The organism is Algoriphagus winogradskyi, from assembly GCF_900182815.1.
Taxonomy (GTDB): domain Bacteria; phylum Bacteroidota; class Bacteroidia; order Cytophagales; family Cyclobacteriaceae; genus Algoriphagus; species Algoriphagus winogradskyi.
This window is the reverse complement of record NZ_FXUA01000004.1, coordinates 346,028-403,698: the sequence shown is the minus strand read 5'-3', so window position 1 is coordinate 403,698 and position 57,671 is coordinate 346,028. Positions and strand designations below refer to the sequence as shown.

The window sequence follows — 57,671 nt, the reverse complement described above, 5'->3', positions numbered from 1 at the left end:
CCTGCTTCTCCAGAAGCTGGACTCAACTGCTAGCAGATACAAACCAAGCCCCCCTTTCCATGGTCTGTGTCTCACAGACCCAACTATTCCTGACTTTTGCTATTGCATTCTCAGGACAGCCTTTCAACGACTTGATTGAATGTTCTTCATTCAACATTTCTAACAATGATGGCTACCCGTTTCCATCTTGCTGGCATACCGAATTCATCTCCGATAGACGATTCAGGGCCAGCGCTGGTAAAACCTTATACTTCTTTGAGCTGGGGTTGAAACCCCAGCCTATTGACTACAATCATGTTTCTTGACTGCCTACTACTTCATCATTCGCTATTCGAAATTTTACATTCATCATTTTTAACAACTAACATCGATCCCCCAACACCAGCCATTTCCATTCATGGTCTGTGTCTCACAGATCCAACTATCCATGGCTTTTGCTGATACATTCTACTGACTGAATTTCAATGGTTTAATTGTATGTTGTTCATTCAACATTTCTAACAATAATGGCTACCCGTTTCCATCTTGCTGGCACCAGGATTTCATCGCCGAATTATGATCTCGGGCCAGCGCTGGGGAACGAATATAACCTCCATCCCAGGGTTGAAACCCTGGGCTACAAATTTGCCATGCCTACGGCATTGTTCAGTTTCCAACTTCCCTGCTTTCAAACCTCCGATACCCGCCAACTCCTAACTGCCACCCGCGAAAAGAAATTTGCAATGTGGTAGAACCTCTGCTGTTCGTAAGGGCGCGGTGGGAAGCTGAAATAGCGGGGCAGGCGGCTGGAATGCGCGTTGAAGCATTATTTCAGCAAGCCTTTTGGTTACTTTTGGGCTCAAAAGTGACAAGAAAGAAACCATCTGGCTCGCCTCCCTTCGTTTCTCACAGATCATTTCCTTTCTGTTGTCCTGCTTCTCCAGAAGCTGGACTCAACTCTTACCAGATAAAGAACAAGCCCCGAACTTCCACCCATTTTAAATTTTAAATTCTCAATTCCTCCTCACCGGACACCGGACATCCAACATCCATCTCACATCCGAAATCGATTCGGATTTCATCTTTCTGGCACCAGGATTTCATCGCCGAATGATGATCTTGAGCCAGCGCTGGTGAACGATTGCGACCTTAATCTCAGGGTTGAAACCCTAGGCTACCCATATTGCATACCTACGGCATGCTCTCCAAATTCCAGATCTCTTACCATTTTAAATTCTCAATTCCTTTATTTTAAATTGTAGCCAACCAACACTTGTCCGCCTTGGCGGAAACTCCACCCATTTTAAATTTTAAATTCTCAATTACTCATCTCCGCTCACCCGGCATCCACATACCGCTTTGGGTATCCTTAGGAGCAATGGTATCATTAGCTGGCTGTATAGCAGAAAACAGAGAAATTCGGGAAAGGGTCATCAGTTTTGTTTGCTGGAAACTTTTGTAAATGAATGTTTTAATTGGAATTCTCTAACAGGAATAATCTACATGTAAGAATTTTTAAATAGCATTCGAAAATCACTTGCAAATCGATTTTTTATTCATGTAACTTGCAGACATTTCCTGGATATAAAGATGTATAAAAAGCTTATTACGTACTTCCTTGGCCTAATTTGGCTCGTGAGTCTATCCGCTTTTTTGTCATTTCAGCCTCATTCCGAATATAGCAAAACTGGAGAGCGGAGATTAGTGACTGTACAGGAATCTATATCTCCTGTAGTTTATTACTTCGGTTCCAACTACAGTCCAAAGACTCCACCGTTTTGCATTGATTGGTCTGTTTGGTCTAAGTTTAATTCGACCTGGATTCCATTTGAAGTTGAGGTTGGAGAGGCTTTTCTTCATTCATCATTTTTTAAAAAGTCCCTTCCTTTATTTGATGTGAAGGAGACTTTTATACATTTTTTCTATACCTGGTAGAGGATATAAAAGCCATGAGCCTTTGACTGGCTCAGTACTCTTTTTATTTATCCCTACTATCATCACAATGTATGAAATTGAACCTGTGACATTACTCATGTCATGCTTACTGATGTGCGCATTTTGCGTACCGTTCATTTATTATGGACAAAAAAACAAGAAGATATCCAAAGCCCTGATGGCAAAACTAGTTGAACTTGCCAAGTTTCAGGGAGCTAACCCTACCGAGGTAGAGAGCTGGAGATTCCGCTATGCTTTAGGCTTGGATGTAAAGCATAATGTGCTAACCTATTTGCGTCAAGATACTGAAAGCCTGAGCTATAATTTGAATTTATCAGAGTTTAAAGCAGTCAAACTTATCAAGAAATATCAAGAGGTAAATGGTAAACCCCAGACTCAAAAACTGCCGGAATACGTTGCCTTGGAGCTTATTCCAGTTGCTTCAGGTGCGCAAGTGATCAGTTTGGAGATCTATGACGGTGAGCTGTATTCAGATCTGATGGGAGAGACAGTTTTGGCCGAAAAGTGGGTGGATATTTTAAATAAACAATTGAATTAAATCTAATCTAGGGTGTCCGCATGGGCACCCTTATTTCTTGGTAAATTATATGGGAAAGCAAAGCGATTCCTGGGGCTCTAGGACAGGGGTGATACTTGCCATGGCAGGTAATGCAGTTGGACTTGGTAATTTTTTAAGGTTTCCAGTTCAGGCCGTCCAAAATGGAGGAGGGGCATTCATCATTCCATACCTGGTCTGTTTTGTACTGATGGGGATTCCCCTGCTCTTTACAGAATGGTCTATAGGTAGGTTTGGTGGGAGGCATGGCAACCATAGTACTCCTTATATTCTGGATTCCATGAGTAGAAGTTCCTGGTGGAAATACATAGGCGTCTTTGGGATTTTTACCAACGTAGCTGTAGTAGCCTATTATACTTACATAGAATCCTGGACTTTTATATATGTGATCCACACCCTGCTTGGGACATTTACCCAAATGTCTCAAGCAGATGTAAGTGGGTTCTTTGTACACTATGTCAACTTGAGTGGCTCAAATTTTGGCATTCCCTTTCTGCCTGTTCTTGTCTATGTGTTGGTTTTGGGTATCAATATTTATATCCTTTCTACTGGACTTGGCGGTATTGAGAAAGTAGCCAAAATCGGAATGCCACTTCTTATATTATTTGGAGCAGTACTAGCTTTCAAAGGATGGACTATGGGCGCCGAAAATGCATCTCCTTCTTTTCCGGATGCAAATGCCTGGGATGGAATCAATTTCCTATGGACCCCACAATATAGTTCCCTGTTAGATCCAAAAGTTTGGCTTGCAGCAGCAGGACAGATATTTTTTACCCTATCTGTGGGAATGGGCTCTATTCAATGCTATGCTTCCTATTTAAAGGAAAACGAAGATCTAGCGCTGAATTCCCTTACTTCAGGTTTTACCAATGAGTTGGTGGAAATTGTACTGGGGAGCGCCATCGTTATCCCCATAGCTGCAGGCTTTCTTGGTCTAGACTGGGTGATCGAAAATGCCGGTTTCGGTATGGCTTTTCAAACAATGCCTTACCTGTTTGTACAGTGGGGAGAAGTGTTCGGTGCTATAGCAGGTATTTGTTGGTTTGGTCTACTTTTCTTTGCCGGAATCACTTCATCACTCGCTATGGGAACTCCCTGGATGGGATTCATGCAGGATGAGTTTGGCTGGGGCAAAGCTAAAGGAGCACTCAGCTTTGGTGTACTCGCATTGGTGATGGGATTGCCTACCATTCTTTTTTATCAATATGGATATTTTGATGAATACGATTACTGGGCAGGAACAGTGAGTCTAGTGGTTTTTGCGCTGTTGGAAATGATTCTATTTACCTGGGTTTTTGGAATGGATAAAGGTTGGTCGGAACTGAATAGAGGAGCAGATATACGCATTCCAGTTGCATACAAATGGATCATGAAATACATTACTCCAATACTATTGTTGTTGGTTCTCACGGCTGCATTGATCACACCTCAGGGAAATGATTGGGCTGGAGCTATTGCAGGCTTAGTAAACGGAGAGGGTTGGGAGCTTGACTCGGGGTCTCTGATTTCAAAGGTTTCTCATGAAGAATTAAAACTTCACCTGATAAATGATCCGGAAAATGCTTTGCTGTACACTAATAAAATTTTCTTCTCATCTCTGGCACGAATCCAACTGGTTGCCCTGTTTTTATTCATCGTAGGGTTGGTGTGGTATTCAGGTGTCAAACGTAAATCACTTTCCCATGAATAGTTCAGCCTTAATTCTCAGTATTACAGTTCAGCTGTTGGTGGTCTTCTTTACAGCTTATTGCTTTTACCAAGTGTTGAAGAAGCCCAAGTCAAATTAAAGTATGTGATTATCCGCAATGATGCCAGTTGCCTTAGAGTCTTTGTTTATTTGGTCGGAAGACCGATGACCGAAGACTCCCGCACTGCCGGGACAGGCTGAAGCGGGGTCAATTCTTAAGTATAACATATCCTTATTTGCTTTTAACTCCATACTGGCACAAAATCCAATGAAAAATGACATAGGCTATTGGATTAAGCAGCTACATACAAGTGTTTGAAGAATTAAACTCCTTGTGTATAGTGACTAGTTTACTTTCAAAGTGTTAATCAATCCCATCGAAAAAATGGGCAAAATCTACTTCTCTTAGCATACAATGCATTTACAACAGGTCATCCCTTTGATCGCCTTTATTTTGGCAACTTATTCTGTTATTGGCAATGATGTCATTCAGACATTAGGAACATTTCTCACGTCTAATCATAAAAAGAAATGGTGGGTTTTGTGGTTCTATGCTGCCTCCATTTTAACCATAGTACTGGTTTACGGTTGGGTTACTCATCAGGGAGACGTTTCCTATGGGAGGCTGAACATGATTCCACTTCCGGAGAACATGCCTTATTGGTATATAATCCCGCCTATAGTGTTGATCATTCTTACCAGGTTTGGTCTTCCGGTTAGTACCACTTTTATGATTTTAAGTGTGTTTTCGTCGCAGGCCGTTATTGAAAAGATGATCCTGAAGTCCGTTTTGGGATACGCAGTAGCATTTGTTTTTGCCTTTGCGATTTATCTTTTGATAGCAAAGCGATTTGAGTCAAAAGAAAGCATCTCCAGATCAGAGAAAGACAAAGCAAAAAAAGGCTGGCTTGTAGCACAATGGCTGTCCACTGGTTTGCTATGGTCGCAATGGTTGGTACAGGATTTTGCAAATCTCTATGTGTATTTACCTAGGCAATTGACTTTGACAGAATTGGTCACTTCCTTAATCATCATTTTGGTGCTAATGGCTCATCTCTTTAGATCCAGAGGCGGTAAGATTCAGGGAATTGTACATTCAAAAGCCAACACCCAGCATATTCGCTCGGCAACCTTTATAGATCTTACCTATGCCATCGTATTGTTTCTGTTTACAGAGCTGAGCAACGTGCCCATGAGTACCACTTGGGTATTTATCGGGATCTTGGCCGGTCGTGAAATTGCGATCAGTTACCGTCTCAATAAAAGCGAAATCGCTAATTCCAGAAAACAAATATTCAGGGACTTATATAAAGTCAATATAGGATTGATTGTAAGTATTTTGCTGGCTTATGCAGTCGGAATGCTAAACGTAATGAAAATATAATAGGAGTGGTTTGGGGTCAGTAGGGAATGTTTCCTTGCATTGGAATAACTGGCTTTTGCCTTACTCATTTAAGGGGAGGCGTCGATTTCCGGCTAAAGTTTCAGAAGAATCCCCCGTTTCAGTTGGTGTCTAGCTTTTTCATATTCACCGCTACTACATTCTAATAATCACGAAGATAGAGAAACATAAAGCCTTATAAACATGAGGATTATAGGGCTTTGATTGAATGACTATTGAGTTGTACTGTTTGGAGGATTATTTGCCGATACAGAAATTCCTAAAAATATTCTCCAACAAATCATCCGTGGTGATTTCCCCTGTGATCTCACCGAGGAAGTGCAGGGAGCGGCGAATGTCCATGGCCACAAAGTCATTGGTGACTTCATTGTCTAAACCGGAAAGAATATCCAATAAGGATTCCCGCGTTTTGACCAAGGAATCGTAATGACGCACGTTGGTTACTACCGTATTGCCTGTTCTGAATTTGTCAAGATTTACCAGTACAAGAATTCTGGATTTGAGTTCTTCCAGATTTTCTTTTTTTCCTGCAGAGATAAAAATAGTATCAGGGTGCTTCTCTTTTAACTCGCTAATTAACTGCGCATTACCTTTGTCTACCTTATTCGCAACTTTTAAGAAAGGGACGCCTTGATTTTCCAGTTTATTTACATCACGATTGATCTCTACCAAGTCTGTATCTCCCAAATCGAAGAGATATAAAATCAAGGAGGCAGACTTCATTTTCTCCTGAGTTCGGCTGACTCCTATGGCTTCAATGGTATCAGTTGTCTCTCGTAAACCAGCAGTATCTATAAATCGGAAGATTACTCCGCCTATATTAATTTCGTCTTCGATGAAGTCACGAGTAGTACCCGCGATCTCAGAAACGATAGCTTTTTCCTCATTGAGTAGGGCATTGAGTAGGGTGGACTTTCCGGCATTTGGCTTTCCGGCGATCACCGTAGGCACACCATTTTTGATCACATTTCCCAGATCAAAGCTCAAGATCAATTCTTCCACCACACGAAGTAAGCGCTCCACAAGGGCTCTCAATTCTTCCCGACTGGCAAACTCCACATCCTCCTCACCAAAATCCAACTCCAATTCTATCATTGAAGCAAAATGTATTAACCTAGATCTAAGTTCCTGTATTTCAGAACTGAATCCACCACGCATCTGGCTTAGTGCAGCTTGATGTGAAGTTTCAGAATCGGCATGAATCAGATCGGCTACAGCTTCAGCTTGCGCCAGATCGAATTGTCCGTTCAGAAATGCCCGCTGAGTGAATTCTCCAGGCTTAGCTGGACGCGCACCTTTGCGGATAAATAATTTGAGAACTTGATTGATGATATAGGAGGAGCCGTGAGTGGAGATTTCCACCACGTTTTCCTTGGTAAATGATTTGGGAGCAATGAAAAGAGAAACCAAGACTTCATCGATGATTTTTTCTCCATCGCGGATGGTTCCAAAATGTATCGTGTGAGATTCCTGTTTTTCCAGATTTTTCCCAAAAAAGACCTCGTTCGTAAGTTGGATAGCGTCTTTGCCGGAGAGGCGGATCACTGCAATGGCTCCAACTCCCTGAGGAGTGGCCAATGCTATGATTGTATCATTTTGCTCGGAAAGTGAAAAACTCATTTTGTGCCGAATCCATTATGTATGATCTGATCTAAACCTTCCAAAAATTGTGCGGGCTGTCTATAGCCTGGCATTTGGGTGATATTTTTTAAAGTGGGATCTATAATCACAAAGTTTGGATAGGACTGAACACGCATAGCTGCTGCCATTTTTGCTTCGGAGTATTTCTTTCCTTTGAAGTCAAATTCGCGCTTGTTGTCCTCAGCATTCATTTTCACAGCGTAAAATTTCTCATTGATGTATTTTATGACATCTGGATCCGTGAAGGTTTCCTTATCCATTTTTTTGCACCAGCCACACCAGTCTGTATATACATCCACTAACAGCATTTTTGGATTTGCTTCTGTAGCGGCTACAGCCTCCTCAAATTTTAGCCATTCAATTTTTTCCTGTGCTTGCGCAAAATTGGCAGTGAGTAATAGAAGACCTATGAATACTAATTTTTTCATGTATTAGAAATATGTTTTTGAAGTCAATTAGATAACTACTGCCTGAGATTGGTTTAAGTTATAATTATCCAATTAAGTGACTTTTTTAAAACTAAGAATTAAGATTATTTGTGTATTCACCATTTTCCCATTAAAGAGCTAGAAGCAAAAGAAGAATTGGTAAACACTACAATAAATGTGGCTTCGGTCATCGCTCTTCTGTCTTCCGTCTAGTTAATCAAAGAAAATACAGCTACTGGCATTAAAATGAATAATAATTAAAATCCCAAACTTCAATTCTCCAACGGCTCAATGGAAGTGGAAGTTCCGAAAAGCAAATTAGGTTTAATGCTTTTAACTAAAGCACTTCCTAAGAATACTACTCCGGCCACGGCAACCATCATTCCAGCTATGGAGCTATCCACCAAGTATGCCATATAATACCCCGCTATTGCGATAAAAATACCTAATGTACAGGTAAGTTTAATGAGCGAGGTTAATTTTTTAGTCCATAGGAAAGCTGTAGCAGGAGGGACCACCAAAAGAGCAACCACTAAAATTGCTCCAACGGCTTCAAAGCTGCTGACGGTGGTGTAGGAAACCATACTCATCAAAGCCAGGTTGATTGCTCCAGCAGGAAGTCCAATGACCAAGCCAAAGTTTTCATCGAAACTTGTGAGCGTTAACTCCTTATATAATAGGAATATAAAGATGCTTACCAAAACTAAATTCAAGACCGCTAAATAGGTGATTCTAGGGCCCATGCTAAAGCCTGCTTTTGTGATCCAAAGGTCAATCGGCAGGTAGGCAATCTCTCCATACAGCACACATTCCTGATCAAGGTCCACCTTGTAGGCAAGCATATTGATCAGGATAATTCCTACTGCAAATAGCAGTGTAAATGTGATTCCTATGGACGCATCTAGCTGCACTTTAGCTTTGTTTTTCAACCAATTGATAATCAGCGTTGCTAAAATACCAAGGAGGCCAGCTCCAATAATAACTTCCAGTCCTCGCTGACTTCCTGATACAAAAAAGCCAATTACAATTCCGGGAAGCACTGCATGAGAGATGGCATCTCCCGTCATAGACATTTTGCGAAGCATCATAAATACACCTAGCAGCCCACAGGAAATGGAGATGATCGAGGCGGTTAGAATGATTAGAAAGGCGTTTTGGTCAAAGCTCATCGTTGTCGCGGGGGATAGTCTCCTGGTGAGGATCGAGTTTAGGAAAATTTAGCCTGTTCTCCAGCAAAGCTTCAAGTTCAGGGGTAAGTATATGTTCTAGCTTTTCGGCAGAATCATGCACGTGATCCGGGGCAATATTCATGTACTCATTGAGGTACAGTTCCCAAAGTCTGTGTAATCTCACGATTCGCTTTGCTTCCGATTTTCCTTTTGTAGTGAAGTCTATAAAACCTTGATTATTAGTCAATAAATTAGATTTGATTAAATCATCAATAGTTTGCTTTGTTTCACGCTTTTTGTAGGGAAAGGACTGATAGATTTCCTCTATAGGGAAGGAACTCTGACCTTTTTCTGTTCCGTGGAAAATTGCTTTTAGTATATGATCTTGATTCGTTTTTTTCAAGTAATACCTTCTGGCAATGAAGCGGGAAAGCACTCCTTTTTTTGGTGCGAAAAGAAAAGAAATGAAAGCGAAAAGAGAAAGGAATACTACTACCCATGGACCTGTTGGCATCTGTGGAATCACAAAGGAAACGAAGGTACCCATGATTCCGGAAACTGCTGAAAATGCTCCAGCTATCAACAAAAGCTTACCGAGCTTATCTGTCCAGAATCTGGCAGCAGCTCCGGGAGCGATTAGCAAGGCTGCCATCAATACAACTCCTATAGCTTGGATTCCAATCACTACGGCCAAAATCATCAGTACATTAAATATCAAGCGAATCGCACCCATCGGGTAACCTATCGATTTTCCAAAGTCAGCATTGAATACCAGCATGGAGAATTCCTTGCGGAATGCTGAGAGTGTAATGATGATCAGTACAGCTAAACCTCCATAGATATAGAGATCTTCTTCCAGAATGGCGATTGCATTTCCGAAAATGAACTGGTTAAGTCCTGCCATTTCCGGGTTGCCTGATTTTTGAATTACGGTGAGCAGAACAACTCCGAATCCAAAGAAAATGGATAGGATAGAGGCGATGATGGCATCGTCACTTAGTCTGGTGTTGCTTTTCAACCAGGAAGTAAGAAAGGTAGCCAAAGCGCCGGATAGAAATGCGCCGGTTACTATGTATATGGGATTCTTTTCCCCCGCCAGCATAAAGCCCAAGCAAATACCTGGAAGTACCGCATGGGAAATCGCGTCTCCGAGCAGAGCCTTTTTATCAAGGAAACTATAGGTGCCCACATAGGCAGATCCTATCCCCAAAAGGGTAATCCCAATCACCACAAAAGCAATGGATGCATCCTGAAAAGTAAAGAAATAGACAAAGTCGCTCATATCAGCTTTTCAAAGGATTGAAGTCTTTCTGTCGAATAATATCGGTGACCTTGGTAAGCAGGTTGAGCTTACCACCATACGTTTTGCGAAGTAGTTCTTCTGTGACCACCTCTGCTTTTGGGCCTGATGCTACCAAATGCAGGTTTAGCATAATGATCCAGTCAAAGTAGTTCATGGCAGAATGTATGTCGTGATGTACCACGATGACGGTCTTACCTGCTGCGGCCATTTCTTGCAATAGCTGGAAAATGGCAGTTTCCGTTGCCATATCTACTCCAGCAAATGGTTCGTCCATCAAATACAGATCTGCTTCCTGAGCCAAAGCTCTCGCGATGAAAACCCGCTGCTGCTGCCCTCCAGAAAGCTCAGATATTTGTCTGTTCACAAAAGATTGCATTCCGACTTTCTCCAGGCAATCCATGGCGATTTTCTTTTCCTTTTTTCCAGGTCTACGGAATAGTCCAAGTTTACCGTAAGTTCCCATCATCACCACATCAAGCACAGAAGCAGGGAAATTCCAATCCACCGATTCCCGCTGAGGTACATAGCTAATACGGCTCCTGACATCGTTTAACTCCCGGTCAAAAATCTTCACGTATCCGCCAGTCACAGGAACCAAGCCCATAATTGCTTTGATGAGCGTGGATTTACCTGCGCCGTTAGGACCAAGTATTCCGATCAGTTTCCCAGCTGGAAGGCTCAAGTCCACATTCCAAAGAACCGGACTTTGATCATAACTAACAGTCAGATCATGTATTTCTAAAATAGGTGATTCTACGTTTATAATCATTTCGTAAGGCTTTCAAAAATTACTTGAACATTGGTTTTCACCATTCCTATATAGGTACCGGCTGGAGATTCTGGAGCTCCCAAACTATCTGTATACAACGGGCCGGCCAATTTAATTTCGTGGTTTTGATTTGCACAGCCAGCGACCACAGCTTCTATAGCTTTTGGAGAGATCGTCTGCTCTGCAAACACCGCATGGATATTTCGCTCCACTATAAAACTTACCAGGCCTGTCAGATCTCTAAGTCCCGGTTCACTCAAAGTAGAAAGACCCTGAAGTCCCAAAACCTCCAAGTCATAAGCTCTTCCAAAATAAGAGAAGGCATCGTGCGCAGTGATGAGCGCTTGATTTGCTTGGCGAAGCTGCGCTACCTTGGTAAGGTTGTCCTGATGCAAGGAAGCTAATTGGGAAAGGTAGTCTTCTGTGTTTTTGTTGACCACTGATTTCCACTCTGGCTGCCATTTGATAATTTCTTTCGCGCCGTGCTCCAGTGCCAAAGACCACAGTGACACGTCAAACCAGATGTGAGGATCTACGGAGTGAGCTTCAGGTCCGGATCTTAAAAGTAAGTCCTGAGGAATCTCTTCAGAGACGTTTATCAGGTTTTGACTGAAGGAAAGTTTCTCAAAGATCTCCGTCATTTTTCCTTCCAGAAAAAGGCCGTGGTAAATGACTAAATCTGCATTCTGAAGTAAATCCAAATCCCGGACAGAGGCCTTGTATAAATGCGGATCCACACCTGCCGGCATAAGAGAAACTACGTCCGCGTTTTCACCTACGATATTTCTAATTCCGTCAGCAAGGATACTTGTTGTCGCTACGATTTGTGGCTTCAATCTCTCTTCTTTGTTTTCGAATTTGCATCCAAAGGAGAGTAGGGAGAAAGTCAGTATGAGTAGGTAGTTTCTCATGATTGAATTGCCAGAATATTTGCTGCGACATCCTTAGACATAAAGAGCGTTTTTTTCTGATCCACGAGAATTTCCATAGATCCATCAAACTCTACTTTATCCAAAATCTTGATTCTCGCACCGATGTAAGCTCCTACTTTATCGAGGTATTTTAAGAAGGCTGCAGAGCTGTCTTTGACTGCTACGATTTGACCCGAAGAATCAATTTCCATTTCATTCAATGCTAGTCTCGGTCTAGCTTTTACATCTCCAAATTCATCAGGAATGGGATCGCCATGCGGGTCGAATTTTGGGTAGTTCAGAAATTCGTCCAGACGCTGAATCAGTAGGGGGGATTGTATGTGCTCTAGCTCCTCTGCTACCTCGTGAACTTCGTCCCAAGCGAAATGTAATTTATCCACCAAAAACACTTCCCAGAGTCTATGTTTTCTGATCGTGGTAAGCGCTCTTTTTTTACCTTCTTCAGTGATGTTTACTCCATAATACTTCCGGTATTCTATCACCTCTTTATCTCCAAGTTTCCTTAGCATATCAGAGACTGATGCCGGCTTGGTTTTCATCTCTGCTGCCACGTCGTTGGTGGATACGCTTTTGGTTCCACCGTCCGATAGGTGGTAGATCGCTTTCAGGTAATTCTCCTCAGCTGTGGTTAAGACCATGTTGTTACAATTAGTGCCATGACAAATATAAAAATTATTTTAGATATAGCTAAAAATATATTCAATAGTGGCTAAATCAGGTGTGGATAACCCATTTTCAATTGTGTTTAGGGTTTTAGTCTTGGCTAAAAATAAGATTAGGCAGTATTTAATAATGTCTTAAAATATTGATAATAAGTTAATTGAGAATTCGTTTATCTAGACTAATCCTACGAAAAGTCAAAAATATCCCAGTTTCCATTCTGCGGAAATGAGTGTATAAAATAGCGTGTAGGTGGATAAGTGTGGATAGTAATCCACATCCTGTTTAGAACTTAAAGGGAGGCTATTGCTGAGATGAAATCTGAATGTTGAGATTTCCACAGGATAGATTCAGCAGGACTTTGAGTGAAATATTCCTGATTGAGTGCTGCATTGAATTGCTGAGCAGAGTGTGATAAGTCGAAAAAGTCTATGGGGAATCCTCCGGAAAATGGTGCTAAAAAGTCTAACCAAGTTGGGTTTCCTCCAATCAAAACTGGTACTCCCAGCGCCGCAGATTCGAATAATTTGGTGGGTATTTTATCCTTGATAGCTTCTCTATTTTGATAGGGTAAAATCGCAAAATCTGCTGTAGAATATTCCGCGATAATTTCCTCATGCGGCACAGGGAAACTGGAGTGTTTTAGCTGGATTTGGGAGGTGTTTTCACATGCTTTTTCAAGCTCTATTTTGAAGCTTAAAAGCGTACAATGTCCAATTATTTTGAGTGAAGAATCTGGAAATTCTTTGATGATTTCCTTAAACCAATTCACTGCATCAAGTGTCCCAAAAGCAGGAGTCAGTGTTCCGGAAATTAGAAAATTGTAACCTGATTTTTTCTCAAATCTTTTTGGGTTTACATGACTTATTTTTCCAGCATATTTATTTTCCAACACTACAAATGGAGTCTTATCAGGCATCTCTTCTACGTAGCATTTTTCTGCAAAAAGGTATAAATCCACAGCTCTTCCGGATTCCATTCGCTGGATAATTTTGCCTAGTCTAGCCCTCTTGGCAGGACTTAATTTTGGATTTAGATGCAAGTTTTTGACGTAGTTTTCCTGTACATCATAGACTAGTTTATAGCCAAAAAAGGGTTTGAAAAATGCAGCAATTGGAAGGTATTCGTAGGTACAACAAATCAGGATTTTGGGACGAACTTTCACCACTATTCTTACAAATCTCCCTTGTGCGGAGAGTCTTCCCCAGATTGGGTTTCCTTTTGAAACTGAAGAGTAAAAGTTTTCACCTTCGCAATATTCCTGTGGAATTTGTGAAAATCCCATAAAATTTAAGCTGTAAGCCCCTGTTTCTCGCAATGAAAGGCCAAGCTTTCCATAAGCTCTTGTATCTTTGGCGGGCTTAAGACTTGACGCGATCAAGACTGGGATTTTAGAAGCTGACTTTTCACTCATTAAACGAAACTAACCAAAATAATGGAACTGAAAGCAATCATTGAGAAGGCCTGGGACAACCGGGAATTATTGAAAGAAGAGACAACACAACAAGCTATAAGAGCTGTAATCGCTGATTTGGATGCTGGTATTCTGCGGGTAGCTGAACCTACAGATGACGGAAACTGGAAGGTTAACGATTGGGTGAAGAAGGCTGTAATTCTCTATTTCCCTATACAGAAAATGGAGACTATTGAAGTAGGTCCTTTTGAATTCCATGATAAAATGGCTCTGAAAACTAACTACGCAGAGAAAGGCGTAAGAGTAGTTCCTCATGCAGTGGCCCGTTATGGAGCATTTTTAGCTTCAGGAGTAGTGATGATGCCAAGTTATGTTAATATCGGAGCATATGTTGAGGGTGGCACGATGGTTGACACTTGGGCTACAGTAGGATCTTGTGCGCAGATCGGCAAAAATGTTCATTTAAGTGGTGGAGTAGGTATTGGAGGGGTTTTGGAACCTATTCAAGCAGCACCTGTAATTATCGAAGATGGAGCATTTATTGGTTCCAGAGCTATTATCGTAGAAGGTGTTAGAATCGGTAAGGAGGCTGTTATCGGTGCCGGAGTAACTTTGACAGCAAGTTCAAAGATCATTGATGTGACCGGGGCTGAGCCTGTAGAATACAAGGGATATGTTCCTGAGCGTTCTGTCGTGATTCCAGGCTCAATCTCTAAAAACTTCAATGCAGGAACTTTCCAAGTTCCTTGCGCTTTGATCATTGGCCAAAGAAAAGCCTCCACTGATCTAAAAACATCACTTAATGATGCGCTACGAGATAATAGTGTAGCAGTATAAAGCAATTATAATGAAAACGAGTACGCGAGCGATTATAGCTCTTTTTATTTCAGTTTCTCTTTGGTCTTGTTCGGAAAAGAAGACAAGTTCTGGTGATGTGTATTTTAATAAAGGTGAATATGCAAAAGCAGCAAATGAATATACTGAAGATTTAAAATTCAAACCGAACGATGTTCGCATGCTATACAATAGAGGTAGAGCGAATGAGGAGCAGGGAAATTTTGAGGAGGCTAAAGCTGATTTCGAGAAGGCATTAGAGGTAGAACCTAATAATTTCCAGGTTCTTCTAAGCCTAGCAAATGTGCACTACAATCAGAAAAATTACACAAATGCTTTACTCTATTCCGATCAAGCGGCTGAAATACCAGGTGCACCAGCAATGGCCTCATTTATGAAAGCCAGAGCGCTACACCAGTTAGGTAAACCTGATGAAGCCTTGAAAGCTTATGGAAATGCTATTGCAGTGGATAAGGATTTTGGTCAGGCATATTATAACAGAGGGTTACTCAAAATCGCGATGAAAAAAGTAGGGGCTTCCTGTGAAGACTTTCAACTCGCCAGAGCCTTAGAATATCCTGGCGCTGAAGAAGCTTACGCAAAGTATTGTAAGTAATTATTATTCTCCGTAATGATGCCAATCACCATATTGGTAGAAAGGCGGATATACATACAAAAATAGAAAAACCGGCTTAGGCCGGTTTTTTTATGTGATTTTTCTATGCGATGAGGACACTGAGTAAATCTCAGGGGTCAGGGCTTAGATTAATTCTTCTTTTCTATAAGCTGGATATGTAGTGATCTTCTAATTTTCAGAAATGCAGCTGCCAATTGATCACTGAATACAGCTGATGATAACCATCAACTAGTCCATAGTATTTACTATTTATGCTCGTGAGCTTCTTCAGCCACATGATCACAAAGCTCTTCTGAGCTTAACTTTCCACTTCCACTACAGGTTCTGCAAGAGCTAACTTCCTTCAGACTTCCCTCGCAGACTGGGCAGGTAAGCCTACCTTTTCCTGCACATCTTTCGCACTCGAAATACTCCACAATTTTAAAGATATTCACTTTGGTGATCATCCCTGAGCCATTGCATCTGCTGCATCCTACTACCCCTTTAGCTTTACAATAATTACAATCCTGTTCGATTTGCCGCTTACCTTCGCAAGTGAAACAAGTCTTATAGCGATAGCCTCTTCGGTCACACAGCTGGCATTCCTTTATTTCCTTTAATGGGCCATCCAATCGCTGCTGTAGTTCCTGGGCTCCTTTATAATAGTCACCAGTAAATCCGGTCAACTCCAGATACTTATTTAGAAAGTTGGCTGAGTTGTCATATTGCTTTAACTGAAAAAGCGTTTCGGCAAATAGATAGGGCATTTCTTCAGGAAGGGGCTGACCCGAATCTATTAGATTTCTAAATATTGAATTAGCAGTTTCATAATCACTTCTTTCAATCGCAGCCTTTGCGCTTTTCATCCAATGATCAGTTTGTCCCAGATTAGGTCCTATTTGCCCTAATAAAGGCTGACTGTAAGTCAGGCTAAAGATGAAACCAAGAAGAAGTAGTGGGAGGTGAAATTTAAAGCTCACAGGGATATTGTTTTTCTAAAGAAGCAATAAAGGTAGAAGTTTCTTCAAGGTAAAGTTAATGTTTCCAAAAGGGGAAATTTCTCCATAATCTGCAAAATGGATTTTAGAAGTTAAAATTTGTCTTTATTTTAGGATCAAATTCTTTGTATGGTTGAAATTCTAATACGATGAACTCAACTTTAGAATTTTCAGTCATAAACTTTAACCCTAAAAATCAAGGAAATGGGAAAACCGATAACAATGATCGAAAGTATAGGACCTGTAATGAAAGAGAAACTTGCTGCAGCTGGAGTGTCTACTGTAGAAGGTTTGCTAGAAAAAGGTGCCTCTAAATCAGGAAGAAAAGCAATTGCCGAGGCTTCAGGTCTTGATGAGAGCAAGATTCTAGTTTGGGTAAATATGGCCGATCTTTTTAGAATCAATGGTGTTGCGAGTCAATTCGCTGAGCTGCTGAAAGCTGCTGGTGTAGATACTGTAAAAGAGCTAAGAACAAGAAATGCCGAGAATCTTCATGCTGCTTTAGTTAAAACTCAAGAAGAAAAGGGATTGACCCGGGCTGTTCCTGCTGCCTCTAAAGTTGCAGACTTTATTGAGCAAGCAAAAGCACTTGAGCCAATGGTTACTCATTAATAATATTTATTAAGTATATCCGCTTTTGTGCCAGCATGGAGTCAAAAGCAAAAAAGCTTATGTCAACCTTAAGAGCTGAGCCGCTTCAGCCTTTCCCGCCAGTGCGGGAGTTTTCGGTCATCGGTCATCCGAGCAGCTATGCAAAGAATCTAAGGTGACTGGCATCTTTGCGGATAATCATACTATTTGAATACCATTTTTATGAAAAACCTTTTTGCCTATGGCATCAAGGTTTTTTTTGTAGTTTGGATTTTTAATCACAATGCGCATGAGTAAAACAGAAGAATTCATCACCCATTTGGCCGAAGGTCAAAAATACAAGAAGGACTCAATAATCCTTGGTACCGGAGTTTTAGACGGCGTCCCAGTTAATGGGGCACAAATAAAGGTTGCCTTGAAGACTATGAATAGGCATGGTCTAATCGCAGGTGCTACAGGCACAGGTAAGACGAAAACCTTGCAGGTAATCGCAGAGCAGTTGGCATTAAAAGGCGTCCCATCTGTTTTGATGGATTTGAAAGGCGATCTATCCGGCCTAGCTCAGCCTGGGACTGCTAATGATTTCATTAAAAATAGGTCTGAGGTGATAGGTGTGGATTATGAACCTATGGGTTTGCCGATTGAGTTAATGTCTATTTCAGATGAGAAGGGTGTTCGATTGAAAGCAACAGTTTCTGAATTTGGTCCTGTTTTGATCGCTCAAATTCTTGAGCTTAACGACACTCAGCAAGGTGTAATCTCCCTTATTTTCAGGTATTGTGATGTTAATCATTTGCCGCTGCTAGATCTAAAAGATTTGAAGCGGGTTCTTCAATTTATCACCAATGAGGGCAAAGAAGCTATTCAAAAAGAATACGGCCAGGTTTCTTCAGCTTCTGTGAACACGATAATGCGTAAAATCATTGAGTTGGAGCAGCAAGGTGCAGAACGTTTCTTTGGCGAAAAATCATTCGAAGTTGAGGACTTTTTGAGGAAGAAGGATGGAAAAGGAGTGATCTCGGTGATCAGATTGACTGATATTCAAAGTAGACCAAAGCTCTTTTCGACCTTTATGCTAAGTTTGCTATCTGAGATCTATGAGACTTTTCCAGAGCAAGGAGACGCTGATCAGCCTAAGCTTTGTTTGTTTATAGACGAGGCTCATTTAGTGTTTTCCAATGCTTCCAATGACCTTCTGGAGAAAATAGAAGCAATTGTCAAACTGATCAGGTCAAAAGGTGTAGGAGTGTATTTCTGTACTCAAACTCCCACCGATGTCCCAGACAGTATTCTGGGTCAATTGGGCTTAAAAGTCCAACATGCCTTAAGAGCTTTCACTGCGAAAGATCGAAAGGCGATTACTAAAACAGCCGAAAATTACCCTGATTCTCCTTATTACGAGACTTCAGAAGTCTTGACCGCTATGGGAATTGGGGAGGCATTGATTACGGCATTGAATGAAAAAGGTATTCCAACTCCGCTTGCCCATACGCTAGTTAGAGCTCCGATTACGAGGATGGATATTCTGAATGAAGAAGAAATAGATGCAGTGGTGGAAAATTCCGGATTGATTTATAAGTACAATCAGGATATTGACCGGGAAAGTGCTTTTGAGTTATTAGAGAAGAAAATGAACGAGTTGGAGGAAGCTCAAAAGAAAGCTGAATTACCTGGGCCAAAACCCTCTACTAGGACTACTAAAAGAACGGTAGAAGAAGCCTCTTTATTTGAGGAATTGAGCAAAAACACCATGGTAAGACAGTTGGGAAGAACAATTTTCAGAGAATTAACAAGGGGAATTTTAGGTTCATTCTCTAGAAAAAGGTAGTCGTGATAAGAATTTGTATTTCAATAGTTTATATATTTTGAAAATAGGAGTAATTGGTGGGGGAGCCGCAGGTTTTTTTGCAGCTATCCATGCAAGTGGTGCAGATCGGGATATTACAATTTTCGAAAAGTCTCCCAAGCTTTTGTCTAAGGTAAAAGTATCAGGTGGTGGAAGGTGCAACGTCACTCACCGGCCAATGGAGATCTCTAAATTGGTTAAGAATTATCCTAGAGGAGAGAAATTTTTAAAAAAGGTATTTTCAAAATTTAAGTCAGAAGACACAATCGATTGGTTTGAAAGTAAAGGAGTTTCTTTGAAAATTGAAGGGGACGGGCGTATGTTTCCCATTTCAGATTCTTCTCAATCTGTGATAGATGCCCTTCTCAAAGAAGCTCAAAAGCTTAAAATTACCATCCTGCGATCCTGCGGTGTCTTGTCAGTCAACCCCATTGATAATCACTATAAACTTGAGACAGAAAGTGGTTCATTTGTATTTGACAAGGTAATTATAGCTACGGGTGGACATCCCAAAGTAGCTAGTTATTCCTTTCTCAATAAGCTTAATCACAGTATTTTAGATCCTATTCCTTCACTTTTTACTTTTAACACTCCAAAGGAGCCTATCAGGGAGCTAATGGGGTTGTCGGTTGCAGATGGAATAGTCAAAATCGAAGGCACCAAACTGAATTACCGTGGGCCTGTTCTTGTCACCCATTGGGGTGTGAGTGGACCTGCGGTTTTGAAATTATCTGCTTTTGGAGCTCAATTGCTGAAAGATCAAAACTATAACGCAACGGCTTTGATTAATTGGAATGGAGAGTTGGGTGAGGAGCAGTATAGTACGCAAATCAAAAGCTATATGCTGGCTCATCCTAATCGAAAGGTAGAGAGTAACTCACTTTTTGATATTCCTGGAAGACTTTGGGAGCATTTTACGAAGCTTGCAGGCATAGAAAATGGACAATTATATGGCTCATTATCGAAAAAGCAAATCAATAAGTTGGTACAGAATTTATTTTGCTATACTTTGAAAGTCGAAGGTAAAACTACCTTTAAAGAAGAATTTGTAACTGCCGGGGGAATTGCCCTAAACGAAGTGAACCCGGAGACCTTGGAAAGTAAATATCACCCAAACCTTTACTTTGCCGGGGAAGTCCTGAATATCGATGGAATTACTGGTGGCTTTAATTTTCAAGCAGCTTGGTCCACGGGGTTTCTTGCTGGCACTGCTTCATCCAAATAATGCATATGGAACAGATATATCCCGAACTCGAGCAGCTAATCAGTGAGATGACAGATGGAGACTCAGAGTTCAAAAAAGAATTGACTTTTGCTATCCATAAAGGCCTTTTGGAACTTAAGGAGGTGTATGCTGAAGGTTCAATCGAAAAAAATGAGGTTAAACTTCAGCAAATCAGACACAAATTGAAGCCTACCTTAGCTATGTTTGAATTATTTCATATTACAGAAGAACTTCAGAATGGTAAGGAAATAATTGAAAATCAAGGTTTTGAATGCCCTGAATTTGCAATTCACTACGAGAATTTGCAAAGCAAACTAGAAATAGCAATTAAGCGAGTCTTTGAATTGACTTAATCTACACATTGAACTAGGAGGACCTGAAATATCTTTGGTGATTACCCGCAGTGGCGGGACAGGCTGAAGTGGCTTCAATACTTATTTTAATAAATCTAACTTTGCTTTTGCCACCTTTCCGGCCGGTAGAAAAGACAAATGCCTACTATCTTATAAAGCATCTTATTTTTGGGTTTCATGCCTATTATCAAATCAACTTACAGCGGCCCACCGATATACCTGTTCAACGGACACCTGGAAACTATTATTCCCAGTCTTTTTAGAAAAATAGTAGACGTAAACTATACAAGGGAGAAGATAGATACGCCTGATGGTGATTTTTTGAATTTGGATTGGGCAAAAGTTGGTAGTTCAAAATTGCTGATTATTTCTCATGGACTAGAGGGAGATTCTGAACGACATTATGTGAGGGGGATGGTCAAACTATTCAATTCCTGTCATGTAGATGTACTAGTATGGAATAATCGTTCATGTGGTGGAGAGATCAATTTAGGACCAATTCTTTACCATCATGGTGCCAGTTATGACCTGGACACTACCATAGCCCATGTGTTGAAAACCCATACTTATGATGAGATCTTTCTAACTGGAATAAGTATGGGAGGAGCACAGACGCTAAAATATCTTGGCGAAAAAGGAAAGGACCTTCCTAAGGAAATAAAGAGAGCAGCAGTATATTCTACACCTTGTAATTTGCTTTCCAGTGCCAACACCTTGAAGTTGAGAAGAAACGCATTTTACAAAAATAGATTTCTAGGAAAGCTAAAACTTAAAATAAAAGCAAAAGCAACTCAATATCCGGAATTGATAGATCTTGAATTACTTGACAGAGTTAGAGATTTTGATGCTTTTGATACCCTATTCACAGCTAAATTACATGGATTCAAGGATTCAGTAGACTTTTATAAATCGGTTAGCGCAGATAACTGGATGCCTTTTATACAAATTCCTACGCTCATAGTGAATGCCATTAACGATCCATTATTGGGACCCGAATGTTACCCAAAAGCACTTGCAGAAAAGAAGGAAGTACTTACATTGGAAATGCCAAAAAGGGGAGGTCATACAGGTTTTATGGTGAGCGGGCAGGAATTTACCTGGGCAGAACTGAGAGTTCAAGAATTCCTTCTGAATCCGGCTTAGCCCTAAGTCTTTTGCTATATTGTGCGCTAAATCATCAAAAGAATTTGATATGAGAAAGATGTTTTTCGGTAGCTTGACACTTATGGTCATGCTTACATTTTTTCTAATGTGGTATTTCCAATTTGTTCAGTTCAAGTTCGGGTATTTTATCCTGGGTATACTTGTCATTCTTCTGTGTATAGGTATTTATGATATCAATCAAAAGTCGCATGCTATACTTCGGAATTTCCCTGTAATAGGGCATTTCAGGTATTTATTGGAAAAAATAAGTCCTGAAATTCAGCAGTATTTTATAGAAACAAATACAGATGGTAGACCTTTCAGTCGAAACCTACGCTCCCTGGTTTATAGAAGAGCTAAAAATGTAAACGACACTCACCCGTTCGGTACGCAACGAGACATAAATGGAGAGGATTACATGGCCTTGAGGCACTCAATTTACGCCGTGCACACCAACGACGAAGATGCTCGAGTGATGATTGGAAATGGTAGTTGTAAACAGCCGTATTCAGCATCTATCTTCAATATTTCAGCAATGAGCTTTGGATCCTTGAGTTCAAATGCCATCACAGCATTGAATTTAGGTGCAAAAAAAGGCGGATTTTATCATAATACAGGTGAAGGAGGAATTTCTTCTTATCACCGTCAAGGGGCAGATTTGGTTTGGCAAATTGGCACTGGCTACTTCGGATGCCGGGATGAGCAGGGGAATTTTAGCGAGGAACTATTTGCAGAAAAGGCAAATTGGCCGGAAGTCAAAATGATAGAAATTAAGATCTCACAGGGAGCCAAACCTGGCCATGGCGGTGTATTGCCGGGAATAAAAAACACAAAAGAAATAGCCGAAATACGCGGTGTGATAGCCGGAACTACTATTCTTTCTCCGCCTTCGCATAGTGCATTCACTAATGCAGTCGAGTTGATAGAGTTTATAGCTAAAGTGAGGGAATTGTCAGGAGGGAAACCAGTTGGCTTCAAACTTTGCATAGGCAGAACAGAAGAATTTACTGCTATATGCAAGGAAATGGTCGCTAAGAACATCTATCCAGACTTCATCACGGTGGATGGGGCAGAGGGAGGTACTGGGGCTGCTCCTTTGGAATTCTCAGATAGTGTGGGTTTACCGTTAGAGCCGGCACTTATTTTTGTCCGGATGACTTTGGAGAAATTTCAGATCAGGGATCATATCAAAATTATTGCTTCCGGTAAAGCTATTTCAGCTTTTGCTATCTTAAAAAACATTGCCTTTGGAGCTGATTTGTGTAATTCTGCCAGAGGCTTTATGTTTAGTGTAGGGTGTATTCAAGCACTTCGATGTAACACCAATGAATGTCCAACTGGTGTGGCTACGCAAAGGGCAAGCTTAGTAAAAGGTCTGGTGATAACGGATAAATCTGAGCGAGTGTATAATTTCCACAAAAATACAGTTCACGCCGTGCAGGAACTTCTAGGGGCATCCGGGCACACTCATACCTCCCAACTTAGTGCCAGTGATCTAGTAAAAGGTGATGAAATGATCAAGCTGGCAAATAGATATCTGCCTGATTCTGTAAATACGCAGGTGTAGATTAACCTTTGAGGTTTCATCGCGAATGTCACTAGACTTCGGGATTTCCTCAAAGGTTAAGTAAATCTTTTCAACGCCAATTCAGCCACTGTTCCTCCAATTGCAAGGGAACTTGTAGCAGCAGGAGATGGTGCATTTAATACATTAATGGCGTGTGCGGATTCTCTGATCGAGAAGTCGTCTAACAATCCTCCGGTACGGTCACATGCCTGAGCTCTCACGCCTGCACCACCCTCGACTAAGTCAGATTCTTGGATTTCGGGTATCAATTCTTGAAGCGCTTTAGTGAAAGCTGCTTTGGAAAAAGATCTATACATTTCACCGAAACCTGTTTGCCAATATTTCGCAGCTACCTTTTGAAATCCTGGCCAAGCCAGCGATTCTGCTAGTTCTCTTAAGTTAATCTGGGATTTTTTATATCCTTCCCTGCGAAAAGCTAAAACAGCGTTCGGTCCAGCTTCCACACCACCTTTCATCATTCGAGTGAAATGGACTCCCAAGAATGGAAAATTAGGATCAGGTACAGGGTAAATCAGATTCTTTACTAAGAATTCTCTTTCTTTTTTTAGCTTGAAGTATTCTCCTCTAAAAGGAATTATTTTAACGTCTATTTCTTCGTCGGCATTCATCTGTGCGACTTTATCAGAGTACAGTCCTGCGCAATTAACCACTAGTTTGCTTTGAATGGTTTTCTTAGAAGTTTCAATGTAATTAAATCCATCCTGTTGCTTAATATCCAGTACTTTATGATTTAAATAAATCTCACCTCCATTTTGAACAATTTTTCTTCCATAAGCCAAGGCTACATTGAAATAATCCACTATTCCGGTCTGAGGAACATGAAGGGCTGCTATACCTGCACAGTGCGGCTCGTATTCTTTGAGCTCCTCCATGGTAATATACCTGGTGCCTTCTAAGCCATTTTGAATCCCTCTCTCGTATAAGTTATTCAATAGGGGTTTTTGCTCTTCCCGGGTAGCAACTACCACTTTCCCCGTAATCTCAAAAGGAATTTTTTCTTCTTCACAGAATTGAATCAGTTCATGATATCCGCCAATGCAATTCGTAGCTTTTAGAGACCCTGGCTTATAGTAGAGGCCAGAGTGAATCACGCCACTGTTATTACCTGTTTGATGTTTTGCTAATTGATTCTCCTTATCCAAAATGACTATTTTCAAATCAGGTCGGGCTTTTTGAACTTTAAGAGCAGTCGCTAAACCAACAATTCCACCACCAATTACCGCAATATCGTATATCATATTTCTCAGTTTACAAACTCAAATATACTAGCGGAATTTTCATTTTTCCAGTTCTGAGATTAACCTGATCTCGGGAAGCTTTATATTTTTTAACCACTTAGGTAGCAATTTGCCCGGTTAATGAATTTATTTTGCAGGGATTTGTTTTCAGATCAGTAAAAATTTCATGCTTCGTAATTTCTTTCTCCTTCTCTTCTTTTTCGTTTATGCACAGTCCTTTGGCCAATTTGTGGTAAAAGGGAAAGTAACTGATGCGACTACCGGAGACCCTATTCCTTTTGCATCTGTTTTATTGAAAGGGACTACGGTGGGTATTTCCACTGATTTTGAAGGCAATTATAGCTTATCAGCAAGATCTCTAACAGATAGCATTACGGTAAGCTATCTTGGATATATCTCTGGTATTAAATCCTTGGAGCAACTTCCTGAACAAACAGTCAATTTTCAGCTTAAACCTTCAGATTTTGAGCTAGAGGCTTTTGTTTTTGAAGCTGGAGAAAACCCTGCTTTTGATGTGATACGTAAAGCTGTGGATCGGAAAAAGGACTTTGACAAACGCGAGTTATCTGCCTATCAAACAAAGAATTATACCAAGATAGAAATCGATATTGATCATGTGTCTGAGGAGTTTACTCAGCGTAAAACAGTGCAGAAAGTCACCGCCGTTCTGGACTCTATTAAGCAGCTGACGAATGATGAAGGGGAGAAAATCTTGCCTGTATTCTTCTCAGAAACACTCTCCAAATTCTATTTCAGGAATAATCCCGAACTGAGAAAGGAGGTTGTGGAAAAATCTAAAGTGACCGGAGTAGGGATCACAGATGGATCTACCACCTCGCAGATCACAGGATCTGCTTTTCAGGAATACAACTTTTATAAAAATTGGCTCAGTATCGTTGGGAAAGAATTTGTTTCGCCAATAGCGGATGGCTGGAAGCAGTTTTATGATTATGATTTGATGGATTCAGTTTTGGTTGGTAGCGATTCTTGCTATATGCTGAAAGTTTATCCGCTGAGAGAGCAGGATCTGGCGTTTTCTGGCACGATCTGGATCAATAAGGAAACCTATGCCTTGAAACAAGTGGATTTGACTATACCGAAGGAAGCCAATCTGAATTTCATTGAGCGAATCAAAATTCAACAGGAATTGCAACCTACTTCCGCTGGCCCTTTGATTCCTGCCAAAACGCGAGTTCAGATAAAAATAGGTCAGATCACACCTAAAACGGCTGGCCTTCTTGCAAAATTCTACACTTCGGCAGATAGCATAAAAATCGGCGAACCTCAGCCAACATCTTTTTTCAATCAATCTGTCACTTTATTACCTGACTTTGATGAGGCAAGTGAGGAATTTTGGAAGGAAAATCGTCAGGATGTTTTGTCAGAGCAAGAATTAGCAGTGCTACAAATGGTGGATACCTTAAAGAGAATCCCGATTGTACGCTTCTATTCTGAGGGACTTAAGTTTTTTGGAACGGGGTATTTGCCTTTCAAAAAAGTAGATATCGGCCCCTGGCCAGGCTTTTTCAACTACAATGATATAGAAGGAGTGAGGCTAGGAATGGGGTTCCGTACCAATCTAAAATTCAGCGATAAGTGGGTGTTATATGGGTATGGAGCTTATGGTTTCAAGGACGCTAAGCTTAAGTATTCTGCAAAAGTAACCCGCATATTAGACAGGCAGCACTGGACTTCCATTTCCCTATCGACGCAGAAGGAAATTGATCAAGTAGGTTTGGAAATTTCCAGCTTGCAGGGGAATAGCATATTTCTGGCGGCCAGCAGGTTCGGTACACTAAGACGACCCTACTTCACTACTAAACATCAGGTTAATTTTCAGCGGGAGTTTTTCAAGGGGTTTTTGCTTTATTCAGATTTGAGCTTTATGGAGTTTGAGCCCTTGTATGATTTTTATTACCTGGAAAAAGGAACAGGGGAGTATAAATCCCAGTTTGAAACTGCTGAGGCTAAGGTTGGCCTGCGCTATGGAAGGGACGAAACTATCCTGATCAACGACAACGAGCGAACCTCGTTAGGGCCTTTGAGATGGCCGATTTTTGAATTGAGCTATGCTAAAGGCATGGACTGGCTCGGTGGGGATATTACATATTCCAAACTGAATTTCTATGTGTATCAGCGATTGAATATGGGCATGTTTGGAGTTTCCCGCTATGAATTTGATGCGGGAAAAGTATTTGGGGAAGTGCCCTATCCGATCTTGAAAAATCACTTGGGCAACGAGACGTTGTTCTACACCTCCGCAGCTTTCAACACGATGAATTTCAATGAATTTGCTTCGGATCAATATGCGAGCTTGCGTTACAGACATTATTTCGAAGGTTTTTTATTGAATAAAATACCCTTACTCAAAAAGCTAAAATGGCGAGCCGTAGGAAATGCAAATATCCTGTATGGATCAGTCAATAATAAAAATATAGCAAATGCTCCTACGGTAGATCCTGCTGGCAATCCTTTAGAAACATTTGGAAGACTGGATCCGACTAAACCTTATGTGGAATTGGGCTATGGGATTGAGAATATTTTCAAATTTTTCAGAATAGACTTTTTCCATAGAATTACCTATTTGGATAATCCTGGAGCTAAGCCATTTGCAGTAAAAATCTCCGGACAAATTATTCTTTAGTTATTGGATTCTATTCATTAGATTGGGTAGATGAAAAATCTGTGTCTTTTTTTACTGCTTGTCTACTCGAGCGTTTTTATATCCTGTTCTACCAGTGTTGAAACTAATTCGGATCAATCCAGTGATGGCTTAGAAATCATAAAAGTTGACCTTTCTGAAGCCAGAGAAGGAAAACTCTCCGAATTCTTTGAGCCTGAGATAGAATACATCTGGCTCAAAGATGATTCTGAAGATGCTCAATTAGGAGGTTTGAATAAGGTCTTCTTCTATGATGACAAGATCTTTACTCTGGATATTTTTGGTTGCAAATGCATAAAAATATTTGATAGGAAAGGGGAGTATTTTTCAAAAATCAGAGCTTACGGAGAAGGACCTGAGAAATACCTTGATTTTGATGATGCTATTATTGTAAATAATGAAGTTTTATTATTGGGAATTTATCCGCCCAAGTTGATGTGGTTCAGCATAGATGGCGAATTTCTCAGAGAGGAAAAATTAGCTAAACATGTAGGTTCTGGAATTTTTTTAGAAGAGGAAAAGCGCTATTATTTTTTTAAAAATGTAAGGGAGCTAGGCAATTATTTTGTCGAAAGTGTTAATGAGGATTTCAAGGATACATTGAAATTTTTTCCTTACGATGTAGAAGGGTATTACGGGGATTACCCAAGCAGAAGTTCTTTTATGAAAAATGATGAAGTCTACGTTGGTAGACCATTTAATGATACGATAATGTTGCTTAAATCAGGAAAGGCCACTCCAAAATTTATATTTGATTTCGAAAAGTATGCACAACAGATTGATGAGTTAAAGAAAAAAAGTCAAGATTTAAGTCCACCAGATCTAATGAACTTTATCAATAATAAATCAAAATTATACTTCATACCATTTTCCTGGCATATATCTGACACCCAACTTTATTCAAGCTTCAAGTATGAAACTGATAGTTACAATGTCTTTTTTGATAGAAAAAACCAAATGCCCCATATTATAGACGGACGATTAAAAAACGATATTGATAAAAGCTTTGATCCTTTTTCATTCTCGCATCACTTTCGCAAGGATAAAATTGGTTTTTATCTTCGCGGAAAAACTCTTTTCAAAGAATTGCAGAAAAAGAAAGCAGAACTCGGCCAGGAGGGCTTTGAAGAGTATGTGAAAGGGAAGGGGAAGAACTTTGCTCAAGTGGCTTTTGCAGCCAAAGACTCAGAAAATCCTGTTCTAATTGTCTATACGGTAAAAAAATAAGGTGCCTTTATCCAGCAGCAAGTGGGTGTTTCTGCAATTCGGATCAGTAAAAGACAAAAAAGCTACTTATTTTAAGTTTAACACTAGCATTGAGGCTACTCCGGTCAGCCCGTCATAGGTCGTCCAACCAAAGTAAGTAAAGAAAATGCAGGTACATTCATGATTAGAGATAATTAAAAAATATCCACTCATTTCCATATTCCCTTCCCATATATTTTTCGTTTGCCTTCGTCTTGTGCATATTTGTAGCTTAATCTTTATGCCCTTTTGTATGGGCAGAACTAATTTTACACATGTCACAACTTATTAAAATTACTCTTCCAGATGGCACTGTGAAGGAGTATGAAAAAGGAACTTCCGGACTACAGATTGCTGCAAGTATCAGCGAGGGTTTAGCGAGAAACGTTCTAGCCGCAAAAGTAAACGGACAAGTTTGGGATGCTACCCGAGCTATCAACGAGGATTCTTCCATTCAATTATTAACATGGAATGACGGAGAAGGCAAAAATACTTTTTGGCACTCATCCGCGCACTTGCTCGCAGAAGCATTGGAAGCACTTCATCCAGGTATCAAATTCGGTATTGGCCCTCCGATCGAAACAGGATTCTACTATGATGTAGATTTCGGTGATAAGACCTTAGATGGTTCAGAATTGGAAGCTATTGAGAAGAAAATGATCGAGCTGGCCCGTGAAAAGAATGAGTATATCCGTACTGACATCTCCAAGAAAGATGCAGTCGATTATTTCCAGAAGAAAGGTGACGAGTACAAATTAGACCTTTTGGAAGGACTTGAAGATGGTTCAATTACGTTCTACCAGCAAGGAAACTTCGTGGATCTCTGTAGAGGACCGCATATTCCAAATACTGGTTTTGTAAAAGCTGTGAAGTTGACAAATATCGCCGGCGCATATTGGAGAGGGGATGAGAACCGCAAAATGCTTACTCGTATTTACGGGGTGACTTTCCCGAAAGCAAAAGAGCTGTCTGACTATTTGACCTTGCTGGAAGAAGCTAAAAAACGCGATCACAGGAAACTAGGACGTGAGCTTGAGCTATTCACATTCTCGGAGAAAGTAGGAGCAGGCCTTCCACTTTGGTTGCCAAAAGGAACCTTGCTAAGAGAGCGTTTGGTTAATTTCCTGAAAAAAGCGCAGGATAAAGCAGGTTACCAGCAGGTGATCACTCCACATATTGGCCATAAGGTATTATATGAGACTTCCGGTCACTACGAGAAATATGGTAAGGATTCTTTTCAGCCAATAGCGACTCCACATGAAGGAGAGGAGTTTTTGCTGAAACCGATGAATTGTCCGCATCACTGTGAGATCTATAAGCATAAGCCGCATTCTTATAAAGAATTGCCGATTCGCTATGCGGAATTTGGTACTGTGTATCGATATGAGCAAAGTGGAGAATTGCACGGTTTGACCCGTGTTCGAGGATTTACTCAGGATGATGCACATATTTTCTGCCGTCCAGATCAGGTGAAAGAGGAGTTTGTCAAAGTAATTGACTTGGTATTGTATGTTTTCAAAGCTTTGGGTTTTGAAGATTACACTGCTCAAATCTCTTTGAGAGATCCGGAAAATCCTTCCAAATATATAGGTGGGGATGAAAACTGGAATAAGGCAGAATCTGCAATTATCGAAGCGGCAGCAGAGAAAGGATTAACTACTGTGACTGAGCTGGGCGAGGCAGCATTCTACGGACCTAAGCTGGACTTTATGGTGAAAGATGCTTTAGGAAGAAAATGGCAGTTGGGAACTATCCAGGTCGATTATAACTTACCAGAACGGTTCGAGTTGGAATATATAGGTTCGGACAATCAGAAGCATAGGCCTGTGATGATCCATAGAGCGCCTTTTGGTTCTTTGGAGCGTTTCGTAGCCGTGCTTATTGAGCACTGTGCAGGCAACTTCCCACTATGGCTTTCTCCTGAGCAGATCAATATTTTGCCTATTTCTGAGAAATATATAGAATATGCAGAAGAAATAAAGTTAATCCTCGAAGAGGTGGGAATATCAGGTTCTATTGACAACAGAGATGAAAAGATCGGAAGGAAAATCCGTGATTCTGAAGTTAAAAAAGTGCCTTTTATGCTAATAGTAGGGGAAAAGGAGCAGGAAGAGCGAAAACTTTCCGTTCGAAAACATGGTGAAGGAGATCTAGGTAACTTCTCAGCGGAGGAGTTTATAAATTATTTTCAGGGTATTATTTCAGCATCATTAACTAAGTAATTTGACTGTATTATTTAATTCAGTTTTTCTTAATTAGAAATAATTCCGATATTTGCATCCAATTTCATAAAAACAATCAAAGCTAACTTGAGAAACAACAGACAACCCTATAGAGGTAGACAAGAAGAACCTTATAAAGTAAACCAGAAAATCAGAGCTCGTGAAGTACGGGTGGTTGGTGATTTTGTAGAAGGTGGAAATGCATTACTTCCTACAGATAAAGCCATCAAACTCGCTCAGGAAAATGACCTGGATCTGGTAGAGATTTCTCCTAATGTTGATCCTCCCGTTTGTAAAATTCTTGACTACGCAAAGTTTAAGTACGAGCAGAAAAAGAAGCAGAAGGAGATCAAATCCAATGCAGCAAAGATTGTTTTGAAGGAGATCAGATTCGGACCGAATACTGATGATCATGATTACAATTTCAAATTGAAGCATGCCATCAACTTCTTAAAAGAAGGCGCAAAAGTAAAGGCTTACGTACATTTCGTGGGTCGTAGCATTGTGTTTAAAGAAAGAGGAGAGATGCTACTTCTGAAATTTGCTCAGGCACTTGCAGAATACGGTGCAGTAGAGCAGCTTCCGAAAATGGAAGGTAAAAGAATGAACATCTTCATCGCTCCGAAGGCAGGAAAGAAATAAATTTCAACTAAATAAATACAGCAAAATGCCAAAGGTAAAAACCAAATCCAGTGCAAAGAAGAGGTTCGCTTTAACGGGAACCGGCAAAATCAAAAGGAAACACGCTTTCAAAAGCCACATCCTGACGAAAAAATCTACTAAAAGAAAGCATAACTTGACTAAAACTGGTCTAGTTCATGAGTCTGACGAGGGTAGAGTAAGAGACATGTTGAGAATCTGATTCTCTGCAGTAGCTTAAAAATCAATTAATTAAGGTTTATTTATTCACCAGACATTTTGGTAATCAAGATCTCGATCACTCGGGGCACCAACTGTCAAAAAACAAAACACTATGCCTAGATCGGTAAACGCGGTAGCGTCCAGAGCAAGAAGAAAAAAAGTGCTAAAAGCCACAAGAGGTTACTTCGGAAGAGGTAGCAACGTATGGACAGTAGCCAAAAACAAGTATGAGAAAGGTCTTCAGTATGCGTACAGAGACCGTAAAGCGAAGAAAAGAGAATTCAGAGCTTTATGGATTCAACGTATCAACGCAGGTGCAAGAATGCACGGCGTATCCTATTCTCAATTGATGGGATTATTGAAGAAAGGTGAAATCGAACTTAACCGTAAGGTTTTGGCAGATTTGGCCATGAATCACCCAGAAGCATTCAAAGCTGTAGTTGAAAGAGTAAAATAAGGTTGCACTGTCTTATTTTATTGGAAGCCTTCCCTCGGGAAGGCTTTTTTGTTTTTGGCTATAGCTTTGTTGATAGGATTTAAGTAATATAAATTCTCAATTTGAACTGTTAAGAAAATGAAGCATAAGTCAAATTTCTTTTTACTATCAGCCTGTTTTGTAGTAGGATTCGGATTTTTTAGGTGCTCTAAAATTCTAGAAACTAGCTTACCAATCGTTGAGATTCCTAGTAAGATAGACCAGGAATTGCAACTAGAACAATTGACAAAATCTTTAAAACTCATTCAGCTAGAGACCAATGATAGCTCTTTTTTGATAGGTGTTTTGGATATTAAACTGTTCAATGATAAAATTTATGTTTCAGATGCTTCCAGGAGGATTTTGATATTTGATCAAGTAGGGAAGTTTGTTAAGGTATTAGGCAAACGGGGAGAGGGGCCAGGAGAATATGAATTTTTTCCTCAAATGACCATTGACGAAGAATCAAACCTTCTTTATGTAGCATCGGCCAGGAAGCTGTACGTTTATTCCAAGGAGGATGAATTATTCTTAGAAAATTCACTTCCATTTAATGTGAATGCTTTCTCCGTTTTGGAAGATAAATTGTTTGTGCTGAGGCAAGAGTTGTCAATACCACAGGAGGAAGGGTTTCTTAACCGAGCTTCATTTTATGAAATCAATAAATCTTTGGATGTGGTTGATACCATACTAGTTAGGGAAGTGAAACTTAAATCACGCTCAGCTTCTGACTTTCCAATCAAGAATTACTTCTCCACAGTAGGGCTTGACCATTTTGTGTATGTGCCGGATTTTGGTAGTCAAATAATTCTTCATGACACCTTATATAAATTCAAGGAAAAGGTTTTAACACCATTCTTAAAACTGAATTTTGAAACCAAACAGGTTTTAGACAAGGGTGGCATAAAAAAAATCCAGATATATAATGTAGTTAATTCGCTTTCCTATGTGCTCTGTGAGTATTATGCAGACTCTAAGTACCTGATTTATATCTATGAAAAGGAGAGTGCACTCGGATACAATCTGCAAAAGGGAGTCTTAGATGGTAATGGAAACCCAGTAGTTCTTAGGCCGCTGGATTTAGGAAGGGACATCTTTTACTTCGTGCAGCAATTGGAATATTCAGATAGTGAAACAGAAGAAAAAAACCTACAATTGGAATTGTTCAGCTAAAATAACTTCACAATTCCATAGAAAGATACCAATCCTATGGAAAGTACGCTAAGCCAGAATAGGAGAATAGAAATAAATCCTGAGTCCAATTTTAAAACACTGTTTTTAAATCGAAACTGAATGGCTGCATAGACGACTACTAATAGAAGTACCGAACCTACTATTCCTCCAGACAGTACCATAAACGCAGGTAACTCTACATATGCAAAGGCGAGAGCCCATAGGATCGGTAGAACCCAGGCTAATATAGCTACCCATCTTTTTCTCGTTTTCAGGTTCTTATAAGCTATCCAACCCAATTCTCCGAAGATATCTGGAAGCAATCGTGTCCAATAAGCAAGCGTAGCAAACACACTCGAAAAAAGCACAAAGAAAGCTCCGGTAATGTATGTAAGCCTTGCATTGCCGCCTAGGGTTTGGGTATAGATACTAGCTAAGGTTTCTATAAGTTGATTGCCACTTGGAATAGCCTCATTGCCATATAGAATAGAAGCGCCCAAAAGATAAAATGCTGCAGTGACGAGGGTGTAAATAAGCATTGCGAAGATGGCATCTAGATACATGACTTTAATCCATCCATTTGCCCTGACTTTCCATTCCTCACTTCCATCATTTTCGCCGGTATACTTGGCATAGCCTTTTTCTAGGCACCAGTAAGTGTAGGCGATTATCTCATCGCTGGCAACACCTGTTATACCGAAAGCTCCAATCGCGACGAAAATCAGATTTGAAGGCAATTCAAATGTTAATCCAGATAAGACATCATCAATTGAAAAGGCATAAGGACTATAATTTACTGCGATAACAGAAGCCAAGGTAAAAACAGTGAATCCAAAAACCATGAACATGGTTGTTCGCTCTACTATACTATAGTAATTCCTGTAAATTAAAAGACTTGTAATAGCTCCCAAAATAAAAGCGAGTAGGATAGGAGGTAGCATTGGTAAAAGCATACTAAGGGCAATGGCTGCTCCTCCAATCATCCCGCCCAGCTGCACTATTTTAAAAAGTGTCAATATGAAAGTGCTCCAAACTGCCCAGTTTTTTGGTCCAGATAATGTGGAAAAAGAAGTCATCAATGGATTACCAGTTACGATGGTATTCTTACCAAATTCCAGTTGGATCGCAACTTTTATTAAACAACTAACTAGAATGACCCAAAAGGTGATAAACCCGCCTTTGGCACCAAGTACCGTTGTTGCGATTAATTCACCGGATCCGACAATGGAAGCCGAAAGTATAAATCCAGGCCCAAGAAACTTCAGTTTAGAAAAAAGTGAAGTAGGTGGATTTTTTATTTCGGACGATGTCATCCTCTAAAAATAAAGAATAATTAGCTGGTAAATAATTAAGAGTGAGAAGCTAGTATACAAACAAAAAAAGGCTTTCGTTTCCGAAAGCCTTGTGTAGCGAGAGGGAGACTTGAACTCCCGACCGCCGCGCCTGTGCGCCGTGATGTAGCGGATATGAAACCTGTACTTAGTAATAATTTATTAGAATTTCACGTTTTATCCAGTCTCTTCCTTTACCTGTTTTTAATTCTTTTTCTCGCATCAAAGCTTTCTTTTTGGTAGTAAAGAATTCAACATGAATGACATACCAAGGGCGATATTTTAAGGTAAACCCTTTGGTTGACTTGTAGTTGTGAAAGTGAAACCTTGTAATCAAATCCGATGTCATACCAGTGTAGGTTTTGCCAGCGGATTTTGAATAAAGAATATAGACTACAAATTCATCCATTAATAAAAATAAAAAAAGGCTTCCGTTTCCGAAAGCCTTATGTAGCGAGAGGGAGATTTGAACTCCCGTCCGCCGCGGCGGATATGAGTCCTGTGCTCTAATTAGATATCAAATATAGTAAAACAAAAAAAGGCTTCCGTTTCCGAAAGCCTTATGTAGCGAGAGGGAGATTTGAACTCCCGACCTCAGGGTTATGAATCCTGCGCTCTAACCAACTGAGCTACCTCGCCATTAATAATTTATCTCAACATTTCAATCAGAGGGAGATTTGAACTCCCGTCCGCCGCGGCGGATATGAATCCTGCGCTCTAACCAACTGAGCTACCTCGCCATTAATAATTTATCTCAACATTTCAATCAGAGGGAGATTTGAACTCCCGTCCGCCGCGGCGGATATGAATCCTGCGCTCTAACCAACTGAGCTACCTCGCCATTAATAATTTATCTCAACATTTCAATCAGAGGGAGATTTGAACTCCCGTCCGCCGCGGCGGATATGAATCCTGCGCTCTAACCAACTGAGCTACCTCGCCATTAATATGTTTAATGTTGTTTCAATTACTTCAATGAGTTTCTAACCTAGTAGAAATATTTTTTGATATTGATTTTTGAAATTAATGCCTATATTAAAGCACTTTCATCCGTCAAATGAATTAGTTGACAATCGTTTATTATCAACCCAGATAACCTCCCGTTCGAATGGGAATGCAAATATGAGGTCTTGTATTGTGAAATGCAAGTTGACGTTCTTTAAAAAAATGAATTTTTACATAGAGTAAAAACGATTACCATGGTTAAAAACAAGTTTGTGGCTGATTATCAAATCAATGCCTCCAAAAAAATAGTTTTCCACTATTTGAGTACTGCAAGTGGATTAGAGGAGTGGTTTGCCGATGAAGTGAAAATAAACGAGGATAAGAATTATATTTTCAATTTTGATGGCGAGGATCATTACGCTCGCCTAGCTTCTCAGCGAAGTAACTCACATGTGAAATTTGAATTTTACGACCCAAAAAGTCCTGATGAATCAGATCATGCTTATATAGAATTTAAGCTAGAAGAAAATGATCTTACGCAAACACTCTTTTTAAAAGTGATTGATTACTCGGATAGCTATGAAGACGATGAGCTAGTTGCGATCTGGGAAGGATTAATTGGGAGATTGAAAGATATTATAGGTGGGTAATCTCAATTCATTTTAGCAAATTTGAACTTCGACTCCAAGGCTTCGTATTTGCCTAGTGAGCAGTTTAAATAATGAAGAAACTAGATAAACTTATACTTGGGTCTTTTTTAGGCCCATTTTTATTGACTTTTATTGTCGTGGATTTTATCCTGTTGACTGTCAACATGCTGAAATATTTCGATGAGATTTTTGGTAAGGGACTGAGCTTCTGGATCTATGCTGAATTGATTGGGTACTTTGTGATTAGCATTTCCCCCATGGCATTGCCTCTTGCAGTGCTACTTTCCAGTTTAATGACTTTTGGCAATCTTGGAGAGCATTTTGAATTAACGGCTATAAAAAGCAGTGGGATCTCTCTATTGCGGGCATTAAGGCCAATTGGTGTGTTTGTGATTATTCTTTCCTTTGCTGCATACCTTTCCAACAATTACCTGGTTCCTAAGGTAAATCTGAAGACGTTTAGTTTGCTTTATGATATTCGGATGAAATCTCCGGCGTTGGATATAAAAGCTGGAGTGTTCTACGCAGGGATTCCTGGTTATAGTATTAAGGTCAATGAAAAAGTAGGTGAATATGGGCTCAAAGACATAATAATCTACAGCCATGCAGGTGGGTCTTCAGGAAATTTAAATATGACCCTTGCAGACTCGGGTAGGATGGAACCCTTTTTCAATGAAAATTACATGAAGCTTTCCTTGTTTCAAGGAATTAATTACAGTGAAGAAAGGCAAACAAGAGGTATTAAGGAAAAACCAGTAGAATTTAATAGAACTTCTTTCGATACAAATGAAATTGTATTTGACCTGAATAATACCTTTAAACTTAATAGGACAGCAGAAGATGCATGGTCAACGAATAGGTCAATCAAAAATATTTCACAAATAAAACTTGGGCTTGACTCTATTAGTACTTTATTGAATGACAAGCTTTATCAAAATTATCAAAGTACTGAAAGTATTTACCCCTTCTTCACGAGAGATAGAAAATTTGATCCTCCAGTTGATATTGCCCAACGTAAGTTTTTAGACGATTCAGTTAGGAAGGCAAAATTTGAAAAAGAAGAGGCTATAAAAGATTCCTTAGAGAATTTAAAGTTCAATGCCAAGAAGGATACAAGTGCTGTTTTGACTGATAATCCAGAAGCTAGGTTGCTAAGCCGCACAGGTAAAGACTCAGCCATCACTTCAATTCAATCAATTAAAGTAAAGACTACATCTGTTCAAGATTCCCCTAATATTACGGCCAATACGAAAAGGCAAGTAAAAGATCAACCTGCCGCACTGGATTCAGCTGTAAAGCCTGAAGCTAAAGTAGCAGTAAAAGTAACTAGAACTGCTCCTCTTACCGATAAGGAAAAAAAGGAGATCGATTCCTTAGTGGAAGGTCGAGGAATAAAGTTAAGTGCCGTTAATATGGCATTGAATAATTCCAGAAGCCTGAAAAACAACTTTTCCATTCGCAAAACTGAAATAGATAATTATAAGAGAGACTACAGGAGATTCCAAATAGCATGGTATCAAAAATACACGCAAGCCTTTGCTTGCTTTGCAATGTTTTTGATTGGGGCACCACTTGGCGCAATTATTAAAAAAGGTGGACTAGGCATGCCTGTATTAGTATCTATTATTTTCTTTATCGTTTACTATATGCTTACCATAACAGGGGAGAAGTGGGCCAAAGAAGGGCTAACTGATCCATTATTTGGGACTTGGTTTTCAATATTGTGTTTACTTCCCTTCGGATTATTCTTTATAAGACAAGCAAGAAAAGACTCCAGGCTATTCGAACCTGACTTCTATTTGAGCATGTGGAAAAGTGTTCAAAACAGAATTAAAGTTCTTCGTTCAAAAGCGAATTAAGCTTTCATATTCTTAAAATATATCTTACCTTTGTGGTTGTTTTACAAAATTTAGCTAAACATGTATTTATCCTCAGAGATTAAAGAAGAGTTATTTAAGAATCATGGACGGTTAAAATCTGCTACTGACACAGGATCTCCTGAGTCTCAGATTGCCCTCTTTACACACAGAATCAAGCATTTGACTGAGCATTTGAAGTCAAATAAGAAGGATCACTCCTCAAGACTTGGTTTATTGAAGCTAGTAGGTAAGAGAAGAAGCCTATTGGATTATCTTCACAAGAAAGAAATCGAGCGATACAGATCAATCATCGCCGAGCTAGGAATCAGAAAATAACCAATCTAGTAAGGTTCTCTTGAGTGAGAACCTTACTTTTTTATTTTTAAGGTTATACCGAAACTTTTACCACTTACGACGCAAACTAACAATTATTTATGTTACCGAATTTAATCACCAAGACCATCACGCTTGAAGATGGCAGAGAAATTATAATAGAAACCGGTGCATTGGCTAAACAAGCTGATGGATCAGTAGTAGTGAAGATGGGTAAGGCTATGCTTTTGGCTACAGTAGTATCCAAGAAGGAAGCTGGAGAAGGGGTGGACTTTTTACCAATGTCAGTTGATTACCAAGAGAAGTTTGCTTCCTCAGGAAAGATCCCAGGAGGTTTTTTGAAGAGAGAAGGAAGACTTTCCGATTACGAGATTTTGATTAGCCGTATTGTAGATAGAGCTATTCGCCCAATTTTCCCAGATGATTATCACGCAGATACTCAGATCGCCATTACCTTAATAAGTGGTGATGAGGATGTGCTTCCAGATGCACTAGCAGGTCTTGCGGCTTCTGCTGCTTTAGCAGTTTCTGATATACCTTTCAATGGTCCTATCTCTGAAGTTCGTGTAGCTAAAATTGATGGTAAATTGAAAATTAATCCTTCTCCTTTGGAGTTGGAAAAAGCTTCTTTGGAATTTATAGTTGCAGGATCACTTGATTTTATCCTAATGGTAGAAGGTGAAGCTGACGAGATTCAGGAAGAAGAAATGCTAGAAGCGATGCAATATGCTCATGAGGAAATCAAGAGACATTGCCAGGCTCAAATCGAGTTGACAAAGCTTGTAGGTAAAGAAGTAAAAAGAGAATACAATCACGAGAAGTCTGATCCAGCTCTTTTCGATAAAATGAGAGCAGAAGTTTACGACAAGCTTTATGCTTCTGTAGGCAAACTTATTGCTAATAAATCTGAGCGTTCTGCTTTAATTAAAGAAATTAAGGAAGAGTTCGTAGCTAGCTTAGGTGAAGATCACGGATACGAAGCAAGCCTTATTGGTCCATATTTCAGTAAGATCCATAAGGAAGCTGCTAGAAACTTGACTTTGAATGAGAAGAAAAGATTGGATGGTAGAAAATTGGACGAAGTAAGACCTATTTGGTCGGTCGTTGATTATTTACCTTCTGCTCACGGATCTGCAGTGTTTACCAGAGGTGAAACACAATCATTGACTACTTGTACATTGGGCACTAAGATGGACGAGATGATGGTAGATGGTGCGACTATCTCAGGATACAACAAATTTTACCTTCACTATAATTTCCCTGGCTTCTCTACAGGTGAAGTAAAACCTAACAGAGGTCCAGGAAGAAGAGAAGTGGGTCATGGTAACCTTGCCATGAGAGCTTTGAAAAAAGTACTTCCTCCTGTTGAGGAGAATCCATATACCATCCGTATCGTTTCTGACATTTTAGAATCTAACGGTTCATCTTCTATGGCAACCGTTTGTGCGGGTTCATTGGCATTGATGGATGCAGGTATACCTATCAAATCTGCTGTAACTGGTATCGCTATGGGGATGATCTCTGATGCGAAAACTGGTAAATATTCTATCCTTTCAGATATTTTGGGAGACGAAGATCATCTAGGTGATATGGATTTCAAGGTAACTGGAACTTCTAAAGGGATCACTGCTTGTCAGATGGACTTGAAAGTAGAAGGATTGGATTACTCAGTTTTGAAAGAGGCTTTGCTTCAGGCAAAAGAAGGTAGACTTCATATTTTGGATGAAATCACCAAGACTCTTGCAGCTCCTAAGGCAGAATTGAAGCCTCATACGCCAAGATCTTTCATCATGATGATTCCAAAGGAATTGATTGGTGCGGTGATTGGACCAGGTGGTAAGGTGATTCAGGAAATCCAGAAGGATACTGGAGCTACTATTGTCATTGAAGAAGTTGATAATCAGGGTAAAATCAATATTTTCTCTGCAAATCAAGATAAACTTAATGCTGCTCTTTCCCGTATCAAAGCAATCGTAGCGCAACCTGAAATTGGAGAGACTTATACTGGAAAAGTAAAAAATATTCAACCTTTTGGCGCCTTTGTGGAATTTATGCCGGGTAAGGATGGTTTACTACATATCTCGGAGATCAAGCATGAGCGTGTAGAAACTATGGACGGTGTGCTTGAGCCAGGAGAAGAAATACAGGTTAAATTAATCGATGTCGATAAGAAGACTGGTAAATTTAAACTTTCAAGAAAGGCTTTATTGCCAAAACCTGAGAAACCAGCATCTAATTCATAAGGTTAATCGAAACAATTGATTAATTTGATTCTCTTAATATATTAAAATTCACAAATCATATTCCTGAATGAGGCAGCTAAAGATTAGCAAACAGATTACCAACAGAGAAAGTCAGTCCCTGGATAAATATCTTCAAGAGATTGGAAAAGTTGACCTGTTGACAGCAGATGAAGAAGTAGTTCTGGCCAAGAGAATTAGAGAAGGTGACCAATTGGCACTGGAAAAATTGACCAAAGCCAACCTTCGATTTGTAGTATCAGTTGCCAAGCAGTATCAAAACCAAGGACTTTCTTTGGGAGATTTGATCAATGAGGGAAACCTTGGTTTGATCAAAGCTGCGCAGCGATTTGATGAAACTCGTGGATTTAAATTCATTTCTTATGCCGTTTGGTGGATTAGACAATCTATCCTTCAGGCACTTGCAGAGCAGTCAAGAATTGTACGTCTTCCATTGAACAGAGTAGGTTCATTGAATAAGATCAGCAAGACTTTCAGCGAGCTTGAGCAGAAATTTGAGCGTGAACCATCTCCAGAAGAATTGGCAGAGGTTCTAGAAGTAACTGCTAACGAGGTTGTTGATACCATGAAGATTTCTGGTCGTCACGTATCTATGGATGCACCATTCGTGCAAGGTGAAGAAAATAGCCTTTTGGACGTTTTGGAAAATGATGGTGATGAAAAGCCAGATGACGGATTGATGAATGATTCCCTTCGTAAGGAGGTTCAAAGAGCACTTTCCACGTTGACACAAAGAGAGGCTGATGTAATCACGCTTTACTTTGGTCTCAACGGAGAGCATGCCATGACTTTGGAAGAAATTGGAGAGAAATTCAATCTGACCAGAGAGCGAGTAAGACAAATCAAAGAGAAGGCAATCCGCCGTCTGAGACATACATCCCGTAGTAAGACGCTGAAACCTTACCTCGGATAAGATAGCACACAAAACACAGGGGGTTAATAGCCCCCTTTTTTTATACCATCTCTTTTGACCAGTTCATTGTAGTAATTTATTCTATGACTTAAGTCAAATCCTTAGGGAATTTTAACAATATGCAACTTTGTTACTAGGAGAGAATTCGTAAAATTTGCCCGATTTAATATTAACTATTAATGAAACCAGAAATTGAAAAAGTAAAAGTTTTGATCATTGGATCAGGACCGGCAGGTTATACTGCAGCGATATATGCTTCAAGAGCAGGACTTTCTCCTGTATTGTATACCGGTGCACAGCCAGGTGGTCAACTGACCATTACTAATGATGTCGAAAATTATCCCGGGTATCCAAATAGTATCACTGGACCGGAGATGATGGAAGACTTTAGAAAACAAGCCGAACGATTTGGTACTCAGGTGAGATATGGCTTGGCCACAAGTGTGGATTTCACCACCAAACCTCATACGGTCATTATAGATGAGCAGGTAACTATTCATGCGGATACTGTTTTAATATCCACAGGGGCCTCTGCTAAATGGTTAGGAATAGAAAGTGAAACTCGACTCAATGGCAAGGGGGTTTCTGCCTGTGCAGTTTGCGATGGGTTTTTCTTCAGAGGTCAGGAAGTTGCAATAGTTGGAGCAGGGGATACTGCATGTGAAGAAGCTTCTTACCTTTCCAATATTTGTAGTAAAGTTTACATGCTTGTGCGTAAGGACGAGATGCGTGCATCTCAAATCATGCAAAAACGTGTGATGAACAACCCAAAGATTGAAATCCTCTGGAATACTGAGACAGATGAAATACTGGGCGAGGATGAGGTAAATGGCCTTAGAATCTTTAACAATAAAACTGGAGAAAAATCAGAAATCGCCATTTCTGGCTTCTTTGTTGCTATTGGACATCAACCAAACACCGGTATATTCAAAGATTATATTCATATGGATGAAGCCGGGTATATCAAAACTATCCCAGGAAGTACAAAAACCAACATCGAAGGCGTTTTTGCTTGTGGAGATGCTCAAGATAACATCTACAGGCAAGCAGTCACTGCGGCAGGCACAGGTTGTATGGCTGCTTTGGATGCTGAGCGATATTTGGCTGAGTTCGAGAATGATTAAACCCAATAGATGAGGTACTCAATCCTATTTGTAGTCTTTTGTTTAAATCTGAGCATTGGCGCTTTAAATGCCAATGCTCAAATTTTTCCTAAGATTATCAAGAAAAATAATACTACGCAATCTACTGGATCAGGCCAGGAGAGGAGGAATATAGAGCTAAGAGGGTTTGATCAGGAATCTTACCTTAGGACATTATCTTCAGTCACTGATTCCATTATTTTTGAAAATAACGTAAATCTCGGAAGAGTAAGGTCTATTATTAGTGAGGACCAGGATATCATGATTTGGGCACCCACAAATCAGTTGATAAAAGTCTCTGAACAAATCCAAATTGATAGTATCTGGGTTACCGCTTTTGAGTATTACTCTTCCTGGGATTCTAATAAAATTGATATTTATAATTTTGATCCAAAGACATTTTCGGATACTGTAAATATTCGTCTTTACGATGAGTTTTTTGGATACAATTGGAAAATGCCCCTCGAAACTACTCCCATCACTTCATCCTATGGGTATAGATGGAGGAGATGGCATTATGGGACAGATTTGGATCTAAACACTGGGGATCCTGTCTATAGTGGTTTTGATGGCATAGTCCGGATAAAATCTTACGATAGGTACGGGTATGGATACTATATAGTTATCCGACATAAAAATGGCCTGGAAACTCTTTATGGTCATTTATCTAAACAACTAGTCGATGTTGGCCAAGAAGTAAAAGCAGGTGATTTAATTGCGAAAGGTGGTAATACTGGTAAAAGTACCGGTTCGCATTTGCATTATGAGCTTCGCTACCGAGGTTTAGCCTTCGATGCAGAAAAAGTATATGATTTTCCTGAGTACAAAATCCGGGATCAAAACTATTTGATAACTCCTGCGCTTTTTGGTAACATAGTTCAAGCCAGAACAAACGCATATCACAAAGTTAAAAAGGGAGAAAACTTGGGATCCATTGCCAGAAAATATGGTGTTTCAGTCAGTACATTAACTAGACTAAATGGGATCTCAACTCGCACAATATTAAGAATAGGACAGAACCTCCGGGTTCGCTAGCCAAAGTAGAAAATGACAAAGCTGGATATTTTAGTTTTTGCAGCACATCCTGATGATGCAGAACTTGGTTGCTCTGGAACTATCGCAGCCCATGTGGCACTAGGCCATAAAGTAGGGATAGTTGATTTTACGCAGGGAGAAATGGGGACCCGTGGAACTCCACAGCTTAGGCTTCAGGAGGCTGATGCTGCCGGTAAAATTCTTCAATTATCTGCAAGAGAAAATTTAGGTTTTAAGGACGTTTATTTCCAAAATGATGAGTTTCATCAAATGAAATTGATCGAAATGATCAGAAAATATAGACCTGAAATTGTTTTGGCTAATGCAGTAATGGACAGACATCCGGACCATGGAAAAGGTTCTAGTTTAGCCTCCACAGCATGCTTTATGAGTGGGCTACGAAAGATTGAAACTTATTTAGATGGTGAAGTTCAAGAAGCTTGGAGACCAAAATTTGTCTATCACTATATTCAGAATAACTACATCGAGCCAGATTTTGTAATGGATATTACTCCATATTGGCAGACTAAAATAGATAGTATCCTTGCTTTCCAATCACAGTTTTACGATCCAACGAGTGAAGAACCTGTAAGTTTTATTTCCGATCCGGAGTTTCTACCATTCATAGAAGCAAGAGCCAGAGAATTTGGTCATAAAATTCTAGTGAAATACGGTGAAGGATTTACTGTGGAACGGATGATAGGCACCGATAATCTTTTCGATTTGAAATAATTAAGGAGCAAGTCTATTTAGAGACCATTCCCCATCCACTAGTTCGTATTTAATTCTATCATGAAGTCGACTAGGCCTTCCTTGCCAGAATTCCATAGCATTTGGCATTAGTCTATAGCCTCCCCAGTGCGGTGGACGAACGATGGCTTTTCCCTCAAATTGCTTTTGAATTTCTAGTTGGCGTTCGTTGATAGTTTCTCTAGAGCTAATTTTTTGACTTTGCGGGGACACCCAAGCTCCGATTTGTGAACCTATAGGTCTTGAGAAAAAATAAGTATCTGACTCTTCCTCAATCACTTTTTCTACTTTTCCTCGTACCCGTACCTGACGCTCTAGTTCAGGCCAAAAAAATGTTAAAGACGCAGCATTGTTGTTTTCAAGTTCTTTTCCTTTCTCGCTAGTATAGTTGGTAAAAAATACAAAACCAGTATCTACTCCCTTTAATAGCAAAATTCTAGCATTTGGAGCGCCATCCAAACCAATTGTTGATACAGTCATTGCATTAACTTCTAGAACTTGAGCTTTTAAAGCTTCTTCAAACCATGCTTTGAATTGAACGATTGGATCTATGTTTACATCACTGATATCCAAAGATTTAATAGTGTAGTCTTTACGTATTGCTGAGATGTTCATAGCTGGTTTAGTATCAATTAATTCTTAGATATAAAATTACCATAGCCATTGCATTTAAAAAATTATGATCTATATTTTTCAAGAATTTAGAATTTAGATGCGAATGATTAAAGATGAACAACGTAACCCTAAGGCTGGTGATCTTTTAATTTCCGAGCCATTTTTGCAAGACGAAAATTTTGTTCGCTCTGTGGTTTTACTTTGTGAACATTCCGAAGAAGGTAGTTTTGGCCTTATTATCAACAAACCTTCAATACTTAAATTGGGAGAACTTGTAGAAGCATTGGAGTTTTTAGATAAAGAAGTCTTCGTAGGAGGACCAGTAGAGCAAAATACACTGCATTTCATTTATGTCGGAGAAAAGGCATTAGAGGGCAGTATTTCGTTGGGAGAAAATATATGGTGGGGAGGAGATTACGATTCCTTGGTAGAAAAATTAAAGTTAGGTTTAATTGACCATGATTCAGTCAGGTTCTATTTAGGGTATAGCGGATGGGGTTCTGAGCAATTAGATGAAGAGTTATCCGATGAGACCTGGATTATCTGTAGGGAAAATCTTGATGAACAAACCTTCAACTTTACCCCGGAAGAACTCTGGAAAAACCTGCTTAAAAATATGGGAGGGGAGTTTAAGGTAATAGCAAATTATCCTCTTGATCCAAGATTAAATTAGGCAAAATCCCTACTTTTGCCCATATTGCCGCTTAATAGTACTGTTTTTATGACTGATAAAAGTAATGATTTGTCCGACAAGGACAAGGTGACTCAAGCCTCCAATTCTGAAGAGGTGAAGGGTATCGAAAAGGAAATTAAATCTGAAACTAAGGAAGAATCTCCGGATGATAGGATACCTGAACCTACTTCAAAGGTAGATTCAAAACCAGAGAACGACTCGGAAGCTGAATTGACCACGGAATCTTTAGAGGCTGTGGAAGAAGAGACTACAGAAGCTCCTATAACTGCTGTCAACGACCCTGTATCAGCGGAGCCGACGCCCTCAACTGAACCTACTAATGAAGGACAAGTAGATGATGTAACGGAACAGACGGATTCAGAATCCGAAGAGAGTGATTCTGAGGATGAAGATGACGATCATCATGAAGAGGAGATCGAGGTATCTACACTGTCCAAAATAGAACTTGTGGCTTTGCTAAAAAGCAAAGTGAAACAGGAGAATATTTATAGAATTGATAAGCTTGTCCATGAAATCAAGGCAGCTTTTGATGAATATACACATAAGGAGAAGGATGAAGCGCTAGAGAAATTTAAAGCTGAAGGTGGCTCGGAAGACGATTTTGACTTCCGTCCAAGCGACGAAGAAAAGGAATTCAATACCTATTATTACGAATATCGCCATCAAATAGGAGCGCTTCGCAAAGAAGCTGAGAAGAAAAAAGAATCCAACTTGGCGGCAAAGACTGAATTGCTAAATAAACTCAGAGATCTTGTAGATGGAGAGGAAACTACTTTAAGTATGGCTACTATAAAAGCCTTACAAGAAGAGTGGAAAAGCATCGGTCAAGTTCCAGCTTCGCAAAATCGAAGTCTCTGGGCTAGTTACAATGCTTTAATGGATCGCTTTTATGACAATAGAAGTATCTATTTTGAATTAAAGGAACTTGATCGCAAGAAAAATCTTGAAAGTAAATTGGAGCTTGTAGATAAAGCTATTGCATTGAAAGATGTAAAAGATCTTAAAGATGCAATCAAGGCATTGAATGAGCTGCACGAGGAGTTTAAACATATTGGTCCAGTTCCTAGGGAGGAGCAGGAGGCATTATGGCAGAAATTTAAAGCTGCTTCTGATGCAGTTTATGATCGTAGAAAGGATTTCTATGAAGGTCAAAAAGAAGTTTTTAAAGCCAATCAAGATCAAAAAGAAGCTCTAATTGAGTCATTAAAACCATTTGCTGAGTTTAAAGCTGATAGAATTCGTGATTGGAATACCAAGACTAAGGAGATCTTGGAAATTCAGAAAAATTGGGAAAAAATAGGTCCAGTTCCTAGAGAGGCCGGAAGAGATATCAACAAATCCTTTTGGGCTTCTTTCAAACAATTCTTTCACAACAAGAATTTGTTCTTTAAAGAACTTGATGAAATTAGAGCAACAAACCAAGCTAAAGCAGAGGAGTTAATTACAAAAGCAGAAGAACTAAAAGACACTACAGATTGGCAGAATACAGCCAATGCCTTAGTGAGACTTCAGCAAGATTGGAAAAAGCTAGGTCCAACCCCTGAAAAGAGTAGAGATAGTCTATATAAGCGCTTTAAACTTGCTTGTGATACTTTCTTTGACAACAGAAGAGAATCAAATAAGCAGTCCAATGCCGAGTTTGAGGAGAATCTTGCAAGCAAGCAGGCTCTGTGCAAGCAAATCACTGAGGCGGCTGAAAAGGGAGAAGTGTCTGAGGAAGAATTGACCAAATTAGTAGGGGAGTTCAATGATCTTGGATTTGTGCCAAGAAAATCAATGAAGGAGATACAGGCTCAATTCAAAACAGCTGTAGACCTTTACTTAGAAAAACTAAGTCCTGAGGGTGCTGGAAGAGAAGAATTCTTGTTTAGGTTAAATCTGAACAGACTTCAATCGGATCCTAACGCTGTGAAGACGCTTAATAAAAAGGAACATGGTATACGTAAGCAAATTTCTGAATTGGAGAATAACATTACATTGTGGAAAAACAATTTAGAATTCTTTGCTGCCTCAAAGACTGCAGATAAATTGAAAGATCAGTTTGATCTTAAGATTCAGAAAGCAGAAGAAGAGATCGAAAAGTTGAAGAGTAAGCTGTCAATTTTAAGGGAGTTTTAAATTTTTCTCACTCAGAATAAGGAAGATAGGATTTTTCTTTTCTGAGGGTTTGGAGCGAATAAAGTGAACGCCTATATTTGCATCACAATAACGGAATAAGCCTCCTTAGCTCAGCTGGTAGAGCAACTGACTTGTAATCAGTAGGTCATTGGTTCGATCCCGATAGGAGGCTCAAAAAGGGAAACAGAAATGTTTCCCTTTTTGTATTTAAGGAGTACAATGCTCCACTGATATGATTTTTGAATACGTACTTTACACTAAGAAATTCGATCAATTTCATATTGCTCAGACTGAAGATTTAGACAGAAGAGTCGAAGATCAGATACAGATACATTTCATTCGTTTTCAACTTAATTCATAAATGATTGGATGTTCTGATTTAGCGACTGAAGCTCTTTTAAAGCTTAATTTAGCATTCTAGGTGGTTACCTATATTGACAATAATAATTCTTCGATTATTATTCTTTTATACATCTCAAATAATAGCCTGGCAATTCTTGAGAAGGAGAAAAATAGGCAGCATTAGAAGTTGAAACGAAAATCTTAGAGTCCTCTGAAAGATCTGAAATCCCCACAGTTATTATATCTCCGGACTGTTCTGTGGTAGATGTCCAGAAAGAAGCGATTAGCCCTTTTGATCCAAAATATCCAGCAATGTATCTTTCACCTCCAGGAAGTGCATTAAAGCCACTTGTATTGGTTCCAGATTTATTAAGCCAGTACTCCGTGCTTTTAAGTTTTTTACCTGCTTCAAATGTGCCTCCATTGAAAATAAACAAGTCATTCCAATCAGATATACTAGGGATTTTCCAGTCTTTTGGAGCTAATCCTCTTGGGTCAACTATGGCGAAGTAATTATAGATAAGTCCATAAATCTCTCCATTTTGATCTAAATCTTCATAATAAGACCAAGCCGGAATTTGGTTTAAATAAGCATCTTCCCAATCCCCTTGGTTAGTGGCCTGGAAGAGATCATCTCCATTTTTGAATTTCTTTACCTCCAGATTTTTTTTCATCCAAATCTGATTACCTATTTCTATACCATTTTCGGGTATTCCTGAAAGATTTGGATCTTCCGGCTCTTGGCAAGAAAATAGTAGTAGTAAAATTAAAGTCAATGAAAGTAATTTGGACATCAGCAAAGATTAGGGAGTCAAACGTTCTTATTTAAACGATTTTGAATGGATTCATTTTCCTTTTTTCTAAACAATTAAAGCTTTTATTATTTAGGTTAACATCTTTTTAAACTAGTCAAAAAATGTATTCAGGAAATACTCAGCAAGAATCTCTGATTTCAATTCTGTTTCTTGTAGTTAGATTTTTTGCCTAGTAGATTTTTGCTATAAAGGGCAAACTTTAAGTATAGATAAGATACCGAATATTCTTGTAATACCTTAATTGCTAATGTGTTATTTGACTTACTCTTATAATATTAGAAGAAATCGAAGTATAATCTCAAATTCACAGGTAATGTTTTCAGTATATTGAATGATTAAAACCTAAAACCACACAATTGCGCATGAAATCAACTAAACTCGTATTGGTAAGCATAATGTTTATGCTATCGCTAAGCTTTGTAATTGCAGCTTCCATTTCTTCTCCTGAATATTTTGAAGGCAAATGGAATGTATTAATAAAAGGAACTCCTGAAGGAGATGCTGTAATCCCTATTCGATTTGAGACAATTGATGGAAAAACCACTGGTTATTTCTTTGAAGAAGGAGCCACTGAAGAGAAAAAAATGACCTCCGCTTCAATTAATGGAGATGTTATTAATACTGCCTTTACTATTAGCGGCTATGATGTTACTTTATTTTTAAAAAAAGTAGACGCTGACTATGCTAAAGGAGATCTTTTGGGGATGTTTGATGCTGAAGGAACAAGAGTGAAAGAAGAAAGTAGGTAAAGTGTAGAATTAAGCTAAAAACACTTTATCAAGTGGGTATGAAAAAGGTGATAGATAAATCTGTCACCTTTTTGCTTGTAAGCAATTGCATTCAATAATTTTTTTAGTACTACTAAGGCAGTTAAATTTTCTATAAAGCCCAAAACCATCCTTAATTTATCTAGAGAATGAATTATTGCATATTCGAGGGATCCACCACTAAATGTCCAGGAATATTTAATTTCTGAGGGTAGAAGAAAATTTGAATTTAGTCATCAATTAAAATATGATAAACTTGAATTATGACTGAATTATGATTACTTATGGCGTAATATTTATTAAAAAATAGAGTAAGTCAGATAGAACCTATGAAAAAACCATTGCAGAAATCAAAAATTCCCAGTAACAAAGTTTTTGTTATAAGGGAATTGCGAGAGTCTTATTTGGATAAATATTGGCACTCTCATGAAGAATATCAATTAAATGTAATTTTGAAGGGTAGAGGTACTCGCTACATTGGAGATCACATGAAGCCTTTCAAAGAAGGTGACTTAGTTCTTACTGGTCCAAATCTCCCACATGTATGGAGAAGTGATAACGCATATTTTGACCCGGCAAATGGGTTGGATACCCATGATATTGTGATTTATTTCCCTGAAAGCTTCTTAGGTAAAGATGCTTTGCAAAAAGAAGAGTTTGAAGAAATAGCTAAACTACTTGCCAGGGCGGATAGAGGTCTAGAAGTTACGGGGCAAACCAATAAAAAGGTGATGAAAATGATGAAAGAGTTGGTTCATCTCAAGGGCGGCGCCAGTATTATTGGACTTTTAGAGATTCTGGATGTTTTAGCCCACAGCTCCGAATTGCATCCAATCACCAATACAGATTATAAGAGCAATTACAGAGCACATGAAAAGGATAAGATCTCCGAGATACTGGAATATGTCCTTAAAAACTTCAAGGAGAAAATTACACTGAGTGATGTTGCATCCATAGCTAATATGTCTGAAAGTGCTTTTAGCCGATATTTTAAAACACGGGTTAATAAATCTTTCTCCGATTTTGTAGGAGATGTGCGTATCAGCAATGCGCGCAAGTTGCTTCAGGATGAAGACTTGAACATTAGTCAGGTTTGCTATGAAAGTGGTTTCCCAACCTTATCCAATTTTAATAAGCAGTTTAAAGATAGAATTGGCAAAACTCCTATGGCTTATAAAAAGGACTTTATTGAGCCTATGTAAAAGAACTAGGTTTGCTTAGTGCTTTTGATTAAATACAAATTATCCCCTCTAACTTCGATCAAAATGCCCCATTACCTCATCTATAAAGGACAGACTAATCGGAAAAGATTGACCTTCTAGGATCAACTGATGTCGTTCAGCTTTATCTACCAATTCAGAGTTGACGATGTAAGAGCGATGTGTACGGATAAAAAAAGAGGGGAGTTCCTTCTCTATTTCAGCTAATGTGATCCTGCTGATCAGCTTTTCAGTTCTCAGGTGAAAGGTCACATAATTACCAGTAGCTTCGCAGCAGAACAGGTCTTTGAACTTTACTTTGATTTGACCTTCTGAGGTTTTAATATAGATAAACTGCTGCCTATTTCCGGGTTGTAATTGTTGCCATTCCTGAGCCTTTTGGCAGGCTTTAAGAAATCTAACTAAGCTAAATGGTTTCAATAAATAGTCGATTGCATCTAACTCAAAGCCTTGCACGGCATAGTCTGAATAGGCTGTAGTGAAGATCACCTGTGTTTCCTTCGGTAAAAGTGCAGCTAATTCCACTCCTGAAATATCAGGCATATTGATGTCCAAGAAAATCAAGTCTACAGAATTGGCTTTTATATATTCTAAACCTTCTACAGCATCGGTAAAAGTGGTACTAAGTTCCAAAAATGGAACTTTGGAAGCATGAGATTTTATTACTTCCAATGCCATGGATTCGTCGTCAATTGCTATTGCTCTAATCATATCAACTTAGTTGTACAGAAAAGTGTACAAAGTGCTCTGTATCGTTTGCTACGATGGTTAAGTTATGCTTTTGTGGGTAAAAATGGGCCAGCCTGCTTTTGACATTTTCTAACCCTATCCCTGATTCGTCCCGTGGATCTTCAGTTAGTTTTTTGGGATGAATACTATTGACCACATCAAGATGCACAGAGCCCTGCAGACATCTTAGATTGATCTTGATCCAAGATTTGCTTTTCGTGCTAATTCCATGTTTGAACGCATTCTCCACATAAGGAATCAAAAGCATGGGAGCAATGCTGCCTTCACAGATGTCGTCTGACAATTTAATCTCCACATCCAAATTAGATTCGTTTTTGAAACGTAACATCTGTAGATCAAGGTAATTTCTCAAGTAATCTATTTCCCTTGTCAGAGGAATTTTATCCATCTGATTTTCATGAAGCATAAAGCGCATCATATCACCCAGTTTCTGTATACCGTCAGACGTTTTCTCCGCATTTTCCATCAATGCGGATCCGTAAAGTGTATTTAAGGCGTTGAAAAGAAAATGTGGATTGATCTGAGATCTAAGAAAACTGAGATTGGCAGTGCTTTGATTGACTTGTACGGAAAGTGTGTCAATTTTTCCTCTATAATCATCATACTTACTGAATACTATATTGGAAAGTGGAAATACAATTAAAATCAATGCAGCGATCATTCCAACCCCTAGAAGGATAATTTCTGGGACATTGTTCTCGGCAGCTATAATTACAAATATCAGGAAAATCAGGATCAACAAACCCCACAAGAACCAACGATAAGCTTTGATATTACCTTTTAATTTATTTCTGTAAAGCAGGTAGTAATTATAAAGTACAAAGAAGGCTATCCCTGGAATTATCAAAAGTAGAATAAACAAAATTGCCTCATTAACGAAAATTTGGGAGACAAATAGGAATACTCCAAGAAATATAAAAATCATAAATAGACGGATTCCATTATATAGCTGAAAATCCTTAAACATTGGAGGTAAAAACATTTTCCGTAACAGATTAGCAATCACCAAATAAACTGAGTACAGCAGAATCACACTTAGATAGAAACGAAAAAAACGTTCGGCACCCAAATTATTTATTGCTGCACATGTGCCAGTTAACGCACCGGTAATAAGCATGGTAAGCAGGGAGAAAAGAATCAGATGTAAAACATTTTTATCTTTTAGGTACTTAGGAATTATAATTAGATGCATCACATAAAAGCCAGCATATAGAACTATTGGTAGTACAACTATCCCAAAGAATTGTGCTATAGGCTCTCTATGGGTTGACATCGCAAAAACGATATTCGTCAACACTATTATCAAAAAAACGAAGGTGGATATCCACCATTCTACATCTCTAAATACTAATCTTTTTGATTTCATATATCACTAATTATAAACATGTTAGATTACCTTGATTCAATTAGATTTGTCTTAATGTTCAAAGTAACCTTTTCCGAATCCTTCTTCGCAGGTCTGCCGTCTGAAAACATCAGCATGATATTGTAAATAAGCGCTAAAAGGATCAGCAAATAAAAGACTTTCTTGGTGTTCATTAATTCTCTTCCTAATTGATAAGACAAGAGTAGTGGTACAAAAAAGTCTTTACAAAAGTATGTGACGAAATGGGGAGTTTGTGGGATGAATAAGAATTTTGGATTATGTAAATACGATTTTAGCGATCGTTGATGGGTAGCTATTGTTATATAATTCTACGATTATCAGCTTTCACTATTGAGCTTTGATCCTCAAAAAGAGAGCATAAGGACTACTGAATTTAGAATTAGTGTGTGCTAGAATGGGTTTTGGAGCAAATTAATGTCCCATATACTTGGAAGGACAAAATACACCATCAAGGTTACCAGAATGATAGAGATCACATTCAGCCAAAAACCAGCTTTAACCATATCCTTCATTTGCAGATAGCCAGATCCAAAAACAACTGCATTTGGAGGGGTTGCCACAGGTAGCATAAATGCACAGCTTGCAGCTAGCGTTGCTCCAACCATCAATCCAAAAGGATGTAAATCAAGCTTCACTGCTACTGATGCAAGTATTGGAAGCAACATGGATGCGGTGGCCACGTTTGATGTCACTTCAGTAAGGAAGTTGACAGAAGCGACGATAATCAGTAGCAAAAGTAAAAAGGAAATACCTTCTATTAACGTAAATCGGGTTCCTATCCATTCTGCCAATCCAGTTTCTTTGAATCCAGCTGCCAAAGCTAGCCCACCACCGAAAAGGATCAATACCCCCCAAGGAATGCGCTCTGCAGTTTTCCAGTCTAGAATGCGTTCACCATCTTTTGAGGAAGGGATAATAAATAACGCTATTACACCAATCAACACTATAATTGTATCGTCCAAGCCAGGCAAAAATTGCTGCAATAAGAAAGATCTACTAATCCAAGCAAAACAAACCAAACCGAAAATACTCATTACAATTTTTTCTTCATAGGTGATTTTACCTAAGGCAGTTAGCTGTGTTTTTATAATGCTTTTTCCATCACTCAAACTAAAACGGGAGGGTAGAGGGTTGGAAAAATTTACCAGATAGTACCAGCATATAAAAAGCATTACTGCAGACAAAGGCAAGCCGAACAACATCCATTCATTAAAACCAATCTCATATCCATATAGATCAGAAACAACACTCGCTAAAATGATATTAGTTGGCGTTCCAATCAATGTAGCGACTCCTCCGATGGATGCACTATAGGCAATTCCAAGCATTATAGCTTTACCGAGATTTTCAGAAATGGCTAGTTTGGATGAGCCAAGTTGATCTTTAAACTGATTTACCACAGCCAAGCCAATAGGCAACATCATAAGAGAAGTTGCTGAATTGGAGATCCACATCGAAAGGATTCCAGTGGCCAAAATAAAACCCAGCACGATCTTGCGAAGGTCTGTTCCTATTAGATTTATAATATTTAAAGCAATCCTGCGGTGTAAGCTCCATTTCTCAATTGCTGTTGCTAATAGAAAACCACCCATATACAGCAGAACTGTGGGGTGCATGTAGTTTTCAGATACATCAGCGATAGGGAGAATACCTAAAAGAGGCATCAAAATCAAAGGGAGGAATGCGGTCGCCGCAATGGGTAAGGCTTCAGAAATCCACCAGATCGCCATCCAAGCAGCTAAAGCGAGCATGGATTGAGCAGATTGGTTTAATCCATTGAACTCAACAAAAAAATTGATTCCTATAAATGCTAATGGCCCAAAGTAAAGCCCTAGTGATTTAAGATTGATCTTCATAAAGTCTTAAAGCTAAAACTTTTCGAGACATATATTTTGCCGAAAAATAAAAATCAAAGCTCAAAGGCTGAAATTTCTGGCCTTATGAATTTCCCATTCGCTTTTTTAAATTCTACTTCAATACCAACTGATAGTTTACTGATTGAATATTGCTCAAAAAAGTTTTGATAGAACTATCTTATCGAGAATACATTGGATGAGTAGGTGAATAATTATTCTATTTAACATAATATAAATTATGTAACATACAAACCCAAAGTCAAAGTCTCGTGAACAAGTTTGCCAATACTTTGTTATGCTATTAAACTAAAACCATTAATCATGAAAACTTTAAACTATCTATTCGCTGTAGCGCTATTATTTACAGTTGCATGTAGCGGAGAAAAAACATCCACAGAAGAAGTTGAAGCTGTAGAAGTTGAAGAAGCTGTAGCCGAGCAGCCAAAAGACATAGTGACTTTGGCGCTTGAAAATGAATCTTTAACTACACTAGTAGCAGCATTAAAAGCTGCTGGCCTGGTTGAAACGTTACAAGGCGCAGGACCATTTACAGTGTTTGCCCCTTCTAATGAAGCTTTTGCTGCATTACCTGAAGGAACTGTTGAAGATCTATTAAAACCCGAAAACAAGGATAAACTAGTGGCTATCTTAACTTACCACGTTGTCCCGGGAAAAGTAATTTCTACTGATCTTACAGATGGAATGAAAGCATCAACTGTAAATGGACAAGATCTTACTATTTCTACAACTGACGGAGCTAAAGTTAATGAGGCAAACGTGGTAACGGCTGATGTCGATGCTTCAAATGGAGTAATTCACGTTATTGATGCTGTGATTTTGCCTCCAGCAATGTAATAAAAAGCTGATTTATAAGTAATTAAAAGCCTCTTTTTGAGGCTTTTTTTATACCTAAGCTCTGAATTTCTATCAGTAATTAATTCAATACTTCGAATCCTACCATAGTAAAATCATCATTGAAACTGCTTTTTCCGCTGAATTTAAGGCAAAATGATTTGATACTATCTAAGAGTTCTTTGATTGGAAGTTTAGAGTTATTCTTTAAAAATGATGTGAATTCCTCTCTTTTCATCATCACATCGTCACTATTCCAAACCTCTAGTATAGCATCTGTATACAGGACTACCTTGTCTCCAATTTCCAGCTTTATTGTAGATTCTGAATAAGTTACAGTTTCCCCGCTAAATGCGCCTACAAGAGGACTTAAAGATGTCAAAGAAATCACTTCTTTAGTGTTGGCCCTGACCACATAGCCCTCTGGATGGCCAGCTTGAGTGTAACTCAATCGCCGGGTATTAGAATCATAAACAACATAAAACATGGTGATAAATGAACCCCGGGGCATTTTATTATAGAGCTTTTCATTTGTTTCTGTAACTACTTTGGCTGTAGAACTAGTCTGTAGAGCTATATTTTTGAAGGCAAAGGAAGTCATGAAAGTCAGTAAAGCTGCTTGTATGCCATGCCCTGTAACATCAGCTATTAATACGCCGAAAACTCCCTTTTCAATTTCAATAATATCATAAAAGTCTCCCCCAATTTGATCCATAGGTTCAAAAACTGAAGCAAAACTAAGTTTGGCGGTAGTTGGAAAAGTTGATGGAAGTATGAAGTTCTGGACTCTCCTAGCCTCTTCCAGTTCATACTTGATTTTATTCTGAAATGAGGCCAAATCCTTATTCGCTGACTTAAGGCTTTTTTGGGTTTCCCGTAACTCTGTAATATCAGACTGTACTCCTACATAGTGGGTCGTTATCCCATTTTTATCCTTGAGAGGAGTAATAGAAAGCCTATTCCAAAAGGGAGTTCCATCTTTCTTGTAATTCAATAATTCAACAGTTGCCTGCTCTCCATTTTGTATGGCTAGTCTAAGAATATTTACAGTAGATTGATCGGTGTCCTTCCCTTGCAGGAACCTACAATTTTTGCCAATGACATCCAGCTTTGTATACCCAGTTAATCTCTCAAATCCCTCATTTACGAAAACAAGCGGTCTATCTATTTGATCCATTGAACTAATAGTAATCCCTTCATTAGCAGTATTTGTTGCTTTGATCAACAAATCTTCAAACTCCTTAATTGATACTATTTCTTTGGGGTTCATTCCCATCTCCAAACAAAAGGGCTTCTTATATTAACTTGCTATACTTCTTAATTCTAAACTAAGAATCGCTAGGTTCAAACCAAAACAATCTTTTTCTAACACCTGAAATATTTTGCTCTTCCTTGCCCCAATTGCCTGAAATTGTAATCTGCAGTATTGAGTTTGATAACTGAAAGGAGCCAAATCCAGCAATACATGCTAATCCTATTTAATTATGGCTCAGGAATTCTAAGGTTAAATCGTACAAGTACTTCAGTTGATTTTTATATGTTTGGCAATCAGTAATACTTTAGCTTTTCGTTTGTGATCATACCTATGTTTTTATCTATTGCATCAGAAATCAGTACCACATCATGGATTCTTAGTTTTTTAGCGGCTTTTGTCATCGGATTATCCAAGGCTGGAATCAAGGGTATAGCGATTATCAATGTGACTTTCATGGCTATAGCCTTTGAAGCGAAACAATCCACAGGAATCGTTTTGCCGCTCTTAGTTTTTGCTGATGTGTTAGCTGTTATCTATTACAATCGTCATACGCAATGGAAATATGTGGCTAAATTTCTACCCTGGATGATCTTAGGGATTGTTCTGGGAAGTTGGATCGGGATGGATCTTCCTGAGCAAACTTTTAAAATCGCTATGGCCATTATTATTTTTTTAGTCTTGGCTATTATCGTTTGGTGGGATCAGAAAAAAGTAGAGAAAGTCCCCACGCACTGGGCTTTTGCGAGTGGAGTTGGAACTTTAGCAGGTTTTACGACTATGGTTGGCAACCTGGCTGGCCCTATTTCTAATATTTA

51 protein-coding genes and 2 tRNA genes (1 of these 53 cut by a window edge) are annotated in these 57,671 nt (G+C 39.2%); 34 read left to right on the top strand and 19 right to left on the bottom strand.

Annotated features, from left to right (window positions below; genetic code table 11):
* Positions 1-1,569 precede the first annotated feature (1,569 nt).
* The 4 genes from QOL76_RS13205 (at position 1,570) to QOL76_RS13190 (ending at position 5,562) form a co-directional block, all read left to right on the top strand.
* The gene (locus tag QOL76_RS13205; RefSeq protein WP_283413435.1) at positions 1,570-1,914 is read left to right on the top strand and encodes a hypothetical protein; all 345 of its coding nucleotides are present in this window, start codon (positions 1,570-1,572) and stop codon (positions 1,912-1,914) included.
* A 178-nt stretch (positions 1,915-2,092) separates the two neighbouring features.
* Entirely contained in the window at positions 2,093-2,473 is a 381-nt protein-coding gene (locus QOL76_RS13200; protein ID WP_283413434.1) for a hypothetical protein, read from the top strand.
* Positions 2,474-2,522: 49 nt separating this feature from the next.
* Positions 2,523-4,181, top strand: a complete 1,659-nt coding sequence (locus tag QOL76_RS13195) for an SLC5/6 family protein (RefSeq protein WP_283413433.1) — start codon at positions 2,523-2,525, stop codon at positions 4,179-4,181.
* A gap of 412 nt (positions 4,182-4,593) precedes the next feature.
* Positions 4,594-5,562, top strand: a complete 969-nt coding sequence (locus tag QOL76_RS13190) for a hypothetical protein (RefSeq protein WP_283413432.1) — start codon at positions 4,594-4,596, stop codon at positions 5,560-5,562.
* Between the two features lie 255 nt (positions 5,563-5,817).
* Here QOL76_RS13190 and mnmE read toward each other — a convergent pair whose 3' ends face one another.
* The 8 genes from mnmE to QOL76_RS13150 form a co-directional block, all read right to left on the bottom strand.
* Positions 5,818-7,200, bottom strand: coding sequence for a tRNA uridine-5-carboxymethylaminomethyl(34) synthesis GTPase MnmE (mnmE, locus tag QOL76_RS13185; RefSeq protein WP_283413431.1), 1,383 nt, complete (start codon positions 7,198-7,200; stop codon positions 5,818-5,820).
* Complete coding sequence (locus QOL76_RS13180) at positions 7,197-7,649, bottom strand: thioredoxin family protein (protein WP_283413430.1); 453 nt, start codon at positions 7,647-7,649, stop codon at positions 7,197-7,199. Before QOL76_RS13180 ends, mnmE begins: the two co-directional genes overlap by 4 nt.
* A 272-nt stretch (positions 7,650-7,921) precedes the next feature.
* Positions 7,922-8,818, bottom strand: coding sequence for a metal ABC transporter permease (locus QOL76_RS13175; RefSeq protein WP_283413429.1), 897 nt, complete (start codon positions 8,816-8,818; stop codon positions 7,922-7,924).
* Complete coding sequence (locus QOL76_RS13170) at positions 8,808-10,100, bottom strand: metal ABC transporter permease (RefSeq protein ID WP_283413428.1); 1,293 nt, start codon at positions 10,098-10,100, stop codon at positions 8,808-8,810. The genes QOL76_RS13175 and QOL76_RS13170 overlap by 11 nt, the downstream gene beginning before the upstream one ends.
* 1 nt (position 10,101) lies before the next feature.
* Positions 10,102-10,890: a metal ABC transporter ATP-binding protein gene (locus QOL76_RS13165; RefSeq protein WP_283413427.1), complete on the bottom strand. Its 789-nt coding sequence runs from the start codon at positions 10,888-10,890 to the stop codon at positions 10,102-10,104.
* Positions 10,887-11,801: a metal ABC transporter solute-binding protein, Zn/Mn family gene (locus tag QOL76_RS13160; RefSeq protein ID WP_283413426.1), complete on the bottom strand. Its 915-nt coding sequence runs from the start codon at positions 11,799-11,801 to the stop codon at positions 10,887-10,889. Before QOL76_RS13160 ends, QOL76_RS13165 begins: the two co-directional genes overlap by 4 nt.
* Entirely contained in the window at positions 11,798-12,460 is a 663-nt protein-coding gene (locus tag QOL76_RS13155) for a metal-dependent transcriptional regulator (RefSeq protein ID WP_283413425.1), read from the bottom strand. Before QOL76_RS13155 ends, QOL76_RS13160 begins: the two co-directional genes overlap by 4 nt.
* A 314-nt stretch (positions 12,461-12,774) precedes the next feature.
* Positions 12,775-13,896 (bottom strand): glycosyltransferase, encoded by a 1,122-nt coding sequence (locus QOL76_RS13150; protein WP_283413424.1) that lies wholly within the window; start codon positions 13,894-13,896, stop codon positions 12,775-12,777.
* Between the two features lie 21 nt (positions 13,897-13,917).
* On the opposite strand from QOL76_RS13150, the gene QOL76_RS13145 reads away from it, so the two are divergent.
* Both QOL76_RS13145 and QOL76_RS13140 read left to right on the top strand, forming a co-directional pair.
* Positions 13,918-14,733 (top strand): 2,3,4,5-tetrahydropyridine-2,6-dicarboxylate N-succinyltransferase, encoded by an 816-nt coding sequence (locus tag QOL76_RS13145; RefSeq protein WP_283413423.1) that lies wholly within the window; start codon positions 13,918-13,920, stop codon positions 14,731-14,733.
* Positions 14,734-14,743: 10 nt separating this feature from the next.
* The gene (locus QOL76_RS13140; protein ID WP_283413422.1) at positions 14,744-15,346 is read left to right on the top strand and encodes a tetratricopeptide repeat protein; all 603 of its coding nucleotides are present in this window, start codon (positions 14,744-14,746) and stop codon (positions 15,344-15,346) included.
* Between the two features lie 266 nt (positions 15,347-15,612).
* Here QOL76_RS13140 and QOL76_RS13135 read toward each other — a convergent pair whose 3' ends face one another.
* Positions 15,613-16,212, bottom strand: a complete 600-nt coding sequence (locus QOL76_RS13135) for a tetratricopeptide repeat protein (protein WP_283413421.1) — start codon at positions 16,210-16,212, stop codon at positions 15,613-15,615.
* 336 nt (positions 16,213-16,548) lie between these two features.
* Here QOL76_RS13135 and QOL76_RS13130 point away from each other — a divergent pair, with 336 nt between their 5' ends.
* The 6 genes from QOL76_RS13130 to QOL76_RS13105 all read left to right on the top strand — a co-directional run bounded on the left by QOL76_RS13130 (position 16,549) and on the right by QOL76_RS13105 (position 23,069).
* Complete coding sequence (locus QOL76_RS13130) at positions 16,549-16,956, top strand: DUF4332 domain-containing protein (RefSeq protein WP_283413420.1); 408 nt, start codon at positions 16,549-16,551, stop codon at positions 16,954-16,956.
* 268 nt (positions 16,957-17,224) lie between these two features.
* Positions 17,225-18,763, top strand: a complete 1,539-nt coding sequence (locus tag QOL76_RS13125) for a helicase HerA-like domain-containing protein (RefSeq protein WP_283413419.1) — start codon at positions 17,225-17,227, stop codon at positions 18,761-18,763.
* Positions 18,764-18,800: 37 nt separating this feature from the next.
* A complete protein-coding gene (locus QOL76_RS13120) occupies positions 18,801-20,006 on the top strand; it encodes a BaiN/RdsA family NAD(P)/FAD-dependent oxidoreductase (RefSeq protein ID WP_283413418.1) in 1,206 nt (401 codons plus the stop codon).
* A 5-nt stretch (positions 20,007-20,011) separates the two neighbouring features.
* Positions 20,012-20,359 carry a hypothetical protein gene (locus QOL76_RS13115; protein WP_283413417.1) on the top strand — a complete coding sequence of 116 codons (348 nt, stop codon included), beginning with the start codon at positions 20,012-20,014 and terminating at the stop codon, positions 20,357-20,359.
* 177 nt (positions 20,360-20,536) lie between these two features.
* A complete protein-coding gene (locus tag QOL76_RS13110) occupies positions 20,537-21,502 on the top strand; it encodes a YheT family hydrolase (protein WP_283413416.1) in 966 nt (321 codons plus the stop codon).
* Between the two features lie 88 nt (positions 21,503-21,590).
* The gene (locus QOL76_RS13105; protein WP_283413415.1) at positions 21,591-23,069 is read left to right on the top strand and encodes an FMN-binding glutamate synthase family protein; all 1,479 of its coding nucleotides are present in this window, start codon (positions 21,591-21,593) and stop codon (positions 23,067-23,069) included.
* A gap of 56 nt (positions 23,070-23,125) precedes the next feature.
* Here QOL76_RS13105 and lhgO read toward each other — a convergent pair whose 3' ends face one another.
* Positions 23,126-24,328: an L-2-hydroxyglutarate oxidase gene (gene lhgO / locus QOL76_RS13100; protein ID WP_283413414.1), complete on the bottom strand. Its 1,203-nt coding sequence runs from the start codon at positions 24,326-24,328 to the stop codon at positions 23,126-23,128.
* Positions 24,329-24,494: 166 nt separating this feature from the next.
* Here lhgO and QOL76_RS13095 point away from each other — a divergent pair, with 166 nt between their 5' ends.
* From QOL76_RS13095 to QOL76_RS13065, 7 genes are all read left to right on the top strand, one after another.
* Positions 24,495-26,972 (top strand): DUF5686 and carboxypeptidase-like regulatory domain-containing protein, encoded by a 2,478-nt coding sequence (locus QOL76_RS13095; protein WP_283413413.1) that lies wholly within the window; start codon positions 24,495-24,497, stop codon positions 26,970-26,972.
* Positions 26,973-27,002: 30 nt separating this feature from the next.
* Complete coding sequence (locus tag QOL76_RS13090) at positions 27,003-28,217, top strand: DUF4934 domain-containing protein (RefSeq protein ID WP_283413412.1); 1,215 nt, start codon at positions 27,003-27,005, stop codon at positions 28,215-28,217.
* A gap of 293 nt (positions 28,218-28,510) precedes the next feature.
* Positions 28,511-30,457 (top strand): threonine--tRNA ligase, encoded by a 1,947-nt coding sequence (gene thrS, locus QOL76_RS13085; RefSeq protein WP_283413411.1) that lies wholly within the window; start codon positions 28,511-28,513, stop codon positions 30,455-30,457.
* 87 nt (positions 30,458-30,544) lie between these two features.
* The gene (gene infC / locus QOL76_RS13080) at positions 30,545-31,099 is read left to right on the top strand and encodes a translation initiation factor IF-3 (RefSeq protein ID WP_091691842.1); all 555 of its coding nucleotides are present in this window, start codon (positions 30,545-30,547) and stop codon (positions 31,097-31,099) included.
* A gap of 25 nt (positions 31,100-31,124) precedes the next feature.
* On the top strand, positions 31,125-31,319 hold the full coding sequence (gene rpmI, locus QOL76_RS13075; protein ID WP_091691841.1) for a 50S ribosomal protein L35: 195 nt from the start codon (positions 31,125-31,127) through the stop codon (positions 31,317-31,319).
* Positions 31,320-31,430: 111 nt separating this feature from the next.
* On the top strand, positions 31,431-31,775 hold the full coding sequence (gene rplT / locus QOL76_RS13070; RefSeq protein WP_091691840.1) for a 50S ribosomal protein L20: 345 nt from the start codon (positions 31,431-31,433) through the stop codon (positions 31,773-31,775).
* 117 nt (positions 31,776-31,892) lie between these two features.
* On the top strand, positions 31,893-32,966 hold the full coding sequence (locus tag QOL76_RS13065; RefSeq protein ID WP_283413410.1) for a DUF4934 domain-containing protein: 1,074 nt from the start codon (positions 31,893-31,895) through the stop codon (positions 32,964-32,966).
* Here QOL76_RS13065 and QOL76_RS13060 read toward each other — a convergent pair.
* The 3 genes from QOL76_RS13060 to QOL76_RS13050 all read right to left on the bottom strand — a co-directional run bounded on the left by QOL76_RS13060 (position 32,963) and on the right by QOL76_RS13050 (position 34,936).
* Entirely contained in the window at positions 32,963-34,279 is a 1,317-nt protein-coding gene (locus tag QOL76_RS13060) for an Nramp family divalent metal transporter (protein WP_283413409.1), read from the bottom strand. The genes QOL76_RS13065 and QOL76_RS13060 overlap by 4 nt on opposite strands.
* A gap of 166 nt (positions 34,280-34,445) precedes the next feature.
* Positions 34,446-34,706: a GIY-YIG nuclease family protein gene (locus QOL76_RS13055; protein WP_283413408.1), complete on the bottom strand. Its 261-nt coding sequence runs from the start codon at positions 34,704-34,706 to the stop codon at positions 34,446-34,448.
* Between the two features lie 156 nt (positions 34,707-34,862).
* Positions 34,863-34,936, bottom strand: a tRNA-Met gene (locus tag QOL76_RS13050).
* 560 nt (positions 34,937-35,496) lie between these two features.
* On the opposite strand from QOL76_RS13050, the gene QOL76_RS13045 reads away from it, so the two are divergent.
* The 8 genes from QOL76_RS13045 to bshB1 all read left to right on the top strand — a co-directional run bounded on the left by QOL76_RS13045 (position 35,497) and on the right by bshB1 (position 44,167).
* Complete coding sequence (locus QOL76_RS13045) at positions 35,497-35,892, top strand: START-like domain-containing protein (RefSeq protein ID WP_283413407.1); 396 nt, start codon at positions 35,497-35,499, stop codon at positions 35,890-35,892.
* Between the two features lie 71 nt (positions 35,893-35,963).
* Positions 35,964-37,751: an LptF/LptG family permease gene (locus QOL76_RS13040; protein WP_283413406.1), complete on the top strand. Its 1,788-nt coding sequence runs from the start codon at positions 35,964-35,966 to the stop codon at positions 37,749-37,751.
* Positions 37,752-37,811: 60 nt separating this feature from the next.
* Positions 37,812-38,087: a 30S ribosomal protein S15 gene (gene rpsO / locus QOL76_RS13035; protein ID WP_057936311.1), complete on the top strand. Its 276-nt coding sequence runs from the start codon at positions 37,812-37,814 to the stop codon at positions 38,085-38,087.
* 98 nt (positions 38,088-38,185) lie between these two features.
* On the top strand, positions 38,186-40,327 hold the full coding sequence (gene pnp / locus QOL76_RS13030) for a polyribonucleotide nucleotidyltransferase (protein ID WP_283413405.1): 2,142 nt from the start codon (positions 38,186-38,188) through the stop codon (positions 40,325-40,327).
* Between the two features lie 67 nt (positions 40,328-40,394).
* Positions 40,395-41,258 (top strand): sigma-70 family RNA polymerase sigma factor, encoded by an 864-nt coding sequence (locus QOL76_RS13025; RefSeq protein WP_057936313.1) that lies wholly within the window; start codon positions 40,395-40,397, stop codon positions 41,256-41,258.
* Positions 41,259-41,437: 179 nt separating this feature from the next.
* The gene (trxB, locus tag QOL76_RS13020) at positions 41,438-42,382 is read left to right on the top strand and encodes a thioredoxin-disulfide reductase (protein WP_283413404.1); all 945 of its coding nucleotides are present in this window, start codon (positions 41,438-41,440) and stop codon (positions 42,380-42,382) included.
* 9 nt (positions 42,383-42,391) lie between these two features.
* Positions 42,392-43,435 carry a M23 family metallopeptidase gene (locus QOL76_RS13015; protein ID WP_283413403.1) on the top strand — a complete coding sequence of 348 codons (1,044 nt, stop codon included), beginning with the start codon at positions 42,392-42,394 and terminating at the stop codon, positions 43,433-43,435.
* Positions 43,436-43,447: 12 nt separating this feature from the next.
* Entirely contained in the window at positions 43,448-44,167 is a 720-nt protein-coding gene (gene bshB1, locus QOL76_RS13010) for a bacillithiol biosynthesis deacetylase BshB1 (RefSeq protein ID WP_283413402.1), read from the top strand.
* Here the strand turns inward: bshB1 and pdxH are convergent, their stop codons facing one another.
* A complete protein-coding gene (pdxH, locus tag QOL76_RS13005; RefSeq protein WP_283413401.1) occupies positions 44,168-44,800 on the bottom strand; it encodes a pyridoxamine 5'-phosphate oxidase in 633 nt (210 codons plus the stop codon).
* A 103-nt stretch (positions 44,801-44,903) separates the two neighbouring features.
* Here pdxH and QOL76_RS13000 point away from each other — a divergent pair, with 103 nt between their 5' ends.
* The 3 genes from QOL76_RS13000 (at position 44,904) to QOL76_RS12990 (ending at position 47,784) form a co-directional block, all read left to right on the top strand.
* Positions 44,904-45,473 carry a YqgE/AlgH family protein gene (locus tag QOL76_RS13000; protein ID WP_283413400.1) on the top strand — a complete coding sequence of 190 codons (570 nt, stop codon included), beginning with the start codon at positions 44,904-44,906 and terminating at the stop codon, positions 45,471-45,473.
* A gap of 48 nt (positions 45,474-45,521) precedes the next feature.
* Positions 45,522-47,612: a DUF349 domain-containing protein gene (locus tag QOL76_RS12995; RefSeq protein ID WP_283413399.1), complete on the top strand. Its 2,091-nt coding sequence runs from the start codon at positions 45,522-45,524 to the stop codon at positions 47,610-47,612.
* Between the two features lie 99 nt (positions 47,613-47,711).
* Positions 47,712-47,784, top strand: a tRNA-Thr gene (locus tag QOL76_RS12990).
* A gap of 286 nt (positions 47,785-48,070) precedes the next feature.
* Here QOL76_RS12990 and QOL76_RS12985 read toward each other — a convergent pair.
* Positions 48,071-48,748 (bottom strand): fibrobacter succinogenes major paralogous domain-containing protein, encoded by a 678-nt coding sequence (locus tag QOL76_RS12985; protein ID WP_283413398.1) that lies wholly within the window; start codon positions 48,746-48,748, stop codon positions 48,071-48,073.
* A gap of 383 nt (positions 48,749-49,131) precedes the next feature.
* Between QOL76_RS12985 and QOL76_RS12980 the strand changes: the two genes are divergently transcribed.
* Together QOL76_RS12980 and QOL76_RS12975 are read left to right on the top strand one after the other, a co-directional pair.
* On the top strand, positions 49,132-49,518 hold the full coding sequence (locus QOL76_RS12980; protein WP_283413397.1) for a hypothetical protein: 387 nt from the start codon (positions 49,132-49,134) through the stop codon (positions 49,516-49,518).
* A 347-nt stretch (positions 49,519-49,865) separates the two neighbouring features.
* A complete protein-coding gene (locus QOL76_RS12975; RefSeq protein ID WP_283413396.1) occupies positions 49,866-50,738 on the top strand; it encodes an AraC family transcriptional regulator in 873 nt (290 codons plus the stop codon).
* A gap of 48 nt (positions 50,739-50,786) precedes the next feature.
* Here QOL76_RS12975 and QOL76_RS12970 read toward each other — a convergent pair whose 3' ends face one another.
* The 3 genes from QOL76_RS12970 to QOL76_RS12960 all read right to left on the bottom strand — a co-directional run bounded on the left by QOL76_RS12970 (position 50,787) and on the right by QOL76_RS12960 (position 54,749).
* Complete coding sequence (locus QOL76_RS12970) at positions 50,787-51,467, bottom strand: LytR/AlgR family response regulator transcription factor (protein ID WP_283413395.1); 681 nt, start codon at positions 51,465-51,467, stop codon at positions 50,787-50,789.
* Between the two features lies 1 nt (position 51,468).
* Positions 51,469-52,872 (bottom strand): histidine kinase, encoded by a 1,404-nt coding sequence (locus tag QOL76_RS12965; RefSeq protein WP_283413394.1) that lies wholly within the window; start codon positions 52,870-52,872, stop codon positions 51,469-51,471.
* 410 nt (positions 52,873-53,282) lie between these two features.
* Complete coding sequence (locus QOL76_RS12960; protein ID WP_283413393.1) at positions 53,283-54,749, bottom strand: SLC13 family permease; 1,467 nt, start codon at positions 54,747-54,749, stop codon at positions 53,283-53,285.
* A gap of 321 nt (positions 54,750-55,070) precedes the next feature.
* Here QOL76_RS12960 and QOL76_RS12955 point away from each other — a divergent pair, with 321 nt between their 5' ends.
* Positions 55,071-55,604, top strand: coding sequence for a fasciclin domain-containing protein (locus QOL76_RS12955; RefSeq protein WP_283413392.1), 534 nt, complete (start codon positions 55,071-55,073; stop codon positions 55,602-55,604).
* A 79-nt stretch (positions 55,605-55,683) separates the two neighbouring features.
* Here QOL76_RS12955 and QOL76_RS12950 read toward each other — a convergent pair whose 3' ends face one another.
* Entirely contained in the window at positions 55,684-56,871 is a 1,188-nt protein-coding gene (locus QOL76_RS12950) for a PP2C family protein-serine/threonine phosphatase (protein ID WP_283413391.1), read from the bottom strand.
* Positions 56,872-57,186: 315 nt separating this feature from the next.
* Between QOL76_RS12950 and QOL76_RS12945 the strand changes: the two genes are divergently transcribed.
* Positions 57,187-57,671 carry the 5' portion of a sulfite exporter TauE/SafE family protein gene (locus QOL76_RS12945; protein WP_283413390.1) on the top strand. The gene runs 271 nt beyond the window's last position, so the window shows 485 of its 756 coding nt (coding positions 1-485); it begins with the start codon at positions 57,187-57,189; the stop codon falls past the right edge of the window.

What these genes read in the sequence shown, in the direction of transcription:
- QOL76_RS13205 (WP_283413435.1), top strand. Translation starts at nt 1,570, where the DNA reads ATGTATAAAAAGCTTATTACGTACTTCCTTGGCCTAATTTGGCTCGTG.
- QOL76_RS13200 (WP_283413434.1), top strand. Translation starts at nt 2,093, where the DNA reads ATGGCAAAACTAGTTGAACTTGCCAAGTTTCAGGGAGCTAACCCTACC.
- QOL76_RS13195 (WP_283413433.1), top strand. Translation starts at nt 2,523, where the DNA reads ATGGGAAAGCAAAGCGATTCCTGGGGCTCTAGGACAGGGGTGATACTT.
- QOL76_RS13190 (WP_283413432.1), top strand. Translation starts at nt 4,594, where the DNA reads ATGCATTTACAACAGGTCATCCCTTTGATCGCCTTTATTTTGGCAACT.
- mnmE (WP_283413431.1), bottom strand. Translation starts at nt 7,200, where the DNA reads ATGAGTTTTTCACTTTCCGAGCAAAATGATACAATCATAGCATTGGCC.
- QOL76_RS13180 (WP_283413430.1), bottom strand. Translation starts at nt 7,649, where the DNA reads ATGAAAAAATTAGTATTCATAGGTCTTCTATTACTCACTGCCAATTTT.
- QOL76_RS13175 (WP_283413429.1), bottom strand. Translation starts at nt 8,818, where the DNA reads ATGAGCTTTGACCAAAACGCCTTTCTAATCATTCTAACCGCCTCGATC.
- QOL76_RS13170 (WP_283413428.1), bottom strand. Translation starts at nt 10,100, where the DNA reads ATGAGCGACTTTGTCTATTTCTTTACTTTTCAGGATGCATCCATTGCT.
- QOL76_RS13165 (WP_283413427.1), bottom strand. Translation starts at nt 10,890, where the DNA reads ATGATTATAAACGTAGAATCACCTATTTTAGAAATACATGATCTGACT.
- QOL76_RS13160 (WP_283413426.1), bottom strand. Translation starts at nt 11,801, where the DNA reads ATGAGAAACTACCTACTCATACTGACTTTCTCCCTACTCTCCTTTGGA.
- QOL76_RS13155 (WP_283413425.1), bottom strand. Translation starts at nt 12,460, where the DNA reads ATGGTCTTAACCACAGCTGAGGAGAATTACCTGAAAGCGATCTACCAC.
- QOL76_RS13150 (WP_283413424.1), bottom strand. Translation starts at nt 13,896, where the DNA reads ATGAGTGAAAAGTCAGCTTCTAAAATCCCAGTCTTGATCGCGTCAAGT.
- QOL76_RS13145 (WP_283413423.1), top strand. Translation starts at nt 13,918, where the DNA reads ATGGAACTGAAAGCAATCATTGAGAAGGCCTGGGACAACCGGGAATTA.
- QOL76_RS13140 (WP_283413422.1), top strand. Translation starts at nt 14,744, where the DNA reads ATGAAAACGAGTACGCGAGCGATTATAGCTCTTTTTATTTCAGTTTCT.
- QOL76_RS13135 (WP_283413421.1), bottom strand. Translation starts at nt 16,212, where the DNA reads ATGAAAAGCGCAAAGGCTGCGATTGAAAGAAGTGATTATGAAACTGCT.
- QOL76_RS13130 (WP_283413420.1), top strand. Translation starts at nt 16,549, where the DNA reads ATGGGAAAACCGATAACAATGATCGAAAGTATAGGACCTGTAATGAAA.
- QOL76_RS13125 (WP_283413419.1), top strand. Translation starts at nt 17,225, where the DNA reads ATGAGTAAAACAGAAGAATTCATCACCCATTTGGCCGAAGGTCAAAAA.
- QOL76_RS13115 (WP_283413417.1), top strand. Translation starts at nt 20,012, where the DNA reads ATGGAACAGATATATCCCGAACTCGAGCAGCTAATCAGTGAGATGACA.
- QOL76_RS13110 (WP_283413416.1), top strand. Translation starts at nt 20,537, where the DNA reads ATGCCTATTATCAAATCAACTTACAGCGGCCCACCGATATACCTGTTC.
- QOL76_RS13105 (WP_283413415.1), top strand. Translation starts at nt 21,591, where the DNA reads ATGCTTACATTTTTTCTAATGTGGTATTTCCAATTTGTTCAGTTCAAG.
- lhgO (WP_283413414.1), bottom strand. Translation starts at nt 24,328, where the DNA reads ATGATATACGATATTGCGGTAATTGGTGGTGGAATTGTTGGTTTAGCG.
- QOL76_RS13095 (WP_283413413.1), top strand. Translation starts at nt 24,495, where the DNA reads ATGCTTCGTAATTTCTTTCTCCTTCTCTTCTTTTTCGTTTATGCACAG.
- QOL76_RS13090 (WP_283413412.1), top strand. Translation starts at nt 27,003, where the DNA reads ATGAAAAATCTGTGTCTTTTTTTACTGCTTGTCTACTCGAGCGTTTTT.
- thrS (WP_283413411.1), top strand. Translation starts at nt 28,511, where the DNA reads ATGTCACAACTTATTAAAATTACTCTTCCAGATGGCACTGTGAAGGAG.
- rpmI (WP_091691841.1), top strand. Translation starts at nt 31,125, where the DNA reads ATGCCAAAGGTAAAAACCAAATCCAGTGCAAAGAAGAGGTTCGCTTTA.
- rplT (WP_091691840.1), top strand. Translation starts at nt 31,431, where the DNA reads ATGCCTAGATCGGTAAACGCGGTAGCGTCCAGAGCAAGAAGAAAAAAA.
- QOL76_RS13065 (WP_283413410.1), top strand. Translation starts at nt 31,893, where the DNA reads ATGAAGCATAAGTCAAATTTCTTTTTACTATCAGCCTGTTTTGTAGTA.
- QOL76_RS13060 (WP_283413409.1), bottom strand. Translation starts at nt 34,279, where the DNA reads ATGACATCGTCCGAAATAAAAAATCCACCTACTTCACTTTTTTCTAAA.
- QOL76_RS13055 (WP_283413408.1), bottom strand. Translation starts at nt 34,706, where the DNA reads ATGGATGAATTTGTAGTCTATATTCTTTATTCAAAATCCGCTGGCAAA.
- QOL76_RS13045 (WP_283413407.1), top strand. Translation starts at nt 35,497, where the DNA reads ATGGTTAAAAACAAGTTTGTGGCTGATTATCAAATCAATGCCTCCAAA.
- QOL76_RS13040 (WP_283413406.1), top strand. Translation starts at nt 35,964, where the DNA reads ATGAAGAAACTAGATAAACTTATACTTGGGTCTTTTTTAGGCCCATTT.
- rpsO (WP_057936311.1), top strand. Translation starts at nt 37,812, where the DNA reads ATGTATTTATCCTCAGAGATTAAAGAAGAGTTATTTAAGAATCATGGA.
- pnp (WP_283413405.1), top strand. Translation starts at nt 38,186, where the DNA reads ATGTTACCGAATTTAATCACCAAGACCATCACGCTTGAAGATGGCAGA.
- QOL76_RS13025 (WP_057936313.1), top strand. Translation starts at nt 40,395, where the DNA reads ATGAGGCAGCTAAAGATTAGCAAACAGATTACCAACAGAGAAAGTCAG.
- trxB (WP_283413404.1), top strand. Translation starts at nt 41,438, where the DNA reads ATGAAACCAGAAATTGAAAAAGTAAAAGTTTTGATCATTGGATCAGGA.
- QOL76_RS13015 (WP_283413403.1), top strand. Translation starts at nt 42,392, where the DNA reads ATGAGGTACTCAATCCTATTTGTAGTCTTTTGTTTAAATCTGAGCATT.
- bshB1 (WP_283413402.1), top strand. Translation starts at nt 43,448, where the DNA reads ATGACAAAGCTGGATATTTTAGTTTTTGCAGCACATCCTGATGATGCA.
- pdxH (WP_283413401.1), bottom strand. Translation starts at nt 44,800, where the DNA reads ATGAACATCTCAGCAATACGTAAAGACTACACTATTAAATCTTTGGAT.
- QOL76_RS13000 (WP_283413400.1), top strand. Translation starts at nt 44,904, where the DNA reads ATGATTAAAGATGAACAACGTAACCCTAAGGCTGGTGATCTTTTAATT.
- QOL76_RS12995 (WP_283413399.1), top strand. Translation starts at nt 45,522, where the DNA reads ATGACTGATAAAAGTAATGATTTGTCCGACAAGGACAAGGTGACTCAA.
- QOL76_RS12985 (WP_283413398.1), bottom strand. Translation starts at nt 48,748, where the DNA reads ATGTCCAAATTACTTTCATTGACTTTAATTTTACTACTACTATTTTCT.
- QOL76_RS12980 (WP_283413397.1), top strand. Translation starts at nt 49,132, where the DNA reads ATGAAATCAACTAAACTCGTATTGGTAAGCATAATGTTTATGCTATCG.
- QOL76_RS12975 (WP_283413396.1), top strand. Translation starts at nt 49,866, where the DNA reads ATGAAAAAACCATTGCAGAAATCAAAAATTCCCAGTAACAAAGTTTTT.
- QOL76_RS12970 (WP_283413395.1), bottom strand. Translation starts at nt 51,467, where the DNA reads ATGATTAGAGCAATAGCAATTGACGACGAATCCATGGCATTGGAAGTA.
- QOL76_RS12965 (WP_283413394.1), bottom strand. Translation starts at nt 52,872, where the DNA reads ATGAAATCAAAAAGATTAGTATTTAGAGATGTAGAATGGTGGATATCC.
- QOL76_RS12960 (WP_283413393.1), bottom strand. Translation starts at nt 54,749, where the DNA reads ATGAAGATCAATCTTAAATCACTAGGGCTTTACTTTGGGCCATTAGCA.
- QOL76_RS12955 (WP_283413392.1), top strand. Translation starts at nt 55,071, where the DNA reads ATGAAAACTTTAAACTATCTATTCGCTGTAGCGCTATTATTTACAGTT.
- QOL76_RS12950 (WP_283413391.1), bottom strand. Translation starts at nt 56,871, where the DNA reads ATGAACCCCAAAGAAATAGTATCAATTAAGGAGTTTGAAGATTTGTTG.